This window comes from Enterobacter sp. UPMP2061, assembly GCF_053709615.1.
In genome coordinates, this window is record NZ_JBSKJP010000012.1 from 57,672 (window position 1) to 115,342 (window position 57,671).

A 57,671-nucleotide genomic window follows, 5' to 3' on the forward strand; every position below is an offset into this window, starting at 1 on the left:
TCTTCGAGGCAGCGAACGTCGGCGCGCAGGAGGCGGCCAAAGAGTTAGGCGATGTAAAAGTGATTTATACCGGCCCGACCACCACCACGGCGGAAGCGCAGATCGAGGTGCTGAACGGGCTGATCGCCCAGGGCGTGGATGCGATCGCGATTTCCGCGAACGATCCGGACGCCGTCGTGCCGGTGCTGAAAAAAGCGATGCAGCGCGGCATCAAGGTTGTGTCGTGGGATTCCGGCGTGGCGAAAGCCGGGCGTCAGATCCACCTCAACCCGTCCAATAACGCCCTGATTGGCGAAACTAACGTCAAGCTCGCCGCCGATGCCCTGAAAGCGCTGAACGTGGAGAAAGGCGATGTGGCGGTGCTGAGCGCCACGCCAACCTCCACCAACCAGAATACCTGGATTGCGGAGATGAAAAAGGTGCTGCCGAAGTACCCGTCCGTCAATCTGGTGACCGTGGCCTATGGGGACGATCTCTCTGACAAGAGCTACCGCGAAGCGGTCGGCCTGCTGAAAACCTACCCGGAGCTGAAAGTGATTGTTTCGCCGTCTTCCGTGGGCATTGTGGCTGCCGCGCAGGCGGTGAAGGACCAGGGCAAGATTGGCAAAGTGTACGTCACCGGTTTAGGCCTGCCGTCTGAGATGGCGGGCGCGGTGAAGTCCGGCGCAAGCAAGAGCTTTGCCATCTGGAACCCGATTGACCTGGGCTATGCCGCAACCTACCTGGCGGATGACCTGGTGAAAGGCAACGCCACGAAAGGCGAGGCCAGCATGGGCAAGCTGGGCAAAGTGAAGCTGGATGCCGACGGCAACGGCGCGATGGCCGAGCCGTTCGTTTACGATGCCAGCAATATTGATAAGTTCTCAAAAATCTTTTGATGCGATTTGTAGGCCGGATAAGCGTAGCGCCATCCGGCAAAAGGCGGGTGGCGCTGCCGCTTACCCGCCCTACAAATTCCCCTGTCCAGGAGAACTATCATGACCCCATTGCTACAGCTTTCTGGCATCACCAAGGTGTTCCCCGGCGTGCGTGCTCTTGAGAACGTGCAGCTTGCGCTGTGGCCCGGCAAAGTGACGGCGCTTATCGGCGAAAACGGCGCGGGCAAGTCGACGCTGGTCAAAGTGATGACCGGCATATACCAGCCCGACGAGGGCGAAATTCTCTACAAGGCGATCCCCGTTCACCTTCCGACGCCGGAGTCGGCGCATAAAATGGGCATCACCGCCATTCACCAGGAAACCGTCCTGTTCGATGAACTCTCGGTCACCGAAAATATCTTTGTCGGTCAGTACCTTCACAAAGGCTTCCTGAAAAAGCTCGACTGGCCGGAAATGCACCGCCGGGCGCAGGCTATTCTCGCCCGCCTTGAGGTGCAAATCGACCCGCGCGCAACGCTGAAAACCCTGAGCATCGCCCAGCGTCACATGGTGGCGATTGCCCGCGCGCTGTCGTTTGAGGCGCAGGTGGTTATTCTTGATGAACCTACAGCGGCGCTGTCACAGCATGAAATCCTCGAGTTTTACCAGATTGTGGAGCGCTTAAAGCAGGAGGGAAAAGCCATCCTGTTTATCTCCCACAAGTTCGACGAGATTTTTGAGCTGGCCGATCACTACACCATTTTGCGCGACGGCGTGTTCGTCGGTGCAGGGGCAATAAATGAGATCACCGAGGAGCGGATGGTGTCGATGATGGTCGGGCGCGCCATTACCCAAACCTTCCCGAAAATAGACTGCGAAAAAGGCGAGACGGTGCTGGAGGTGAAAAACCTCTGCCATCCGACCGAGTTTGCGCATATCTCGTTCTCCCTGCGTAAAGGGGAGATCCTCGGCTTTTACGGGCTGGTGGGTGCCGGGCGTACCGAGCTGATGCAGGCGCTTTCCGGCGTCACGCGACCGTCGTCCGGGGAAATTATCCTCAACGGACAGCCCCGGCGCTTCCGCCAGCCTGCGGATGCGATCAAAGCCGGTATCGTCTGCGTGCCGGAAGAGCGGCAGAAGCAGGGTGCGATTATCGAACTGTCCATTGCCCAGAACATCAGCCTGCCTCAGCTCAGCAGGCTCAATCCGAACGGCGTACTGCACGACGACCGCGAATGGAAGCTGGCAGACGAATACGCCAGACGCCTGCAAGTGAAAGCCTTCAGCTGGAAGCAGGCGGTGGAGACCCTCTCTGGCGGCAACCAGCAAAAGGTGGTGATCGGCAAATGGCTGGCGACGCACCCTGACGTGATCATCCTCGATGAGCCAACAAAAGGCATCGATATCGGCTCAAAGGCAGCCGTGCATCAGTTTATGTCCGAGCTGGTCAGTCAGGGGCTGGCGGTGATTATGGTCTCGTCCGAACTGCCGGAAGTGATGGGCATGGCGGATCGCATTATCGTCATGCACGAGGGGCTGATGGTGGCCGAATACCAGGCGGGAGACGCGACGGCGGAAACCATCGTCAGCGCCGCCAGCGGTGCAAAACAGGAGGCGGCATAAATGCTTAGCTCACTCTTAAAACACCGCGAGGCGCTGCTTGGCGCGGTGATTGTCCTGATGGTCGTCGCCATTGGCAGCCGCGTGCCATCGTTTATCGCACCGGGCAACCTGGTGGAGATGTTTAACGACACCGCCATTCTGATCGTCCTCGCGCTCGGGCAGATGATGGTGCTGCTCACTAAAGGCATCGACCTGTCGATGGCGGCTAATCTGGCCCTGACCGGGATGATTGTCGCCCTGATTAATTTCCATTACCCGGACGTGCCCGTCTGGGCGCTGCTGATCCTCGCCAGCGCGCTTGGGCTGCTGATGGGCGCAATAAACGGCCTGCTGGTGTGGAAACTGGGCATTCCGGCGATTGTGGTGACGCTCGGCACCATGAGCATCTACCGCGGAATGATCTTTTTGCTCTCCGGCGGCGGCTGGGTGAACTCCAACCAGATGGGTGCAAACTTCCTCGGCCTGCCGCGTGCGTCAGTGCTGGGCCTGCCGGTGCTGAGCTGGTGCGCCATCGCCGTACTGCTGCTGGTGGGCTACTTCCTGCGCTACAGTCGCACCGGACGGGCGCTCTACACCGCAGGCGGGAACGCCACGGCAGCGTACTACACCGGGATCAACGCCGGGAAAATGCAGTTCATCAGCTTCTGCCTTTCCGGTCTGCTGGCCGGGTTCTGCGGCTACCTGTGGATATCACGCTTTGCCGTTGCGTATGTTGACGTCGCTAACGGTTTTGAATTGCAGGTGGTGGCAGCCTGTGTGATTGGCGGGATCAGCACCATGGGCGGCACCGGCCGCGTGCTCGGCTGTCTGTTCGGGGCGCTGTTCCTTGGCGTCATCAACAACGCCCTGCCGGTGATCGGCGTCTCCCCGTTCTGGCAGATGGCGATTTCCGGCTCGGTCATTGTAATCGCTGTGCTGCTGAACGAGCGCGGCAACAGGCGCAAAGGCAGGCTGATCCTGCGCGACGCGGCGCTGGCACGTCAGAAACTGGCGGTGAAACCATGAGCAAAATGATGACATCTGAAGAGTTCAAACCCACTTCTGCGCCGGGCATCTTCCAGCGCCTGCTGTGCTGGGAGGGCTTCCTGCTGGCGGTGACGCTGGCGGTGTTTGTGGTGAACGCGCTCGCCTCGCCCTACTTCCTCAATATCTGGAACCTCTCCGACGCGACGTTCAACTTCACGGAAAAAGCGATCATTGTGTTGCCGATGGCGATGCTGATTATCGCCCGGGAAATTGACCTGTCTGTGGCCTCCACCATCGCGCTCAGCTCCACGGTGATGGGCTTTTGCGCGGCAGCGGGCGTCGATACGCCACTGCTGGTGTGCGTGGGATTAGGCGTCGGGCTACTGTGCGGGCTGTTCAACGGTATTCTGGTGACGCGCTTTAACCTGTCGTCCATCGTCATCACCATCGGCACCATGAGCCTGTACCGCGGGATCACCTACATCCTGCTCGGGGACCAGGCGCTGAACAGCTACCCGGAGAGCTTCGCCTGGTTCGGCCAGGGCTACGTCTGGGGTGCGCTGTCGTTTGAGTTCGCGCTGTTTATCGTGCTGGCCGCTCTGTTTGCCTTTGTGCTGCACCGCACCAATTTTGGCCGCCGCACCTACGCCATCGGCAACAACCCGACCGGCGCGTGGTACTCCGGCATCAACGTGAAGCGCCACAACCTGATCCTGTTTGCGCTGGTAGGACTGATGTCCGGCCTGGCGTCGGTGCTACTCACCTCGCGTCTGGGCAGTACCCGCCCGACCATCGCGATGGGCTGGGAGCTGGCGGTGGTGACGATGGCGGTGCTCGGCGGCGTCAATATTCTCGGTGGGTCCGGCAGCATGGTGGGCGTGATTATCGCCGCCTTCCTGATGGGGCTGGTGACCTTCGGCCTGAGCCTGCTCAACGTGCCCGGCATTGTGATGTCGGTGATTATCGGCGCGATGCTGATCGTGGTGATTTCGCTGCCGATTATTACCCGCCGGGTGATGCAGCGAAGACGGATCTCATAGCCGGGTGGCACTGCGTTTACCCGGCCTACTTAACCGTAGGCCCGCGCAAGCGCAGCGCCGCCGGGCATAAAAATCACAGTAATTAAGGAGAATTATCATGAGCTTTATGTTGGCGCTCCCCAAAATCAGCCTGCACGGCGCGGGCGCGATCGGCGATATGGTCAATCTGGTGGCAAACAAACAGTGGGGAAAAGCGCTGATTGTCACCGACGGCCAGCTGGTGAAACTTGGCCTGCTCGACAGTTTGTTTTCCGCGCTCGACGCCCATCAGATGTCGTATCACCTGTTCGATGAGGTATTCCCGAATCCGACGGAAGCGCTGGTGCAAAAAGGCTATGCGGCATATCAGGATGCGGAGTGTGATTACCTGATTGCCTTTGGCGGCGGCAGCCCGATTGATACCGCCAAGGCAATCAAAATCCTCACCGCCAACCCAGGTCCGTCAACCGATTACTCCGGCGTCGGCAAGGTGAAAAACGCGGGCGTGCCGCTGGTGGCGATCAACACCACCGCAGGCACGGCAGCAGAGATGACCAGCAACTCGGTGATCATTGACTCCGCGCGGAAGGTGAAAGAGGTGATTATCGACCCGAACATCATCCCGGATATCGCCGTGGACGATGCCAGCGTGATGCTTGATATTCCGGCCTCCGTGACCGCCGCAACCGGCATGGATGCCTTGACCCATGCGATTGAAGCCTACGTGTCCGTCGGCGCGCACCCGCTGACCGATGCTAACGCGCTGGAGGCGATTCGCCTGATCAACCTCTGGCTGCCGAAAGCGGTTGACGATGGTCATAACCTGGAAGCGCGCGAGCAGATGGCCTTTGGTCAGTATCTGGCGGGCATGGCGTTTAACAGTGCCGGTCTGGGGCTGGTGCACGCCCTGGCGCACCAGCCGGGCGCGACGCACAACCTGCCGCACGGCGTGTGCAACGCCATTCTGCTGCCGATCATCGAAAACTTTAACCGCCCGAACGCGGTTGCCCGATTTGCCCGCGTGGCGCAGGCGATGGGCGTTGACACGCGCGGCATGAGCGATGAAGCGGCCAGCATGTCAGCTATTCAGGCGATTCGCGACCTGAGCGCCCGGGTCGGCATTCCGTCCGGATTTAGCCAGCTCGGCGTCACCAAAGCCGATATTGAAGGCTGGCTGGATAAAGCCCTCGCCGACCCGTGCGCGCCGTGCAACCCGCGCACCGCCAGCCGCGATGAGGTCCGCGAGCTGTACCTGGAGGCATTATGATCCGCAAAGCGTTTGTGATGCAGGTAAACCCGGACGCGCACGAGGAGTACGCACGTCGCCACAACCCGATCTGGCCCGAGTTGGAAGCGGTGCTGAAAGCCCACGGCGCGCACCACTACGCCATCTATCTCGACAAAGCTCGCAACCTGCTGTTTGCGACGGTGGAGATTGAATCGGAAGAGCGCTGGAACGCGGTGGCAAACACCGATGTCTGCCAGCGCTGGTGGAAATATATGGGTGACGTTATGCCGTCGAACCCGGATAACAGCCCGGTGAGTTCGGCGCTGAAAGAGGTGTTTTACCTGGACTGATGTGTTAACGCTGCTGCCCCCGAGGCGGCAGCAATCTCCCGCCTGCCACTCAGCGTAAACGCCGACACCACCGTGATCGCCAGCACGAAGCAGCCCAGTATCAGATACGTCTCCTGGAAGCCGACCCGGTCATACATATTTCCGGCAAAGGCGGAGAGGAAGATCGCCGCCGACTGTTTGGCAAACTGGAAGCCAATCAGGTAGATGGTGGCCGACAGGCGCGTATCAAACACCCCGGTGATGTACTTGAATGCCCCCACCAGCAGGAACGGGACTTCCAGCGCGTGCAGCATCTTCAGGGCAATCACCTCCACGGCGGTGGTGGCAAACGACGAGCCGATAATGCGCGTCGCCATGATCACCCCGGCAATCAGCAGCGTGTTTTTCGCGCCGATGCGGTTAATGATCCACGGCGAGCAGAACATGATGATCGCGTTACAGATTTCCCCCGCCGTGGTGGCGAAACCAAAGGCGCGGGTCCCCTCCTGCGGCGTGGCGAAGAAGGTTTTGAAGAAGGTGGCAAACTGCTGGTCGAAGACGTCATACACGCAGGCCACGCCAATCACGTACAGGATGAACATCCACATTCTGCGCTGGCGGAACAGGGTAAAGACGGTTTTAGCGGTGATCTGCGGCTGATTCGCACCCAGGGCATTCATCACCTGCGCCGTCTGGTTGGGCTTCGGTTTCGCGACCACCAGCAGCAGCATCAGCAACAGCGCCGCTCCCGACCCCATCCAGAATACATACGACGGATCGATGCCGAACAGGATGCCGCCCGTTGAGGCGCAGAGCCCCCAGCCGAGACAGCCAAACATACGCGCTTTGCCGTACTCAAAAAAGCTGTTGCGGCTCACGCGCTCAATGTAGGCCTCAATCGCCCCCGAACCCGCTGAAAAGACAAAGCCGATATAGATCCCACCGCTCAGCGCCCCCAGCCAGATATTGGTTTTCAGCAGCGGGGCGAAGACGTACAGGAAGAACGGCGCGAACAGGAACAGCAGCACCGAGATGATCCAAAGCAGATGTTTTTTCAGCCCCAGCTTGTCGGAAATGACCCCCAGCACCGGCTGGAAGGCAATGGCCGACAGCGAGATGCAGGAGAAAACAATCCCGGTATGGGTTTTGTTCAGGCCGATGATGTCCGACAGCCAGATCGGCAGGAACGGAAAGCAGGTGGCCATGATGAAGAAGTAGAGAAAGAAGAACAGCCCGAAGATCCAGAAGTTAGGGTTGTCTTTGTGGGTACAGGTTGTTGTGTTCATTATTTTTATCCTCAACGGAGGACCGGTTGCCCGGCCCGTCACCCTTACACGCGTTCCACACCAATCAGAATGGCGGTTTCCGGATCCAGAATCGGCAGCGCAATACCCGCCTGCATCAGCCACTCACCGCTTACCGTTTGCGGCGCGTCCATCCACGCCGGGAGCTTGCGCATGGTGTGCCCGCCCTCGCCCGTAATCTGAATGTTCGGGTGATCGAGCAGCGTGATGCGGTACTGCGCGCTGGCGTCTAACCCCGGCATGCGCAGCGGCATCATCAGGGTGTAGTCCGGCATCGCGAGCTGGCTGACCAAAAACAGCCCCTGCGCCTTGTCTTCGCTCACTATACCCTGCGCCAGGGTGGTGGCGTCCGGCATATCCACGCGCCACTGGGTGCCGTGATGAATGATCTCGCGCCACCGCTTATACAGCGCGGCGTAATGGCGATATCCTTCACGCTCCTGCGCGTCGACGGTGAGCGGATCCAGCTCCAGCCCCATGTGACCAAACAGCGCCGTCAGCCCGCGGAACTGAATGCTGTGCTGGCGGAAGGTGGCGTGACATTTATGATGACCGATATGCGCCCCCATCACCTCCGGCGGGAAGAAGTAGCTCATGCCGCGCTGGATAGTGTTGCGCTCCAGCGCGTCGTTGTTGTCGGACGCCCAGAAGCGGTGGCAGCGGGTCAGCACTTCATAATCGATTCGCCCGCCGCCGGAGGAGCAGGATTCAAATTCAATGTGCGGGAAACGCTCGCCCAGCACGTCCAGCAGGCGATAAAACTGACGCGTCTGGGCATCGGCGGCGGCTTTGCCCTTGTGCCCTGGCTGCACCAGCTCGCGGTTCATGTCCCACTTCACGTAGTCGACCTCGTGTTCGCCCAGCAGCCAGCTCATGCGCTCGACCAGATAATCAAAGGCCTGCGGAATATTGAGATTGAGCACCAGCTGGTGTCGCCCGGTCGCCTGGGCGTAGCCCGGCAGCGCCAGCACCCAGTCAGGGTGCGCGCGATACAGATCGGAATCCGGGTTAATCATCTCCGGCTCAACCCAGATACCAAACTCCATGCCGAGCTGTTTAACGTGATCGATCACCGGCTTAAGGCCGTTCGGGTATTTTTTCTCGTCCAGATACCAGTCGCCCAGCGCGGCGTGGTCGTCGTTGCGGCCTTTGAACCAGCCGTCGTCAATGATAAAGCGCTCCACGCCCAGCGCGGCGGCCTCGTCGGCCATGCGCATGATGTAGTCCGGATCGTGGTTGAAGTAGATCCCCTCCCAGGTGTTGAGATGCACCGGGCGCGGTTTATTTTCCGGGAAGCGGATAACGTTATCGCGCAGGTAGCGGTGGAACTGCTGGCTCATGCCATTCAGCCCGTGCGGGGAGTGGCTGGCATACAGGCGCGGCGTCCAGAGCGTTTCACCCTCTTCAATCGCCCTTTCCCCCGGCAGGTAGAGCGCTTCGGCCTGCATATAGCGGCGGCCATCGGTTTTCGCCTCCGCGCGCAGGCGGTGGTTGCCGCTCCAGCCCAGATGCACGCCCCAGACGTGGCCGTGCATTTCACTGAATGACGGCGTACCTGAAATCAGCGCCGGAAAATGTTCATGGGAGGTTTTACCCCGGCGGTTTTCAATCACAAAGCTGTCATGTTCAAGCATCACGCGGTGCAGCTGAAACTCCCTGATCCAGCGTCCGTGGAAGGCCATCACCTCCTGCGCGCGTTCGGCCACCGGCAGCGTCACGGCAAAGCGATCCACCTGCCACGCCTGCGTTTTCAGGTTGGTTAACCCATGACGCACCACCAGTACGCCGCTGGCATCCAGCGTTATTTCACTGGTCAGACGCAGGCCTGCATGCTCGTCTTCAGCAGTGATTGTCAGGGCGTTTAACGCCTGCTGCACCTGCGTGGTTTTAAATACCGGCGATCCGTCCAGCCCCTGGCGGTGCCCCTCGATGCCCGGCGAGCCAAACAGCCCATGCCCCAGCTCTGCCATCAGCGTGACGGGGGAGTCGACGTCCAGCCTGCCATTAGCAACCGGGCGCGCAATACTCAGCACATCCTGCGGCGTAAAGTGCTGAAGGTGCGGCCCCCAGTAGAGAATTTCGGCGAACGGGTGGGTTTTTACCACCACGTCAACCGTATTGCTTTCAAGTCGAAAAATGGAATCTTGCATCAGACATCTCCTGTCATCGGGATGTCCTGAGTGTTGATCCGAAACGTTTCGGATACAAACCAAAACGTTTCGGATCTGTGATCGGGTTTGGAAATTTTTGGTTAATCAGGCCGTCTGGCCTGGGGAGAATTCTGGCTGCCAGAGCACCTGAAGGGTGTCAATGTCGTCGCCATTAATCAGCTGGCGCACCATATCGGCAATCTGTTTCCCGACACCCTGACGGGTAGACTGGATCACCGCAGCGACGTCGATATCGACAATGCTGTCCTGCGGTAAGCCGTCATAGACCACCAGCGAAACGGCATTTTCACCGGTTAAACGCCCCATCTGCGCCAGGGCCATCGCTGCGCCGTCGCCGTGGGTGTTGCAGTCGGTAATGATGGCCGTGGGCGGCTGCGGCAGGGAGAGAAGTTCTTGCGTGGTGGCATACCCCACGCGACGCGAAGGGGGCATGGCGCGCAGCCATTCGCTGGAAAGTCCGGCTTCCCGCAGCGCGTCCAGGTAGCCCTGGCGGCGCTGGGTGATGAATGCCTGGTTGTTGCTTTCTCCCAGCAGCGCAATGCGCTGATGGCCTTTCTCGATCAGCCAGCGGGTGGCCTGATATGTGCCGGCATAGTTGTCGAAATCGAACCACGCGTACGGCTGCGGGAGCTGGCTGCGGCCGAGCGCCAGGAACGGGAACCCGGCGGCCTGTAGCTGCTCAAGACGCGGATCGTGATCCAGCGTATGCGCCACAATCAGCGCATCCACTCGTCGGCTCTGCACCATGCGCATATAGCTGTGTTTGTCCGCCAGATCGTCGTCAGCGATGAGCAGCAGGTCAATCTCATGTCGCGCAAGTTCGTGGCTAATTTCGCCGACCATGTCCATAAAAACGCTGTTATTGAGCGGAACAGGATGCACCGGAAACACCAGCCCGACGGCGTCGATTTTGCCCATCTTCAGGCGACGGGCAAAGGTATTTGGTCGGTAGCCACGGCGCTGGGCCTCCGCTTCCACGCGGGCGCGCGTCTCAGCAGAAACGTCGTCATACCCGTTGAGGGCGCGGCTGACGGTGGTAACAGACAGCCCCAGTTCTTTGGCAATGGCTTTAAGCGACATGATTTTCCGTATCTTTGTTAGTTTTGTTCCGCCACCAGCAGCGCGTGCGTATCTGGCTCCAGCGCCTTAAAGATATGCGGCTGGTCAGCGGGGTAGCAAATGTAATCTCCCGGGCCGAGCTCTTCCGCCGCGTCGATCAGACCGACCATCGCCCGCCCCTGGGTCACGATAATATGCTCAACCGAACCAGGCGGATGGGGCTGGGAAATACGGTCTGCCCCCGGCTGAGTCAGCAGCAGATAGATATCACGACGCGCGCCAGGCGGACACGCCGCGAGCAAAATCGCCTCGTAGTTCGCCTGCCCGGCGACGACTTTTGTGCCCTCGCCGCGGCGGATCACCTGCGTGACGGGTTGCTGCGGCTCCAGTAACCGGGCAAAAGGAATATCCAGCGCCACGCAAAGCGACCACAGCGTTTCCAGGCTAGGATTGCCGTTGCCAGACTCCAGTTGAGAAAGCGTGGATTTGGCGATCCCGGCACGGCGGGCAATTTCCGCCAGTGAGAGCCCGGTTCGCAAGCGTTCTCGCACCAGGCTTTTGGCGATCACGCTGATTGGCTGCGTCATAATAACGGCCTCTTTCTCTCTATAACGAACGAATCGTTCGTCTTGTAAAACGTTTCTGATGCGTTCATTATAATGGAAATACGTTCGATATGGCTAAAATGGTATGAAGAATCACCTCTCTTGCCTGAAAGGCGACACGATAAAAGCGATCGTCCTGGTCTGCCTCGCTGTGGGCGTGGTCGGCATGTCTTATGGCTCACTGGCGATGGCCTACGGTTTCCCGCTGTGGGTGCCGTTTGTCCTCTCCCTCACGGTGCTGGCAGGCGCATCCGAGTTTATGTTTATCGGCATCGTGGCGAGCGGCGGCAATCCGCTGGCAGCGGCAGCGGCCGGTTTACTGGTTAACGCGCGCCATGTGCCGTTCGGCGTTACGGTGCGTGAACTGGTGGGCAAGCGCGGCCTGAGCTTTCTGGGCTGTCATATCATGAATGATGAAAGTGTGGTGTTCGGCCTGTCGCAAAAAACCGCCGAGCAGCGTAAAGCGGCCTACTGGCTGTGCGGCCTGGGCGTGGCAATCATCTGGCCGCTGGGGGCGGTGCTGGGCGCGATGGTCGGCAAACTGCTGCCGGACCCGGAAACCATCGGGCTGGACGCGGTGTTCCCGGCGATCCTGCTGGCGTTAGTGGTGCCGGCATTTAAAAACCGTACCACGCTGATCCGCGCCTGTAGCGGCGCAGTGTTGTCGCTGGCCGCCGTACCGTTTGCGCCGGTTGGCCTGCCGGTGCTGCTCTCTTTGCTCGGCCTTGCCGCGAGGAAAAAATAATGGAAAACATGACGGTCTTTATTCTCGGCATCGCCATTCTTTCTGCCGGAACCTATCTGATGCGTCTCGGCGGGGCGAAACTCGGTAGCCGGCTGGCGCTTTCTGAACGGTCGCAGGCGCTGCTTTCAGACGCGGCAACCGTTTTGTTGTTCTCCGTCGCGCTGGCAACAACGTTTTATGAAGGGGACCATTTTGCCGGGATGGCGCGCGTACTGGGGGTGGGGTTCGCGGTGTTTCTGGCCTGGCGCAAAATGCCGTTAATTGTGGTGATCGTCGCGGCGGCGGTGGTGACGGCGCTGCTGCGTCTGGCGGGATTACATTAAAAACTTTCCTTTCCTGGCGATGATATATTCGTCAGGAAAATCAGTCCCTTCAGGAATGTGGCCTCGTCCACAATAATCATCTCTTCCTCACCGTCGTCTTGTCATACCCCGCTGACATTTTCATGCTCAGCCTTATATCGCCTCACCCGTAGAATCAGGTTACGCAATTCTCAACGGAGTGAAGCGATGGCGCACCTGACGACCGCTTGTATCGATCTCAACATTCAGGGCAACAGCCCCTATTCCATCCTGAAACAGCTGGCGGAGATGGCCTGGCAAAACGGCTTTGTGACCGACCGCGCCGCATTTTTACAAACGCTACTTTTACGCGAAAAACTGCACTCCACCGGCTTCGGCAACGGGGTCGCCGTGCCGCACGGTAAAAGTCACGTGGTTACACAACCGTTTGTGTTGTTCGCACGTAAAGCCTCCAGCGTGGACTGGCAGGCCAGCGACGGCGAAGCAGCAACCTGCTGGATCTGCCTTGGCGTGCCGCAGCACGGAGAAGAGGCGCAGGTGAAGCTGATTGGCACCCTGTGCCGGAAGATTATTCACCCCGAATTTATCTCACAACTCAAACAGGGCGGTCAGGAGCAGATCCTCACGCTGCTCAACCAGACGCTGAGCGAATAAGGAGCAAACAATGGGAACGTCGTTACGGTTAGTGGCCATCACCAACTGCCCGGCGGGTATCGCGCACACTTATATGGTGGCGGAGGCGCTGGAGCGTAAGGCGCGTGATCTGGGCCATACCATTCAGGTAGAGACGCAGGGATCCAGCGGCGTGGAAAACCGGCTCAGCGATGAAGCCATTCGCGCCGCTGATTACGTGATTCTGGCAACCGGACGCGGGCTAAGCGCCGACGATCGCGCCCGTTTTGCGGGGAAACAGGTTTATTCCATCCCCATTTCCCAGGCGCTGAAGAATATCGACGCGATCTTTGACAATTTACCCACCCAGTCGCAGCGTTTTGCCGAAGAGAGTGGCGTGAAGCTCGGTAAACAGGAGGTGGAGAAAGGCAGCGTGATGAGCCATCTGATGGCGGGCGTTTCTGCCGCGCTGCCGTTCGTTATCGGCGGGGGGATTCTGGTAGCGCTCGCCAATATGCTGGTGCAGTTCGGTTTGCCTTATAGCGATATGTCGAAAGGCGCACCGTCGTTTACCTGGGTTGTCGAATCGATCGGCTACCTGGGCTTCACCTTTATGATCCCGATTATGGGGGCGTACATCGCCTCGTCGATTGCCGACAAACCCGCTTTTGCTCCGGCGTTCCTGGTCTGCTATCTGGCGAACGATAAAGGGCTGCTGGGCACGCAGTCCGGCGCGGGATTTCTTGGCGCGGTGGTGCTGGGACTTGCAATAGGTTACTTCGTGCTGTGGTTTCGCAAGCTGAAGCTTGGGAAAGCGTTGCAGCCGCTGCTGGGCTCGATGCTGATCCCGTTCGTGACGCTGCTGGTGTTTGGCGTATTGACCTGGTACGTTGTCGGGCCGCTAATGTCCGATCTGATGGGTGCCCTGCTGCATTTCCTCAACACCATACCACCGTCGATGAAGCTCGGCGCGGCCTTCCTGGTGGGCGCGATGCTGGCGTTCGATATGGGCGGTCCGGTCAATAAAACTGCGTGGTTCTTCTGCTTCTCGCTGCTGGAAAAACATATCTACGACTGGTACGCCATCGTCGGGGTGGTGGCGCTGATGCCACCCGTTGCCGCAGGTATCGCCACTTATTTGGCGCCGAAGCTGTTTACCGAACACGAAAAAGCGGCCGCCAGCAGCGCCATTGTGGTGGGCGCGACCGTCGCCACCGAACCGGCCATCCCTTATGCGCTGGCGGCCCCCCTACCCATGCTGACCGCAAATACCCTGAGCGGAGGGATCGCGGGCATGCTCACTATCTCGTTTGGTATTCAACGCCTGGCACCCGGTCTTGGCGTGTTCGATCCGCTGATTGGCCTGATGTCACCAGCTGGCTCGTTTTATCTGGTGCTGGCCATCGGCCTGGCGCTGAACATTGCGTTGATTATCGTTCTGAAAAGCGGGTGGCTGAAGCGCAAAGCTGCCCGTATGGAGAAGGCAAATGAACATTGATTTACTGAAATCCCTTTGCGATGCCAGCGCGGTCAGCGGCGACGAACAGGAAGCGCGGGATATTTTGATCGACACCCTTGAAGGCCATGCGGATGAGATCACCTTTGACGGCCTGGGCAGCGTTATCGCCCGCAAGGGCATGCGCGGGCCGAAGGTGGCGATTGTCGGGCATATGGATGAAGTGGGCTTTATGGTCACCCACATCACCGGGGCGGGATTTATCCGCTTCGACACCATCGGCGGCTGGTGGAACCAGTCGATGCTCAACCATCGCGTAACAATCCGCACCCGCAGCGGCGCAAAAATACCGGGGGTGATTGGCTCAGTCGCGCCCCATGCGCTGAGCGAGAAGCAAAAGCAGCAGCCGATGACATTTGATGAGATGTTTATCGATATAGGCGCGAACAGCCGCGAAGAGGTGGAAAAATACGGGATTGCAATGGGGGATTTCGTCTGCCCGGAAGCGAACTTTGCCCGCTGGGGCGCGGACAAAATTGTCGCCAAAGCGCTGGATAACCGCGTGGGCTGCGCCTTAATGGCCGAGCTGCTGCTGACGGTGAACAACCCGAATATCACCCTGTACGGCGTGGGCAGCGTCGAGGAAGAGGTGGGCTTACGCGGGGCGCAAACCTCCGCCGAGTGCATTAAGCCTGACGTGGTGATTGTGCTTGATACCGCCGTCGCAGGCGACGTACCGGGCATCGACGCCATTAAATATCCGCTAAATCTGGGCGACGGCCCCGGCGTGATGCTGTTCGACAAGCGTTACTTCCCCAGTCAAAAGCTGGTGGCCTTGCTCAGGCAAAGCGCAGAAAAACAAGGCGCGCCGTTACAGTTCAGCACCATGAAAACCGGCGCAACCGACGGCGGACGGTATAACGTGATGGGCGGCGGGCGGCCCGTGGTGGCGCTTTGTCTGCCGACACGGTATTTGCACGCCAACAACGGTATGATCTCCCAAAAGGATTATGACGCGGCGCTGAACATAGTGCATGAACTGCTGATGTCGCTTGATGAAACGCAGGTCGCCGCGCTAACGGATTTTCGCTAAGGACCCGCCATGCTCAACGAACGTCAGTTTGCTTTATTCGATGCGCTGGAGTCGCAGCCTGCGGCACTCAGCGGCCTGGCCCAGCATACCGGCGTTTCTGCCCGCACCATCCTGCGTGATATCGACTACATCAATTTCACCCTCAGCGGCACGGCGCGGATCAGGGCGACGGGCAGTGCCCTGTACCAGCTTGAGATTGCCGACAGAAAACAGTATTTCCGGCTGTTACAGCGCCATGATAATGATGACCGGCTGCTGGCGCTGCTGCTGATCCGCCCGGTGATGTCCCGCGCGCAGCTGGCGGATGCGCTAAACCTTACCGATCCCTGGATTGCTGAGCGTCTGCCGCGCCTGCGGCAGCGCTATGCGCGCGCATTCCCGCTCGCCAGCCGTCCCGGCGCCGGGTACTTCATTGATGTCGACCCGGATAAGCGCCTGATCCTGCTGGCTAACCTGTTCAAAAAGGATCCGCTGGCGTTTCCGCTGGCGGGGATTGCCCCGGCAACCTTATCCATGCTGCACGCGCACTGTCAGAGCCTGACGGCGTGGCCGGATATTCAGGCAGATTATCGGGCCAGCATGGTTCTGGCCGGATACGCCCTGCGCCAGCAGCTTCCGGTTTACGCCGACGTCGCCGAATCTGACGCGCTTCGCGACTGCTGCGAGCGGACGGGGATCTGGCTCAGTCCGACGGTGATTAACGTCATCGCCAGCACGCTCAATCGGCTACAGCAACACGCCAACGGTATCACATCAGAGTATGTCGCCGGCCAGCTGGCGAGGCTGTCCGCCGCAGGGCAGCCGCAGGTGATCGACGCTCAGCTGAAAGATGACCTGACCGCCCACCTGAAACGTTGCGTGGCGATGCCAAACTGGCTGCCGGAAAGCCGACCCGGCTCCATGAATAACCTTAAGGCCGCGTGGCCTGCCGCGTTTGATATGAGCGTAAAATTCATCAACCAGTTGCGCATGGAGATCGACATCCCGCTTATCGACAGCGATCTGCCGGGACTCTATTTCGCCTGTGCACTGGAGCGACACCACAGCGCATGGACGCCCATCTTTCTGCTTGCCGATCAAAACGCCATTGCGACCATCAATAAAATGGCCATTGAGCGAGAGGTGATGAACTGCCGGGTCGTTGTCGCCTTCACGCCCGATGAACTTGTGGCCCTGACAGACGAAAGCCATCCGGCGCTGATTGTGAATAACAGCCACTTTCTGCTGGATGAAGGCCTACGTAACGTACTGGTTATACGCAACATCATTACCGCGGCGGGTATCGATCAGATTAAGGATTTCCTGGCCTCGGCGTTTATTCGCCAGCAACCTGAACGCTTTTTCCCGCCAGAGGGATCTTTTTACTACGCGAACCGCACCTGCGAGAGCTGGGATGAGGTCATCGCCGCCGTTACCGCGCGTCTCTGTGAAAGGCAGTTAATTACCGAAGATGAAGCGCTACGCATTAGTCAGCGCGAACGGGAGGGCGAGAATCTGATCGTCAACCACGTGGCGATCCCCCACTGCTGGAGCGAGGCCGCGGGGCCATTTCGCGGATATTTTATTATGCTGGAACGCACGCTTCACGTGAACAGCGAACCCGTGAAGCACGCCCTTATCGCCTGTGCCAGCGTGGAAAATCGGCAGGAGCAGAAAGTATTTAGTTTTCTGGCCGGCATGTTAAGCAGTCATTCGCCGCAGCAGATCGACAGTGTGGACAGTTACGAGACATTTATTGCGTTATTGCGCTGAAGAAAGGAACTGTCCCTGCACAGAAGAGCAGGGACAGAACGATTAGCGCGCAGGAAGCGTATCGACGTTAAGCGTCAGCGTTTCTTCAAAATCCGTGGTGTTAGTAACGCTAAACGCCTTGTCAGAGAGATAGGTCGTGATCATCATAGTGGCGACAAACTGCTCGCCCGCCACTTCTGTACCGTTTACCGCCGCCAGCGCTTTTTCCGGCTTTAGCGTCACCTGAGAAGCGCCTCCCTGAACGGCTACCGCGCCAATATCAACCGCGGCCAGCTGCACGGGGTTCCCGTCCACCCGCCCATCTTTGAATTCGATTTTCATCGCGCCGCTGTCCGTAAAACGATACGCCAGGTTCTGTCGGGCAATCCCGTCTACGGAGATGCGCATTTTGCGCACATCCGGACACAGCACCGAAACCTGAACTTCACGCATCAAAGAAGCATAACCGTTGTACACTTTGCCAATATGTTCAGCGGACGTTTGCCGCATATCCTCTTTACGGTAGCGCCCGTAATCGACTTTCTTCACCGCCGACATCATTTCACAGGCGCCGTCATCGGCCTGCGCCATTCCCGAAAGTCCCGCTGCGCCGCAGAGCAGCATAAGCATCAGCGCGTATTGACGAACGTTATTCAGAGACATTTCCCTGTCACCTCTTCATAGAATTTATTCGGTTCTGCCTCCGGCAGGGTGTACGTCAGCCTGCAACGCCCTTCATCCAGCTTCGCATACAGCTGCTGGCTGGCAGAGATATCGTTCAGGAAGATCACGCCGTCTTCTGGCGCACTCGTCACATACTCCCCTGCCGCGTCCACAATCGAGACACCTTCCGGCAGCGGCGTACCGTCCGCACGGCGTATACTGAGCAGCACGCGGCGCTGGCTTAACGTCGCAAACTCCCACTTCGCCACAGCGCCGTGAGACGCTTTGATCGCTGTTCTGCCATTTCTTACGTCCAGATTGCCTGGCAGGCTTTCCGTGTTGATCTCAATCGTGCTTTCACGGAACGGCGACAGCGCAGGAATAATCGCCTGGCCCCATTTATCGGTCCATACCGCGCCGCGCGGGGTACCTATCTCGATGCCAGCCACCGGTTTATCCAGTCTGGCAATGGCGTACGTATCGGTCACGCGGTAAGGCGAGAAGGTCACCCCGTCGCTGTGGGCGACAATCCCGCCGCTTAATGCTGCTGAGTAGTTGGTATTGCTGTCGTTATCTCCTCCTGCCGCCAGCGCCAGGTTGGTGTAATGCAGATTACTGTTCAGCGAGCTGTCCCAGCTGGTGGTGTTCTCTTCCTGGTCCTGAGTGACCCCCACCGTGTACTGGTTCTCAGCGTTGAGCGAGCCCATTGCCCGCGTGCCGTAAGAACGCTTACCTTCGCTCTCGCGATACCAGGAGCTGGTTGTCACGCCTGAGCGTCCCAGCGGGATCGACACGTTTACGTAAAACTGATCGTTGTCGCTGCTGTCGTGCCGGCTGACATCCGACTCCCAGTTCACGCTCACGTTGAAGTATTTAAAAGTCTGTGACCACGACGAGATAAACCGGCGACTGTCATAGTCACTGTTCCAGCTCTCGTTGCGATAATAGCTGAGGGAAAAGCGGCCCAGCGTGGTACTCGACCAGTTGATACCGACGCTGGTGTCGTATTTGGTTTGCGACATATCATCGTCGTCGCCGTAAAGTTCAGCCATCTCGCGGTAATCCGGTGTGCCATAGCTGCCGCCCAGCGAAAGCCCAATGCCCCACGGCAGGGAGTAACCCAGATCCAGCGTCGTTTTGTTGCCGTCGGTTTGCGTCTGGTTGTCTATTGACGCCAGAAAACCCAACGAGGCATACAGGTTCTGCATCGGTATGGTATCGAGGTTGCCGGAGAAGCCATAATAGTGGTTATCCGCCATCACCATACCGGCCAGGAAATTGACACGCTTATTGACAGACCAGCCGTTGTTGGCGGACACCACCCACGGATTTTCAAAGCGTGAGTCCATGTCTTCAACGCGGCCCATAGCCAGCGTAAAGCCCGGGGCACGGCCTATATGATTGCTGCGGAACGTACTTGCCGAGACAGTGAATCGGTTTTCGCTGCCGTCAGTCTCGGTGACCGTTACGTTCAGGTCGGTGTTGAGGTTCGCCAGCGGCACGTCATCCAGGTTGAACGGACCGGCAGGAACCAGCGTTGAGTAAATGAGCTGTCCGCCCTGGCGGATATCGACGCGCGCCTGCGGATTACGGGCAATACCGCTGACTTCGACACCCGTTCCCACCTGGGGAGTGAGTGCGGTATCCGGCATCATCTGGACCCCGTAAATTCCCGGAATACTGAAGCGGCTGTTGGCGATGTTAATCTGGCCACCCTGCACCATCACGCCATAATCGGTAAAGGTACGCTGGGCATAGGTGTAGAGGGAGTCGACCTCAAAATCCTGATCGCTGCCGTCGCTAATGAACTGCGTGCTGCGCACAATCCAGTCTCCGGCATTAAAGCCCATTTCAAAGGTCGACTGGAAACGGTCAGCGTTCTCATCATCATAATGATTATGGGTGCCAAACATGGAGTAATTCAGCATGGCTGCACGTCCGCCACGCACCTCGGAGAACTGTCGGCCATAATCAGGGTCGATCGCTTCAGGCGGTACAACAACCGATATTTCATCAATATCCGGCGAAGTCTGAATCGTTGATCCGGACCAGTAGTGATAAATCTTCGGGCAGGTGCCTCTTTTCGTCTGTTTAATCAGGCCCGCGTTTTCCAGAAACGCTTTATCAATACAGGGCGTTCCTTCCTCATCAAATTTCACGGGCATAATATTGCGCTGCTTACCATTAATATTAACCGTCACATTATGGTAGCCAGGGGTAAAACGGGGAGTGAGGGAATAGTAATCCGCAATGGCCGGATCAAGCCCGTTATTTTTTAAAGCATCGCTGTCAAATATGGCTCGCGCCAGTTCCAGAGATTCATTCGCATTAGAGGAAATCTCAGCCCGAATATTAAATGCCAGCACGCTAAGGCAAAACACGAGCATTCCCTTTTTACAGGAACCGTTTAACATAACTACTCCATGTTTGTTAAGTGATTTTATTGCTGAAGGTCGGCGATATAATTCCCTGCCTTATAGCCATAACGCGTTGCCGGATAGATTTCGATTTGTTTTTCGGATGCTGATATTTTGGCTGGGGCGCTGGCCGTCATTTTTTCGCCAGGAAGAATGTAGGTCTTAGCTAATGTCGCGATCGTACCCGAGGCCATTAATTTCACCTTTTGCTCCAGTCGGACGACATAAGGCGTATTATTCTCAACCGTGACATTGCCATTTTTTATCTGCCAGGTGAGTGCCTTCCAGGGTTCAATATTTACCGCCAGGCCAGCCGGGTGAATAATGACGGGAAGGTTCTGGCTAAACACCACTTTAACTTTATTTTTTTCACGCTGTGGGATAGCGGTAAAAATGACACGCTTAAAATGTTCCACCTTCAGCGGCTCATTATTGTTTTTCAGCACAAAACGCACGCGCTGGGTTTTACCCGCATCTACGCGCACAACCGGCTGCGTGGCAATCAGACCCGGTTTGGGGTCGTCCGGGAGATCAATAATTTTGGTGTACAGCAGCTGTGCTTCAGCATCGGTGTTTTTGACATCCATGCTGGCCCCCTGCTTGTCTTCATTGACAATAAGCAGCGAGGTATCCGGCACCATCCCGGCAGCCATACCGTTGAATGAGGCCAGCAGGCAGGCACAGATCAGCGTTCTCTTTAAAAGCAGCATAATATTAGTCCATTAATATTGGTATAGGACACCCCACCGGGGTGAGGTGTCAGGTATTTCATGATACGTGGGGGTGATTACAGATAAACCAGCTCAACGTTGGTTAAGCCGTCCAGGGTGGCTTCATCCGTGATATTTAAATCGTTGGTTGGGTTAATCATCGCGGCAATGCCCACGTTGAAGTTAATTTTAGTTTGTGCAACAGGTGCCACTGTACCGGTCGCTTGATCTGTGAAGGAATAAATCTCACTCTTATCAGGTTTCACCTGTAAGTAGCGAAACCCGCTTTTAACTCCCCATGATGCGCCGTTATCGCTGGTGAAGATTGGATAAAGGTTTACACCGTCTCCGTTGGTCGTCGCCCCGTCGGTCTTTTGGATACCCATTGAATAAGCGCCAATCTTCTTATCGCCATACATCCCCAGGCCAGCCGTAAAACCCGCACTGGTAATGAAATCCGAATCAATAAAGTTCACCGGCATATTCTCCGTAGGCGCAGAATCCACATGCGAATCGTTAAAGGTCACGCCAACGCGGGTCGCTTCTTCACAGGTAATAGAAATAGGGATAATTTTAACATCCGCCAGAGGGGTTGGGGTGGTGGAATTCAGACTAGCCACCTTCATGGTACCAAAATCAGCAATACCGCCACCGCTAATAAATGCCGGTGTACAGGAAGACGGAACAATTTTCCCCGTAACCTGAATATCAACACTGGAAGCCGCCATTGCTGAAGACGCCGCTACTGCCAGTACAGATGCCAGCACTCCTTTTTTAAACATCGCGTTCATTTAATTTCCTTATATGAGTTAAATACAAAATAAACCAAAAGAGAAATATTTGGTTTTAGGGGTAAAGATTTAATATTGTTTTTGAAACTATCATCATGAATAACCGGGGTCAATGACTCCGAATCTCTTTAGGATTAAAGCCTGAGGATTTCCTTATTATTTGGGATCAATTATTGATTATTTATATAATAAATCCCGAAATACAGTCTGAAAGACATGAAATCATACATTATTGAAATGAATTAAAAGAACTGGTCAGACCTTGTATTTAGATCATGTATGAGATTGCTGATTTTTAAGTAAGGGTACTCAACCGGACGGCACATTATAGTTATTATTCAACCAATAAGAAATATCCCGGAGGATATGGCTATTTTCTGTCAGGTTGAAAATACAGGCGGTTTGTACAGGAAGGCGGGATAAAAACAGGGGAGCAGAATGAAACCTGTCCCTGCTCCGAAGAGCAAGGGACAGCGGCTATATGACTTATTTGTTCAGTTCAGCGGTCATGTGTACGCGGTTACCTGTGAATGCCTGGGTAATTTTGTAGGATGACGCGCCCGCTTCCTGAGCCTGTGCGGCGATTTTGGCTTCTGCGCCATCGAGGGTAGAGGCGGATGCAGTCACAGTCTGCGCAGCGAAAGAACCGAAAGAAGCAGCCAGAGCGATTACAGCGACAAAAGTTTTGATGCTTTTCATGAGATAAACCTTTTCGTTAAGTTGTTTAGATAAGGCACCGTGCCTTGATGAGACAAATACTAGCCCTCATCATGAACAACTAAAAGCGGAAGGTTTTGCTATACTCATTCAAAATTACTGATTAACAATTAATCGCTGCGGATGGGTGTAAATTGTCGCCCTGCCCGGCTTGCAGAACCCCACCAGCGTCAGGTTGCAGCGCTCTGCCACTTCGACCGCCAGCGTTGTCGCAGCCGACACCGCAAACAGGATCTCCACGCCGCACATGGCCGCTTTCTGCACCATTTCATAGCTGGCGCGGCTGGAAACGAGCGCGGCCCCTTGCTGCCAGACGGCATCTTCACGCGCGCGACGGCCCAGCAGCTTATCCAGCGCCACATGGCGGCCCACATCTTCATGACCTCCGACGATCTCGCCCGACGGGAGCAACCACGCCGCAGCATGTGTACAGCCGCTCAGCTGGCCTATGGGCTGGACATCATTGAGGTGCTCCAGGGCTTTGTCGAGGTTACCGAGGTTGAAGGTCTGGGTAAACGGCAGCGGCGCGACGGGCTTACCGATATCGTTAAGCTGTTCAACGCCACACACGCCGCAGCCGGTGCGTCCGGCCAGCGCCCGGCGGCGCTCTTTCAGCCCCATAAAGCGACGACTGGAGAGTTCGATTTGTACTTCAAGGCCATTACAGGCCTGAACCACATCCATACCGTAGATCTCCTGCGGATGCGCAATGATGCCTTCCGAGAGGGAAAAACCTATGGCGAACAGTTCCAGATCTTTCGGCGAAGCCATCATCACCACATGCGAAATCCCGTTGTAAACCAGGGCAACGGGGACCTCTTCCGCCAGAAAATCCGGCGTGGCATGTGAAATGTGAGGCGGTCTGTGTACCGACAGTTCCACAATGCCCGCAGGCAGTGGCGACACGTGGGCAGCACGGTTTTGTTTAGACACAACGGTATTCCTGAACAACCACGGAAGTGAGCCTGCTATTGCAACACAAACGGCAGGCCTTACGCATAGTATGGATCAACTTTTCAGCAACCATTCTCCTACTCAATACGGAGAGGTGCAACCGATCAGCTGCTACACCTCTTTAACATGCACAGGATAAAATGTGATTGATATCACATTTTATAATCAATGCCGTGATAATACGTTCACTTTGTTTTAACCCCGTTAGAACAGGCGTACCGACATTGTGGTATTCTGGGCTTATCCCTCGGAGAAATGAGGGATTAATGCAAATTTTTCTCCTTTGCGGTTAATTCTCAACCGCAAAGTAAAACTACATAGCAATGTCGTAATGAACCAAGGAGTGACCCATGCAGGTCAGCAGAAGGCAGTTCTTTAAGATCTGCGCTGGCGGTATGGCAGGCACCACGGCGGCGGCACTGGGCTTTGCGCCCGGTGTAGCGCTGGCGGAAACACGGCAGTATAAACTGCTGCGCACCCGCGAAACCCGTAACACCTGTACGTACTGCTCCGTCGGCTGTGGGCTGTTAATGTATAGCCTCGGCGACGGTGCGAAAAACGCCAAAGCATCCATTTTCCACATCGAAGGCGATCCGGATCACCCGGTCAACCGTGGTGCGCTGTGTCCGAAAGGGGCCGGTCTGGTAGATTTTATCCACTCCGAAAGCCGCCTGAAGTTTCCTGAGTATCGCGCTCCCGGCTCTGACAAATGGCAGCAAATCAGCTGGGAGGAAGCGTTCGATCGCATCGCTAAGCTGATGAAAGAAGACCGCGATGCCAACTTTATCGCGAAGAATGCCGAAGGCACCACCGTTAACCGCTGGCTCTCCACCGGCATGCTGTGTGCTTCTGCGTCCAGTAACGAAACCGGCTATTTAACCCAGAAATTTACGCGCGCACTCGGTATGCTCGCGGTCGACAACCAGGCGCGTGTCTGACACGGACCAACGGTAGCAAGTCTTGCTCCAACATTTGGTCGCGGTGCGATGACCAACCACTGGGTCGACATCAAAAACGCCAACCTCATTGTGGTGATGGGCGGTAACGCCGCTGAAGCGCACCCTGTCGGGTTCCGCTGGGCGATGGAAGCCAAAATCCACAACGGCGCGAAGCTGATTGTGATCGATCCCCGCTTTACGCGTACAGCGTCAGTGGCGGATTTCTACACCCCTATTCGTTCAGGTACTGACATCACTTTCCTGTCAGGCGTATTGCTGTACCTGATGACCAACGAAAAATATAACCGCGAGTACACCGAAGCTTATACCAACGCCAGCCTGATCGTGCGTGAGGATTACCACTTCGAAGATGGCCTGTTCAGCGGTTATGACGCCGAAAAACGCAAATACGACAAAACCAGCTGGAACTACGAGCTGGACGAAAACGGCTTTGCGAAGCGCGACACCACCCTGCAACACCCGCGCTGCGTGTGGAACCTGCTGAAAGAGCACGTTTCCCGCTACACGCCGGAGGTTGTCGAAAACATCTGTGGGACGCCGAAGGCGGATTTCCTGAAGGTGTGCGAGCTGATAGCGGAAACCAGCGCGAAAGATAAAACCGCGTCGTTCCTGTATGCGCTCGGCTGGACGCAGCACTCCATCGGCGCGCAGAACATCCGCACCATGGCGATGGTTCAGCTGCTCCTCGGCAACATGGGGATGGCAGGCGGCGGCGTGAACGCCCTGCGCGGTCACTCCAACATTCAGGGTCTGACCGACCTCGGCCTGCTGTCTCAGAGCCTGACGGGTTACATGAACCTGCCGAGCGAGAAACAGACCGATCTGCAAACCTACCTGACGGCCAGCACGCCAAAACCGCTGCTCGAAGGCCAGGTGAACTACTGGGGCAACTATCCGAAGTTCTTCGTCTCGCTGATGAAAGCCTTCTACGGCGACAAGGCGACGGCGGAAAACAGCTGGGGCTTTGACTGGCTGCCGAAGTGGGACAAAGGTTACGACGTACTTCAGTACTTCGAAATGATGCACCAGGGCCAGGTCAACGGCTATATCTGCCAGGGCTTTAACCCGGTGGCGTCGTTCCCGAACAAGAACAAGGTTGTCGAGTCTCTGTCGAAGCTGAAGTTCCTGGTGACGATTGACCCGCTCAATACCGAAACGTCGACGTTCTGGCAGAACCACGGTGAGTCGAACGATGTCGATCCGTCGAAGATTCAGACCGAAGTGTTCCGTCTGCCGTCTACCTGCTTCGCGGAAGAGAACGGGTCTATCGTCAACTCCGGCCGCTGGTTGCAGTGGCACTGGAAAGGCGCGGATGCCCCGGGCATCGCCTTGAACGACGGCGAGATCCTGGCCGGTATCTTCTTACGTCTGCGTAAAATGTACGCGGCTGAAGGCGGCGCAACGCCTGAGCCGGTGCTGAACATGACCTGGAACTACTCGACGCCAGAGAATCCGTCTCCGGAAGAAGTGGCGATGGAGAGCAACGGTAAGGCGCTGGCGGACGTTATCGACCCGGCGACCGGTGCGGTGCTGGCGAAGAAAGGCGATCAGCTCAGCACCTTTGCGCACCTGCGCGATGACGGTACGACCTCCAGCGGCTGCTGGATCTTTGCCGGTAGCTGGACGCCGAAAGGCAACCAGATGGCCAACCGCGATAACGCCGACCCGTCGGGCCTCGGCAATACGCTGGGCTGGGCATGGGCATGGCCGCTTAACCGCCGCATCCTCTATAACCGCGCCTCAGCTGACCCGCAGGGCAACCCGTGGGATCCGAAGCGTCAGCTGCTGAAGTGGGACGGCGCGAAATGGGGCGGCGTGGATATTCCGGACTACAGCACTGCCGCACCAGGCAGCGATGTCGGGCCGTTTATCATGCAGCCTGAAGGGATGGGGCGCCTGTTTGCTATCGATAAGATGGCGGAAGGTCCGTTCCCGGAACACTACGAGCCGTTTGAGACGCCGCTGGGTACCAACCCGCTGCACCCGAACGTGGTCTCTAACCCGGCAGCCCGCATCTTCAAGGGCGATTTTGAAGCGCTGGGTAAAAAGGACAAGTTCCCGTATGTCGGCACCACTTACCGTCTGACCGAGCACTTCCACTACTGGACCAAGCACGCGTTGCTGAATGCCATCGCGCAGCCGGAGCAGTTTGTGGAGATCGGCGAGAAGCTGGCGAACAAACTCGGCATTGCCCATGGCGATACCGTGAAGGTCTCCTCTAACCGCGGCTACATCAAAGCCAAGGCGGTGGTGACCAAGCGTATTCGCACGCTGAACGTTCACGGTCAGCAGGTGGATACCATCGGCATCCCAATTCACTGGGGTTATGAGGGCGTGGCGAAGAAAGGGTTCATTGCGAACACCCTGACGCCGTTCGTCGGCGATGCGAACACGCAGACGCCGGAGTTTAAGGCCTTCCTCGTGAACGTGGAAAAGGTGTAACGGAGACGACTTATGGCTTATCAATCTCAAGACATTATCCGTCGTTCCGCGACTAACGGTTTCACGCCCGCGCCTCAGGCGCGGGACCACCAGCAGGAAGTGGCGAAGCTTATCGACGTGACCACCTGTATCGGCTGTAAAGCCTGTCAGGTGGCCTGTTCAGAGTGGAACGACATCCGTGACGAAGTGGGTCACAACGTCGGGGTGTACGACAACCCGGCGGACCTGACCGCCAAGTCCTGGACGGTAATGCGTTTCTCGGAAGTGGAGCAGAACGACAAACTGGAATGGCTTATCCGCAAAGATGGCTGTATGCACTGTGCGGATCCGGGCTGCCTGAAGGCGTGTCCGTCAGAAGGGGCTATCATTCAGTATGCCAACGGCATCGTCGACTTCCAGTCCGAGCAGTGTATTGGCTGCGGCTATTGCATCGCGGGTTGTCCGTTTGACGTGCCGCGCCTGAACCCGGAAGACAACCGCGTCTACAAATGTACGCTGTGCGTTGACCGCGTAAATGTCGGCCAGGAGCCAGCGTGCGTGAAGACCTGTCCAACTGGCGCTATCCACTTTGGCTCCAAAGAGGATATGAAAACGCTGGCGGCAGAGCGCGTGGGCGAGCTGAAAACTCGTGGTTACGATAACGCGGGCCTGTACGATCCGGCCGGGGTTGGCGGTACGCACGTGATGTACGTGCTGCACCACGCCGACAAGCCGAACCTGTATCACGGCCTGCCGGAGAACCCGGAAATCAGCGCGACCGTGAAGTTCTGGAAAGGCATCTGGAAACCGCTGGCCGCGGTCGGTTTTGCGGCCACCTTCGCAGCGAGCATCTTCCACTACGTCGGCGTTGGTCCGAACCGTGCGGAAGAGGAAGACGACAACCTGCATGAAGAGAAAGACGAGGTGCGCAAATGAGAAAACGTGACACCATCGTGCGCTACACCGCGCCGGAACGCATCAACCACTGGGTCACCGCCTTCTGCTTCATGCTGGCGGCGATAAGCGGGCTGGGGTTCTTCTTCCCGTCCTTCAACTGGCTGATGCAGATCATGGGGACACCACAGCTGGCGCGTATACTGCACCCGTTTGTGGGCGTCATCATGTTCGCGTCGTTCATCATCATGTTTTTCCGTTACTGGCACCATAACCTAATCAATCGGGATGATATCTTTTGGGCGAAGAATATTCGTAAGATCGTCGTCAACGAGGAAGTGGGTGATACCGGGCGTTATAACTTCGGCCAGAAATGCGTATTCTGGGCGGCGATTATCTTCCTGGTCCTGTTGCTGGTGAGCGGCGTGATCATCTGGCGTCCGTACTTTGCGCCTGCTTTCTCAATCCCGGTGATCCGATTCGCGCTGATGCTGCATTCATTTGCCGCAGTGGCGTTAATTGTGGTTATCATGGTGCATATTTACGCCGCCCTCTGGGTGAAAGGCACCATTACCGCGATGGTGGAAGGCTGGGTCACCAAAACGTGGGCGAAGAAACATCACCCGCGCTGGTACCGAGAAGTCCGCCAGAAACAGGAAAAGTCATCTGAATGAGTATTCGCATAATCCCGCAAGATGAGCTGGGGTCGAGCGAGAAACGTACGGCGGAGTATATTCCGCCGTTGTTATTCCCCAGACTCAAGAACCTCTACAACCGCCGCGCAGAGCGTCTGCGCGAGCTGGCAGAGAACAACCCGCTGGGCGATTTTCTGCGTTTTGCCGCGCTGGTCGCCCATGCGCAGGAAGTGGTGCTGTACGACCATCCGCTGCAAATGGACCTGACCGCACGCATCAAAGAAGCCAATGAGCAGGGCAAACCGCCGCTGGATATTCACGTCCTGCCGCGCGACAAGCACTGGCATAAGCTGCTGCATTCCCTGATCGCCGAGCTGAAGCCCGAGATGAGCGGCACGGCGCTGGCAGTCATTGAGAACCTGGAAAAAGCCTCCGATCAGGAGCTGGAAGAGATGGCGAGCGCGCTGTTTGCTTCCGACTTCTCACTGGTGAGCAGCGATAAAGCGCCGTTCATCTGGGCTGCGCTGTCGCTCTACTGGGCGCAAATGGCGAGCCTGATTCCAGGTAAAGCCCGCGCCGAATACGGCGAAGCGCGCCAGTTCTGCCCGGTGTGTGGTTCAATGCCGGTCTCCAGCATGGTGCAAATCGGCACCACTCAGGGGCTGCGCTACCTGCACTGCAACCTGTGTGAAACCGAGTGGCACGTGGTGCGCATCAAGTGCAGCAACTGCGAACAGACCCGCGATCTGAACTACTGGTCGCTGGAAAATGAAGACGCGGCGGTGAAAGCGGAGAGCTGCGGCGACTGCGGGACCTACCTGAAGATTCTGTATCAGGAAAAAGACCCGAAAGTCGAAGCCGTGGCCGACGATCTCGCCTCGCTGATTCTGGACGCGAAGATGGAGCAGGAGGGCTTTGCCCGCAGCTCGATCAACCCGTTCCTGTTCCCGGGTGAAGGGGAGTAATCTCCTGTGAGAGTGCCGGGCGGCGCGAGCTTGCCCGGCCTACACCTGGTAAGGCGTAAGGACCTCGTCAATACCCGCAAAATCTTTCGTGTTGCGAGAAATCAACGGACATTTTCTGCTCTGCGCTGTGGCCAGAATGATAGCATCAGGCAGTTTCATTCCATGCTTCTCACGTAGTGAAACGCTTCTTTCCGCAATATCCCTAGACACATCAATAATTTCAAAAGCGCCCATCACGGCTGCCGTTTTCGCTTCATGACCATGCCTGCGAGCGCCCACCATTACTTCCATCCAGGTAATTAAGCTGATGGCACGATGCGACGCGGTATGCTCAATCGCATCCGCAGCTTCAACACGGTTGTTGAAGAGATCAATGAGAATATTGGTATCAAACACTGCCATGTGCTCCATGATTACCACTCCTCACGCAGCTTGCGTTCATACTCAAGCCCGTCCTCTTTTCTGTCTCCCCACAGACCAAGCGCATTTCGGATAACAGAAGAACTCTGCTGGTCGAGATACAGTTCTATCGCTTCCCGAAGCAGTTCAGCACGTGGCTGATTTCGCAATTGCTTGAGATTATCCAAACGTTGAATCACGTCATCAGACAAATCGATAAGTATTCTGCCCATATCAAGTTCCGCCAAAACGCTCATATATCACCTTAGTATATCATCTTTGGTTAATTTTCAGGCAAAATACTCTTTATCAATTTAGGGTGAAAGGACGTTTTTTAGGGAATGATCGATTTTGCGAGCCGCTTTCCACAATATGCACCTCTCAACATTTCTCTGTTTTCATCTGCTGTAAACCAGGCTATAAACTGTATAAAAACACAGTAAAAGGACGTAATCATGGCACTGGAAAAGGGTATTGATAAGCTGGTACAGGAGTTTATTGCCGCAGGACGACCTTCCTCGCGAAAGCAGAGTATTGATGACCGGAGAAGCGGATATGTTGCCAGCACAGCGCTAGCCGGGGAAACAGAAACGCGTGTCCAGGTTGAAACGCTTGTTCTTGAGGAGATGACCTTTCGGGTATTTTCGCCTTTCAATGCCCCTGAAACGTTATCTTGTGCCCTCTACTATCATGGCGGTTGTTTTGTCAGCGGTGGGTTTGAAACCCATGATAATCAGCTTCGCCAACTGGCGTTTTACGGTAACTGCCGGGTCATTGCGGTTCAGTACAGACTCGCACCCGAGAATACTTTCCCCGCTGCGCATGACGATGCAGAGAGAGCGGCAGATCTTGTCTGGCAAAATGCAGAACAATTAGGTGTGGATAAAAACCGGATTACACTTTGTGGAGACAGCGCGGGAGGTCATCTTGCGCTGGTAACGTCATTGCGGCTTAAGGCCAAAGGTCTCTGGGATCCCGCGCAGCTCATTCTTATCTACCCCATGCTCGACGCTACGGCCAGTTTTGAAAGCTATACCCTCAATGGCATGGATTACGTGATTACTCGCGATACCCTTTTGAGCGGCTATGAAATGTATCTGGCTGGAGCCGACCGTCAACATCCTGAAGTCAGCCCACTGTGGCGCAACGACTTTAGCGGTCTGCCGAAGGTCCATATTGTTACCGCGGAGTATGATCCGTTACGCGACGAAGGCGAGGCGCTTTATCAGCGCCTCACGGAGCAAGGCGTGAAGTGTACCGCTCAACGATGGCGGGGTGTAATACACGGCTTCTTCCAGTTGGGTGGAATTAGCCAGTCAGCGCGAGACGTTATGCGAGATATTGCCTGGCGCATTAACCATGCCGGGCGAGAGTGAAAAGGAGACTACTCCTCCTCGTTCCCGCCCTCTTCATACGCGCCATACGGCTTCGCTGGCAGAACGATATAGGTGCCTTCAAACACCGCGCCTGGCGTTTCATCGCCGAACAGCTCCACCTGCATCTGTACGCGTGCTTTACGTCCACGCGCCAGACGGTCGAGATCGCCGCCCAGTGCGCCCAGGTCAGCAACCGCGCTCGGCTTGCCGCTGATCGGGGCGCTGTAGCGGATATGTGCATCGGCCAGAATAATGGTGCCGCCGAGATGACGTTCGCGCAGCATCAGCCAGATCAGTCCCCAGCCGGTGAGCGTGGCGAGTGAAAACAGGCTGCCGGCAAACAGGGTATGGTGCGGGTTCTGGTTGCCGGTTTCCGGCATGGTGGTAATAAATTTTTGCCCGGTGTACTGCTGAATACGCACACCCATTTTTTCACTGAGCGGAATGTGCTGATACCATGCCTGCTGGAGCTGCCCGCACCAGTCGGCGCGATGGAGAATATCGTCCAGCGTGGCGATGGGTTTGATCATCAAAAAGTGACGAATCGGCGTAGTTTGCGGGGCGGTGATTTCCCCCTGATTCACGAAACCAAGCTTGGCAAAGAACTCAACGGCATCTTCGCGGGCGCTACAGGTGACACGCTTGACCCCTTCCTGACGGGCAACGGATTCCAGCGTCATAGCCATCAGCGTTCCAAGGCCTTTGTCCTGCACGGAGGGATGAACGGCCATAAAGCGGATTGAAGCTTCGTTGTCGGCATTGATATACAGACGTCCCACGGCAACGAGGTTGCCCTCTTCATCAACCACCATCTGGTGGTGCGCCATCGCGTCCCAGGCGTCGCGTTCAGAGCCTTTAGGTTGATGCAGGGGCTTGCGCAGCATTTCCCAGCGGAAATGGTAATAAGCGTCTAATTCTTCTTCCGTTTGCGGTACTCGAAGGTGATACATAGCTGTACTCTCTCTTGTTACCCGCGGCCATGCCGCCAGTTGGCTCATACCTGGAGCCAGAATGTGACGGGGCCATCGTTCACCAGCGAAACCTGCATATCCGCAGCGAATCGTCCGGTTTGTGTATTCATGTCCTGTTGGCGACAGCGCTCAACAAAGTACTCGTAAAGGGCTTCTGCGCGATCCGGTGCCGCGCCCTTCGAAAAACTCGGGCGCATGCCGCGTTCGGTATCCGCGGCCAGCGTAAACTGGGAGACCACCAGCACGCTGCCGCCCGCCTGCTGAACGTTCAGGTTCATCTTGCCTTCCGCATCGCTGAAAATGCGGTAGCCCAGTACGCGCTCACACAAGCGGTTGGCTTTTTGTTCGTCGTCATCCTTTTCGACACCCAGGAGCACCAAAAGTCCTGGGCCAATTTCACCCGTCACCTCATCCGCCACGGTGACGCTGGCACGGGTTACACGCTGAATCAATGCAATCATGGTTGGTCTGCTTCTTGTTGTTTTTCAGCTTCTGCTGCTTTTTTGAGTTCGCGGTAGACCCCGAGAGTGACAGTTATTTCGGCGCCAAGCAAGACGATACACCACGTCCAGTAGACCCAGACAAACAAAATGGGGATCACCGCCAGCACGCCGTAAATCAGCTGATAAGAGGGGAACATGGTGATATAAAGCGCGAATCCTTTCTTGCCCAGCTCAAAGAGCAACGCCGCGACCAGCGCACCCACCACGGCATCCCGGTTGGGTACGCGCGTGGTTGGTACCACGCTGTAGAGCAGCCAGAACGAAAGCCACGATAAAATCAGCGGGAATATACGCAGCACGTTATCGATCACGCTGTTTAAGTCGGTCGCCCAGCGCAGCGAAAGAAGGTAGGAACTGATCGCCAGGCTTGCCCCCGCCAGCAATGGGCCAAGGGTTAAAATCATCCAGTAGACGGCAAAGGAGTAAACCTTCGGGCGGACTTTTTTGCTCCGCCAGATGGTGTTGAGCGCACTGTCGATGGAGTACATCAGCAGCAGCGCGGTAACAATAAGCCCACATGCCCCCACCGCCGTCATCTTGCTGGAGTTAGCGACAAACTGTTCAATGTAGTTCTGGATCACATCGCCGGTGGCAGGAATAAAGTTCGCGAAAACAAAATGGCGAAGCTGCATGCTCACATCGGCAAACATCGGAAACGCCGAAAAAAGCGCAAAAATCACCGCCACCAGCGGCACCAGCGAGAGCAAGGACACGTAAGCGAGATTGCCCGCCAGCGTGGTCATGTTGTCCTCGTCAATGCGATGCCAGAGGAGTTTCAGCCACGCCCTCAGCGGGCGCGTGTGGTGATTGGCTTTTTGATGAACGGTTTTTAGCATAACTGCTTCGCAAAGTAGTTCGGTATCGTCTCTTTTCCGGTCACCAGAATGGAGGTGATACCTAACTGATTAGCCCCTTCTATATTATCGGCGTTGTCGTCAAAAAAGACCGCATCCGCCGCCGTGAATCCTTCTTCCTGCAATACCGCCTGATAGATGCGCGCCTCAGGTTTACGCATCCCCATCTCCTGGGAGAGATACACCTTATCTGCCGCCGCGTGGATTTCCGGGTATTCATCCGGCCAGAAGGTGGTATGCAGGCGGTTGGTATTCGACAGGACGACGACACGATGCCCCTGCTCGCGCAGCTTGTGCATGATGTCGATCACTTCGGGGCGGATCGCGACAAATATGGCCTGCCAGCCGTGGGAAAACTGCTCGTAGCTTAACGAGAGACCCATTTCCTGACAGAAACGCTCTGCGAACGCTTCATCGCTGATCTCACCGCGCTCGTGCAGATGGAAAGTCTCACCCATCGCGAAATTCTGCTTTAACGTCGCCAGCGGAACACGGCTAAAATCGCTCCATGCGCCCAGCACCCGGTTAAAATCGATATCGACGATTACATTTCCTAAGTCAAAGATATAAAGCATGTTTATCTCCTTTCGCCGTGGAAAAGTAACTGTAGCGGGAAAGAGAAACTTTAGCTATGCGCCAGATTCAGCTTAGAGAAAGGAAAGGCCCGAATCGCAATATCGGGCCATAGGATTTTCAGCCAGCCTGCTGCTCTTCTCCGGAATTGACTTCGACAACCTCAACCTTGCTGGATTTGAGGTGATTTTGCAGCGCCGGGCCGGGCAGCTCATCGGTGAACAGCGCCGTCGCCTGCGCCACGTTGCCGATTTCAACCGCCGCGGAGGCGTGGTATTTCGTATGATCGGCCGCCAGTAAAATGTGACGGGAGTGAGCGATCATGGTTTTCACCACGCTGGCTTCGTTAACGTCAAATTCCATCATCGCGCCGTCGTGCTCTATCGCCCCGACGCTGGTGACCAGGTAATCTGCGCGAAATCCTGACACGAACGCTGTTGCCGCAGGACCGATAATGCCGCCGTTATGCGGGCGCAGCGTACCGCCGGGCACCATCACCTCAAAGCGCGGATTCTTATAAAGAATGTGCGCCACCCGCAGGCTGTTAGTGATGATGCGCAGATGATTATGGTTAAGCAGTGCCCGGGCAACGTGCTCCACGGTCGTCCCGATGGTGATAAAAATGGTCGAACCGTCGGGAATATAGTCCGCAATCGCTTCGGCAATCGCCCGTTTCTCTTCGGTAAGCGAGACTTCACGCTGTTCGAACGCCGTGTTGACCACGCTGGATGCCCTGCCCGCGCCGCCGTGATGACGGGTGATCAGCCCCTGCTCGCTGAGCTTACGGATATCCCGGCGCACGGTTTGCGTGGAGACATCCAGCAGCTGCGCCAGTTCATCAATGTTCATATAGCCGCGATCGGCAATCAGCGTCAGCAGCTGATCGTGACGCGGGTTGCCGGTCAGTTCGGTAAGGCTCATGGGCTGTCCTCTGAAAACCATCACGCCCCGCATTTTATACAAAAAGTGACAAAAAAGAGCGGGTTTGATCACAGTCGGGTATACCCGCGCGCCCGCCGGGCTTTGTACATTTCAGTGCTGCGACGGCGCTGGCAAAACGCACGGCGTCCGCGGCGGGTAATTTCTGCCCCAGGCTGACCGCCAGCGCACCGTGGAACACGTCGCCCGCCCCGGTGGTATCAATGACGTTCACTTCAAAACCAGGCTGATGACATAGCGTGTCGTTTTCCAGCCAGAAACAGCCGTCTCGCCCCTGCGTAACATACACATGTCCATTTGTGAGCGTTTGTGCTTTCTTCAGCGCGTTTTCGGTTTCATCCAGCTGCGTTAACCGCCGCAGTCCTGGCGCGGAGAAGGCCGCGTGGTCGCTTAAGGCAATCAGATCCGCGATGTCCTGCGGGGTGACATCCGCATCCAGCAGCGTCGGTACGCCCTGCTGGCGGGCCAGGGTAAATGCCTGTTTTGCCCCGTCATGCCAGCGCACGTCGGCTAAGACAATGTCCCACTGAGAGAAGTCGATTTCATGCAGCCAGTCTGCCGCCGCAGGGAGATCGGGGCTGGGGTAGTTGGCAATCACTCTTTCCCCACCTGCGTCCACCAGCACCGCCGATTGCGACGATCGGGCTCCCTTAACTATGCGCGTATAGCGGGTGTTCACCCCCAGGGATTCCAGCTCCGCAAGCAGTCGTCTGCCGGTATCGTCGTCCCCCACCCGGCCAATAAAATCCACTTCCGCGCCCAGTTTTGCGGCTGCCACTGCCGCCGTTGCCGCCGGGCCGCCGCCCACTTCCGTATAGTCTTTTGCGACATATTTCCCACCTTCTTTCGGTAAATCATCGAGATACCAGATGCGATCCAGCACGGTAATGCCGACACAAACGATGCGAGTCATGGTGATTCCTTCTGCGATTTCTGATGCCTTCATTTTAATTTCACCAAATGTTTAAAAAGTGACCCGTGTCAATTTTTTGACTATAAATTACAAATACGATCAAAAACAGACACCACAAACGCGCAAAAATTGACACGATGTGACAGGAGAGAGGCATGTCAGCAATCGCATTTATCGGTTTAGGGCAGATGGGCGCGCCAATGGCGAAGAATCTGTTGAAGCAAGGTCATCAGCTTAACGTCTTTGACGTGAACCCGCAGGCGGTTCAGGCGCTCGTAGAGAGCGGTGCCCGGGCGGCGGCTACGCCCGCACAGGCAGCAACGGATGCCGAATTCGTGATCACTATGCTGCCAAACGGCGACCTGGTGCGCAGCGTGCTGTTCGGCAAGCACGGCGTGTGCGAAGGGTTATCCCGCGACGCGCTGGTGATTGATATGTCCACCATTCACCCGCTGCAAACCGACGCGCTGATCCGCGACATGGCTGAGCAAGGCTTCAGCCTGATGGACGTGCCCGTCGGACGCACCTCTGATCATGCCATCGCCGGTACGCTGCTCCTGCTGGCGGGCGGTACGGCGCAGCAGGTTGAGCGCGCCACCCCCGTCTTAATGGCGATGGGCAATGAACTGATTAACGCTGGCGGGCCGGGCATGGGCATCCGCGTGAAGCTCATCAATAACTACATGAGCATCGCCCTGAACGCCCTTTCCGCCGAGGCCGCCGTACTGTGCGAAGCGCTTGGCCTCTCCTTTGACGTGGCGCTCAAGGTGATGAGCGGCACGCCGGCGGGTAAAGGCCACTTCACGACATCCTGGCCGAACAAGGTGCTGAAAGGTGATCTTTCACCCGCCTTCATGATCGACCTTGCGCATAAGGATCTGGGGATCGCCCTCGACGTGGCCAACCAGCTCCACGTTCCGATGCCACTGGGCGCGGCGTCCCGCGAAGTATACAACCAGGCACGCGCCGCCGGGCGCGGGCGCGAAGACTGGACGGCCATTCTTGAACAGGTTCGCGCATCTGCCGGGCTGAAAAAAACACACTGATACGAAAGGACTGAGGAATGACGATGTACACCCTGAAAGATATCACCCGACCTTCCGGCGGTTTTGCGATGCTGGCCGTGGATCAGCGCGAAGCGATGCGCCTGATGTTTGCTGCCGCAGGCGCGCCGGTGCCGGTAACCGACCAGCACCTGACGGATTTCAAGGTCAATGCGGCGAAAATTCTGTCGCCGTACGCCTCTGCGATCCTCGTCGACCAGCAGTTCTGCTACCGCCAGATTGTCGAGCAGCAAGCCGTAGCCAAAAGCTGCGCAATGATTGTGGCGGCCGACGAGTTTATCCCGGGGAACGGCATTCCGGTCGACAGCGTGGTGATCGACAAGAACGTCGACGCGCAGGCGGTCAAACGCGATGGCGGTAAGGCGCTGAAGCTGCTGGTGCTGTGGCGCAGCGATGAAGATCCGCAGCAGCGCCTGGAAATGGTGAAAGCGTTCAATACGCTGTGCCACGACAACGGGCTGCTGAGCATTATCGAGCCGGTGGTGCGTCCCCCGCGCCGCGCCGCCGCGTTTGACCGCGAGCAGGCGATCATCGATGCGGCCAAAGAGCTGGGCGACAGCGGCGCCGACCTCTACAAAGTGGAAATGCCACTGTTTGGTAAGGGCACACAGCACGAGCTACTGACGGCCTCGCAGAAGCTGAACGAGAACATCGCCATGCCGTGGGTGATCCTCTCCTCCGGCGTGGACGATAAGTTATTCCCGCGTGCCGTAAGCGTCGCCATGCAGGCGGGGGCATCGGGCTTTTTAGCCGGTCGCGCCGTCTGGTCATCGGTGATTGGCCTGCCGGACACCGAGATGATGCTGCGTGATATTTCCGTGCCAAAACTTCAGCGTCTGGGTGAGATCGTCGACGAAATGATGGCTCGCCGTTAAGAAAGGACCCGAACATGAAATGGTTTAACACCCTGAGCCATAACCGCTGGCTCGAACAAGAGACCGACCGCATTCTCGATTTCGGTAAAAACGCCGCCGTAGCAACCGGCTTTGGCTGGCTGGGCAATAACGGGCAGGTGCGCAGCGATATGGGCACCCATCTGTGGATCACCGCCCGCATGCTGCACGTGTACGCGGTGGCGGCGAACATGGGCCGTCCCGGCGCGTATGCCCTGGTTGAGCACGGCATCAATGCCCTGAACGGCCCGCTGCGCGACAAACAGCACGGCGGCTGGTACGCCTGCGTAAACGATGAAGGCGTGATTGATGCGTCCAAGCAGGGCTATCAGCACTTCTTCGTCCTGCTGGGCGCGGCGAGCGCCGTCACCACCGGCCACCCCGAGGCACGCAAGCTGCTGGACGATGCCATCGAGGTGATTGAGCGCTACTTCTGGAGCGAACAGGAGCAGATGTGCCTGGAGTCCTGGGACGAAGCCTTCAGCAAGACGGAAGATTACCGCGGCGGTAACGCCAATATGCACGCCGTGGAAGCCTTCCTCATCGTCTATGACGTGACCCACGACCGGAAATGGCTCGACCGCGCCCTGCGCATCGCCTCGGTGATTATTCACGACGTGGCGCGCAAAGGGGAGTACCGCGTTAACGAGCATTTCGACACCAGCTGGAACCCGATCCGCGATTACAACATCGATAACCCTGCCCACCGCTTCCGCGCCTACGGCGGCACGCCGGGGCACTGGATCGAGTGGGGCCGCCTGATGCTGCACTTGCGCGCCGCGCTGGAAGCCCGCTTTGAAACCCCGCCGGAGTGGCTGCTGGAAGATGCGAAAGGCCTGTTTCACGCCACTATTCGCGACGCCTGGGCACCCGACGGGGCGGACGGCTTTGTCTACTCCGTGGGCTGGGACGGCAAGCCTATCGTGCGCGAACGCGTGCGCTGGCCAATCGTCGAGGCGATGGGCACGGCTTACGCGCTCTACACCGTCACTGGCGAGGCGCAGTACGAAGCCTGGTATCAGAAATGGTGGGATTACTGCATCAAGTACCTGATGGATTACGAAAACGGTTCATGGTGGCAGGAGCTGGACACCAATAACGAAGTGACCACCAAAGTCTGGGACGGCAAGCAGGATATTTACCACCTGCTGCACTGCCTGGTGATCCCCCGCCTGCCGCTGGCGCCGGGCTTAGCCCCTGCCGTAGCCGCCGGATTACTGGATAGCCTGGCCAAATAATAAAGACGGAGTTTTTATGCGTACCCTACACAATATTGACCTGAAAAATAACGAAAGTGGTTTCACCCTGCGCTGGCAGGACCGTCTGATTTTATCCCACTCTGCGGATGCCCCTTGCCTGTGGATCGGCGCAGGCGAGGCGGATATCGAGATGTTTCGTGGCAACTTCAGCATCAAAGACAAGCTCAACGAAAAGATTGCCCTGACGAACGCGACCGTTACGCAGCAAAGCACGGGCTGGGCAATCCGCTTTACCCGCGGCGACGCGGTGAGCGCGACGCTGCTGGTGGGCATGGATGCGGAGGGCCGTCTGGAGCTGAAGCTGAAAAATGACGCCGCCAGCCATAACCGCATCTGGCTGCGGCTGGCAGCTCAGCCTGACGATCATATCTACGGCTGCGGCGAGCAGTTCTCGTATTTCGATTTGCGCGGTAAACCGTTCCCGCTGTGGACCAGCGAGCAGGGCGTGGGCCGCAACAAGCAGACCTACGTCACCTGGCAGGCCGACTGCAAAGAGAACGCGGGCGGCGATTACTACTGGACCTTCTTCCCACAGCCTACCTTCGTGAGCACCCAGAAGTACTACTGCCACGTGGATAACAGCTGCTACATGAACTTTGACTTCAGCGCGCCGGACTTCCACGAGCTGGCGTTCTGGGAAGATAACGCCACGCTGCGCTTCGAATGCGCAGGAACCTACGTCGATCTGCTGGAAAAACTGACCGGCCTGCTGGGGCGTCAGCCTGAACTGCCGGACTGGGTTTACGATGGCGTGACGCTGGGTATTCAGGGCGGCACCGAGGTGTGTCAGCAGAAGCTCGACGCCATGCGCAAGGGCGGCGTGAAGGTGAACGGCATCTGGGCGCAGGACTGGTCCGGCATCCGCATGACCTCGTTCGGCAAACGCGTAATGTGGAACTGGAAGTGGAACAGCGCGCTCTATCCGCAGCTTGATGAGCGGATTGCGCAGTGGAAAGAGGAAGGCGTGCAGTTCCTCTCCTATATCAACCCTTACGTCGCCAGCGATAAAGATCTCTGCGAAGAGGCGGCACAGCGCGGCTATCTGACCAAAAACGCCGACGGCGAGGATTACCACGTTGAGTTTGGCGAGTTCTACGCGGGCGTTATCGACCTGACCAACCCAGAAGCCTACCGCTGGTACAAAGAGGTGATCAAAAAGAACCTGATCGAACTGGGCTGCGGCGGCTGGATGGCCGATTTCGGGGAATATCTGCCGACCGATACCTTCCTGCACAACGGCGTGAGCGCGGAGATCATGCATAACGCCTGGCCTGCCCTGTGGGCGAAATGTAACTACGAAGCGCTGGAGGAGACCGGCAAGCTCGGGGAGATCCTGTTCTTCATGCGCGCGGGCTACACCGGCAGCCAGAAGCACTCTGTGATGATGTGGGCGGGGGATCAGAACGTCGACTGGAGCCTGGACGATGGTCTGGCGTCCGTCGTACCGGCGGCGCTGTCGCTGGCGATGACCGGGCACGGGCTGCACCACAGCGACATTGGCGGCTATACGACCCTCTTCGAGATGAAGCGCAGCAAAGAGCTGCTGCTGCGCTGGTGCGACTTCAGCGCCTTTACGCCGATGATGCGTACCCACGAGGGCAACCGCCCTGGCGATAACTGGCAGTTCGATGGCGACGCGGAAACTATCGCCCACTTCGCGCGCATGACCACCGTCTTCACCACTCTGAAGCCGTACATCAAAGCTGCGGTAGCGCAGAACGCGAAGAGCGGCCTGCCGGTGATGCGCCCGCTGTTCCTGCACTACGAGGACGACGCGCGCGCCTACACGCTGAAATACCAGTACCTGTTTGGCCGCGATCTGCTGGTGGCGCCGGTTCATGAAGAGGGACACCGCGACTGGTCGCTCTATCTGCCGCAGGACACCTGGGTCAATGCGTGGACCGGGGAAACCTGCCAGGGCGGTGACATCACCGTTGATGCCCCGCTCGGCAAACCGCCGGTCTTCTATCGCCAGCACAGCGAATGGGCAGATCTGTTTAGCACCTTACGTCATATCTGATAAGGCTCGCCCGCGGGGAAACCTGCGGGCAGACGGAGAACAATAATGAGTCAACATACTTCCGATCCGGCAACCCTGCGCCTGCCGTTTAAAGAAAAACTCGCCTACGGGATGGGCGATCTCGGCTCTAACATCCTGCTTGATATCGGCACGCTGTATCTGCTGAAGTTCTACACCGACGTCCTGGGGCTGCCTGGCACCTACGGCGGGATTATCTTCCTGATTGCGAAGTTTTTTACCGCCTTCACCGACATGGGCACCGGGATTATGCTCGATTCCCGGCGCAAGATCGGCCCGAAAGGGAAATTCCGCCCGTTCGTGCTGTATGCAGCCTTCCCGGTAACGTTGCTGGCGATTGCCAACTTCGTCGGCACACCGTTTGAAATTACCGGTAAAACGGTGATGGCGACGGTGCTGTTCATGCTGTACGGCCTGTTCTTCAGCATGATGAACTGCTCCTACGGCGCGATGGTGCCCGCCATTACCAAAAACCCGGACGAGCGTGCTTCGCTGGCCGCCTGGCGCCAGGGCGGCGCCACGCTGGGTCTGCTGCTCTGTACGGTGGGCTTTGTCCCGGTGATGAACCTGATTGAGGGCAACGACCAGCTTGGCTACATCTTTGCCGCCACCCTCTTCTCGCTGTTCGGGTTGTTCTTTATGTGGTGGTGCTATAAGGGCGTAACCGAGCGTTACGTCGAGACGCAGCCTGCTAACCCGGCGCAGAAACCGGGGCTGTTGCAGTCGTTTCGCGCCATCGCCGGGAACCGTCCGCTGTTTATCCTGTGCATCGCTAACCTGTGCACGCTGGGCGCCTTTAACGTTAAGCTCGCCATTCAGGTCTACTACACGCAGTACGTACTGAACGACCCGATCCTGCTGTCGTACATGGGCTTCTTCAGCATGGGCTGTATTTTTATCGGCGTCTTTATGATGCCCGGCGCGGTGCGGCGCTTCGGTAAGAAAAAGGTCTACATCAGCGGGCTGATGATTTGGGTGGCGGGCGATCTGCTTAACTACTTCTTCGGCGGCGGCTCGGTGAGCTTCGTGGCGTTCTCCTGCCTGGCGTTCTTCGGCTCCGCGTTCGTGAACAGCCTGAACTGGGCGCTGGTGTCCGATACCGTGGAATACGGCGAGTGGCGCACCGGCGTACGCTCCGAGGGGACGGTCTACACCGGCTTTACCTTCTTCCGTAAGGTCTCGCAGGCGCTGGCGGGCTTCTTCCCGGGGATCATGCTCACGCAGATCGGCTATGTGCCCAACGTGGTGCAATCCGCCGGCACGGTTGAAGGGCTACGGCAGCTGATATTTATCTATCCGAGTCTGCTGGCAGTCATCACCATCGTGGCGATGGGCTGCTTCTATAACCTTAACGAGAAGATGTATGTGCGCATCGTGGAAGAAATTGAGCTGCGCAAACGTACGGCATAAATGACGTGATTGAGCGCCCTGCGGGGCGCTTTGAGGATCGACCATGACACATAATACTGATCCGTTAACCCTGAAATTGAGCCTGCGAGAGAAGTGCGCCTACGGGATGGGTGATTTTGGCTCGAACCTGATGCTGTGTATTGGCACGCTGTATCTGCTGAAGTTTTACACGGACGAGCTGGGCATGCCCGCGTTCTACGGCGGCATCATTTTTCTGGTCGCCAAGTTCTTTACCGCGTTTACCGACATGCTGACCGGGGTGCTGCTGGACTCCCGGCGTAATATCGGCGCGCGGGGCAAATTCCGGCCATTCATTCTCTACGCCTCCGTTCCGGTGGCGCTGGTGGCCACGGCGCAGTTTATGGCCAACGACTTTAGCCTGACGGTGAAAACGGCCCTCGCCACCGTGCTCTTCATGATGTTTGGCCTCTGCTACAGCCTGATGAACTGCGCCTACGGTGCAATGGTTCCGGCCATCACCAAAAACCCGAACGAGCGCGCGCAGCTTGCGGCGTGGCGTCAGGGCGGCGCAACGGTAGGACTGTTGCTCTGTACTGTCGGCTTTATGCCGATTCAGGCGCTGTTCGTCAGCCAGCCCTCACTCGGCTATCTGGTGGCCGCGCTGGTGTTCGTCACCGGGGGACTGTTCTGCATGTGGTGGTGCTACAGCGGGGTGAAAGAGCGCTACGTCGAGCTTACGCCCGATCACCATAAACCCGGCATTCTGAAATCGTTCTGCGCGATTTTCCGCAATCCGCCGCTGCTGGTGCTGTGCATCGCCAACCTGTGTACCCTCGCCGCGTTTAACATCAAGCTGGCGATTCAGGTCTATTACACCCAGTACGTGCTGAACGATCTGCATCTCCTGTCATGGATGGGCTTTTTCAGCATGGGTTGCATTCTGATTGGCGTGTTTCTGGTGCCTGGCGCGGTGAAGCGCTTTGGCAAGAAGCCGGTCTATCTGGGCGGGCTGACGCTGTGGGCGGTGGGCGACGTGCTGAACTTCGTCTGGGGAACCAGTTCCCTGCTGTTCGTGCTCTTTTCCTGCATGGCCTTTTTCGGCACCGCGTTTGTGAACAGCCTGAACTGGGCGCTGGTGCCGGATACGGTTGATTACGGCGAGTGGAAAACCGGGATCCGCGCCGAAGGGTCGGTGTATACCGGCTATACCTTCTCGCGCAAAATCTCCGCCGCGCTCGCCGGTTTCCTGCCCGGGATTATGCTGACCCAGATTGGCTACGTTCCCCATGCCGTGCAGAGCGCGGGCACGCTGCTTGGGTTGCGTCAGCTTATTTTCCTCTGGCCGTGCGGCCTGGCGATCGTTGCCGCCGTGACCATGGGGCTGTTTTATAAACTCAACGAAGCGCGCTTCGCCTTTATTATCGAGGAGATTGGAAAACGGAAAAAACAGACAGCAAATACCCCTGAGATAACCACCAACAATAAAGCGTCAGCAGTCACTTTATAACAATAAATCCGGCCAGTATGTCCTTCCTGTTTATCAGGAGGGAGGCCTTTCTGTACCTGATACATGGACAAATTATGAAAAGAATCATCACCGTACTGATCGTGTCGTCTGTGTCCTGCCCGGTTTTTGCCGGGGCCTATGTCGAAACGCGCGAAGCCTACAACACCGCCTCTGAGCTGCACGAAGTGATCCTGCGTGCGGGCTATAACTTCGATATGGGCGCGGGACTGATGTTCACCAACGCTTATAACGTGGGGAAATGGGACGAACTGAAGCACAGCTATAACGAAATTGAGGGGTGGTATCCACTCTTCAAACCGACCGACAAACTGACCTTCCAGCCCGGCGGCTTGATTAATGACAGCAGCGCAGGATCAGGTGGCGCGGTTTATTTAGATACTAACTATAAATTTACGGACTGGTTTAATCTGACGTTCCGCTATCGCTATAACCATAACAATTACGATACGCCGGACTATAACGGGCAGATGGATAAGAACGACACACATGAATTTGCCAACTACTGGAATTTCAAAGTGACGGATGCGTTTTTCTACACCTTTGAGCCGCACTTTTTCCAGCGGGTGAATGATTACCACAGCAAAAATGGCAAAGACCATCACTGGGAAATTACCAATAAATTCAGCTATAAGATCGACAGAAACTGGCTGCCGTATCTTGAGCTACAGTGGCTGGACCGATGGAATGATTACAACCGCGAGCAGTACCGGATCCGTTTAGGGTTGCGGTATTCGTTCTAATAAAAAAAGCCGCTGATCGCTCAGCGGCTTTTTCGTTGCCGGGTGGCGCATGCGCTTACCCGGCCTACGGCATAACCGAATTACTCTTCTTTCGCACCGCGCATTGCACGTTTACGATCGTTCTCGGTCAGGTGACGTTTACGGATACGAATTGACTGAGGCGTCACTTCGACCAGTTCGTCATCATCGATGAATTCCAGAGCCTGCTCCAGCGTCATCTTGATCGGTGGAACCAGAACCGTTGCTTCGTCAGTACCGGACGCACGCATGTTGGTCAGTTTCTTACCGGTCAGGCAGTTTACCGTCAGGTCGTTAGAACGGCTGTGAATACCGATGATCTGGCCTTCGTAAACTTCAGCACCGTGACCCAGGAACAGCTTACCGCGATCCTGCAAACCGAACAGCGCAAACGCAACCGCTTTACCCTGACCGTTGGAGATCAGCACGCCGTTGTTACGCTGGCCCACTTCGCCCGGACGAACGTCGTCGTAGTGGCTGAAGGTGGAGTACAGCAGACCGGTACCGGAAGTCATGGTCATGAACTCAGAACGGAAGCCGATCAGGCCACGGCTTGGGATCACGTAGTCGAGACGTACGCGGCCTTTGCCATCTGGATTCATGTTTTTCAGGTCGCCTTTACGCTCACCCAGTGCCTGCATCACAGAACCCTGGTGCTGTTCTTCAACGTCCAGCGTTACGTTTTCGAATGGCTCTTGTTTACGGCCATCGATTTCGCGGAAGATAACTTTCGGACGGGAAACCGCCATCTCGAAACCTTCACGACGCATGTTCTCAATCAGAACAGACAGGTGCAGCTCACCACGACCCGAAACGCGGAATGCATCAGCGTCTTCGGTTTCTTCAACGCGCAGCGCAACGTTGTGCACCAGCTCTTTGTTCAGGCGGTCAAGGATCTGACGAGAGGTAACAAACTTACCCTCTTTACCACAGAACGGAGAGGTGTTGACGTTGAAGAACATGGATACGGTTGGTTCATCAACGGACAGGGCTGGCAGCGCTTCGACGTTCTGCGGATCGCAGATGGTGTCGGAGATGTTCAGTTCACCCAGACCGGTGATGGCGATGATGTCGCCCGCTTCAGCGATGTCGCTCTCGATACGCTCAAGACCCAGGTGAGTCAGAACTTTACCGACTTTACCGTTACGGGTTTTGCCTTCGCTATCGATGATAGTGACCTGCTGGTTAGGCTTCACTTTACCGCGCTTGATACGACCAATGCCGATTACGCCAACATAGTTGTTGTAGTCGAGCTGGGAGATCTGCATTTGCAGGGTGCCTTCCAGGTCAACGTTTGGCGCAGGAACGCGGTCAACAATCGTCTGGTACAGCGGAGTCATGTCTTCCGCCATGTCTTCGTGATCCAGACCGGCGATACCGTTCAGCGCAGACGCATAAACGATAGGGAAGTCCAGCTGTTCGTCGGTCGCGTCGAGGTTAACGAACAGGTCGAAGACCTGGTCAACAACCCAGTCAGGACGCGCGCCAGGACGGTCAACCTTGTTGATCACAACGATAGGTTTCAGGCCGTGGGCAAATGCTTTTTTGGTCACGAAGCGCGTTTGCGGCATAGGGCCATCAAATGCGTCAACCACCAGCAGCACGGAATCCACCATGGACATCACGCGCTCAACTTCACCACCGAAGTCGGCGTGCCCTGGGGTATCAACGATGTTGATACGGTAGTCATTCCATTTGATAGCGGTGTTTTTGGCGAGGATGGTAATCCCACGCTCTTTCTCCAAATCGTTGGAGTCCATCACACGCTCTTGAGTTTCGGCACGAGCATCAAACGTACCGGACTGCTGTAGCAGCTTATCAACCAGGGTAGTTTTACCATGGTCGACGTGCGCGATGATGGCGATATTACGCAATTTTTCGATCACAACTTTGCCTCAGGCATTTAGAAATAGCGCGTTATTGTACACGGATTAATCGCACTACAAAACAGGATCACAAACATCCCCCGCAAACAAGTATTGCAGAGATGCTTTGTGATCGCTTTCACGGAGCGGTAAAAGGGCACTTTAACGTAAATTGCACCAATATGGTGCTCGATGTTCACACAGAAGCACTATAATGGTGCAAAAAATCCAATGTGGTGCAGCCCTTCTGCACTATGGTGCGCATGATAACGCCTTTTTGGGGTGTTTTAAAAGTTGGCACAGATTTCGCTTTACAGAAATACAGTAAAAATATGGCAGCCCAGCCGATTTGAAGACCTCGTTACCACGACGACAATGACCAATCTGGAGAGTTAAGTATGTCCGCTGAACACGTTTTGACGATGCTGAACGAACATGAAGTGAAGTTTGTTGATCTGCGCTTCACCGATACCAAAGGTAAAGAACAGCACGTCACGATCCCTGCTCATCAGGTGAACGCCGAATTCTTTGAAGAAGGCAAAATGTTTGACGGCTCCTCCATTGGCGGCTGGAAAGGCATTAACGAATCCGACATGGTTCTGATGCCAGATGCAACCACTGCGCTCATTGACCCGTTCTACGAAGAACCTACGCTGATCATCCGCTGCGATATCCTGGAACCTGGCACGCTGCAAGGCTATGACCGTGACCCACGCTCCATCGCAAAACGCGCTGAAGAGTACCTGCGTTCTACCGGCATCGCAGACACCGTTCTGTTCGGGCCAGAGCCAGAGTTCTTCCTGTTCGACGACATCCGTTTTGGTGCTTCCATTTCTGGTTCCCACGTCGCTATCGATGACATCGAAGGCGCATGGAACTCTTCCACCAAATACGAAGGTGGTAACAAAGGTCACCGTCCGGGCGTGAAAGGCGGTTACTTCCCGGTTCCTCCGGTCGATTCTTCACAGGACATCCGTTCTACCATGTGTCTGATCATGGAAGAGATGGGCCTGGTTGTTGAAGCGCACCACCACGAAGTGGCAACGGCTGGCCAGAACGAAATCGCTACCCGCTTCAACACCATGACCAAGAAAGCGGATGAGATTCAGATCTACAAATACGTTGTGCATAACGTTGCGCACCGTTTCGGTAAAACCGCGACCTTCATGCCAAAACCCATGTTCGGCGACAACGGTTCCGGCATGCACTGCCACATGTCCCTGTCCAAGAACGGCACCAACCTGTTCTCTGGCGACAAATACGCGGGTCTGTCTGAGCAGGCGCTGCACTACATCGGCGGTGTTATCAAACACGCTAAAGCGATCAACGCCCTGGCGAACCCGACCACCAACTCCTACAAGCGTCTGGTCCCAGGCTACGAGGCACCGGTGATGCTGGCGTACTCTGCCCGTAACCGTTCTGCTTCTATCCGTATCCCGGTGGTGGCGTCTCCGAAAGCGCGTCGTATCGAAGTGCGCTTCCCGGACCCGGCGGCTAACCCATACCTGTGCTTCGCAGCACTGCTGATGGCCGGTCTGGACGGTATCAAGAACAAGATCCACCCGGGCGAAGCCATGGACAAAAACCTGTACGACCTGCCGCCAGAAGAAGCGAAAGAGATCCCACAGGTTGCCGGCTCTCTGGAAGAAGCCCTGCAAGCGCTGGACGCAGACCGTGAGTTCCTGACCGCTGGCGGCGTGTTCACCGATGAAGCGATCGACGCTTACATCGCGCTGCGTACCGAAGAAAACGACCGCGTTCGCATGACGCCGCACCCGGTTGAGTTCGAACTGTACTACAGCGTTTAATTGATTTGTTTTACCCGGCGCATACGCGTCGGGAGTAGTTGCCGTGGAAACTTTAGCCCATCTTCGGATGGGCTTTTTTCTCCACCAACAACCTGATCTCACGCGCTTTTTACCTCTAAAACGCTATACTGCACTAAAATAGTGCAACGACTCCAGGAGACTGCTGAATGGCAACTGGCACGCTGCCCGATGCTGGGCAGATCCTCAATTCTTTGATTAACAGTATCTTGCTGGTCGACGACGAGCTGGCGGTGCATTACGCCAACCCGGCGGCGCAGCAGCTGCTCGCTCAAAGCGCCCGTAAACTGTTTGGCACGCCGCTGCCTGAACTGCTGAGCTATTTCTCGCTGAATATTGGTCTGATGCAGGAGAGTTTGCAGGCGGGTCAGGGCTTCACCGATAACGAAGTGACGCTGGTGATTGACGGACGCTCGCATATTTTGTCCCTCACCGCACAGCGCCTGCCAGATGGCATGATTCTGCTGGAAATGGCGCCGATGGATAACCAGCGTCGTCTCAGCCAGGAGCAGCTACAGCATGCTCAGCAGATTGCGGCGCGCGACCTGGTACGCGGGCTGGCTCATGAAATTAAAAACCCGCTGGGCGGCTTACGCGGTGCGGCACAGCTTTTGACCAAAGCGCTGCCTGACCCTGCCCTGGCGGAGTATACCAACGTCATTATCGAGCAGGCGGACCGTCTGCGTAATCTGGTCGATCGTCTGCTCGGGCCGCAGCAGCCGGGGATGCATGTTTCAGAAAGCATTCACAAGGTCGCGGAGCGGGTGGTGAAACTCGTCTCTATGGAGCTGCCGGATAACGTCACGCTGGTGCGTGATTACGACCCAAGCCTGCCGGAGCTGGCGCACGATCCGGACCAGATTGAACAGGTGCTGTTGAACATTGTGCGTAACGCGTTGCAGGCGCTGGGCCCGGAGGGTGGCGAAATTATTCTGCGTACCCGCACCGCGTTCCAGCTGACGCTGCACGGCGTGCGTTATCGTCTGGCGGCACGTATTGATGTGGAAGATAACGGGCCGGGGATCCCGCCGCATCTCCAGGACACCCTGTTCTACCCGATGGTCAGCGGTCGCGAAGGCGGCACCGGGCTGGGGTTATCCATAGCCCGTAATTTGATTGACCAACACTCCGGCAAAATTGAATTTACCAGTTGGCCGGGACATACCGAGTTTTCGGTTTTCCTGCCGATTAAAAAATAAAGGTGACGTTTATGCAACGAGGGATAGTCTGGGTAGTCGATGACGATAGCTCCATCCGTTGGGTGCTTGAACGCGCGCTCACAGGAGCGGGATTAAGCTGCACGACGTTTGAGAGCGGCAGCGAAGTGCTCGACGCACTCACCACCAAAACGCCGGACGTTCTGCTCTCGGATATTCGCATGCCGGGCATGGACGGACTGGCGCTCTTAAAGCAGATCAAACAGCGCCACCCCATGCTTCCGGTCATCATAATGACCGCCCACTCCGACCTGGATGCCGCCGTTAGCGCCTACCAGCAGGGGGCGTTTGATTACCTGCCAAAACCGTTTGATATCGACGAAGCCGTTGCCCTGGTCGAACGCGCCATCAGCCACTATCAGGAGCAACAGCAGCCCCGCCACGCGCCGGATTTCGGGCCTACGACGGACATCATCGGTGAAGCGCCAGCCATGCAGGACGTGTTTCGCATCATCGGGCGTCTGTCGCGCTCGTCTATCAGCGTCTTGATTAACGGAGAATCAGGGACCGGTAAAGAGCTGGTCGCACACGCCCTGCATCGCCACAGCCCGCGGGCGAAAGCGCCTTTCATCGCCCTGAACATGGCGGCGATCCCTAAAGATTTGATTGAATCTGAGCTGTTCGGCCACGAAAAAGGGGCGTTTACCGGGGCAAATACCATTCGTCAGGGACGCTTTGAACAGGCTGACGGCGGAACGCTATTCCTGGATGAAATCGGCGATATGCCGCTGGATGTTCAGACCCGACTGCTGCGCGTGCTGGCAGATGGCCAGTTTTACCGCGTGGGCGGCTATGCGCCGGTGAAGGTGGACGTGCGTATTATTGCCGCGACGCACCAGAACCTGGAGCTGCGCGTGCAGGAGGGGAAATTCCGTGAGGATTTATTCCATCGTCTGAACGTGATCCGCGTCCACCTCCCGCCGCTGCGCGAGCGTCGGGAAGATATCCCGCGTCTGGCGCGCCATTTCCTGCAAGTGGCGGCCCGCGAGCTGGGCGTGGAAGCCAAGCAGCTTCATCCGGAAACGGATGCCGCCCTCACCCGTCTGGCGTGGCCGGGCAACGTGCGTCAGCTGGAAAACACCTGTCGCTGGCTGACCGTGATGGCCGCCGGACAGGAAGTGTTGATTCAGGATCTCCCCGCCGAGCTGTTTGAAGCCACCGTGCCCGAAAGCACCGCCGGACATGCGCTGCCGGACAGCTGGGCGACGCTGCTGGCGCAGTGGGCAGATCGCGCGCTGCGTTCCGGTCATCAAAATCTGCTCTCCGAAGCGCAGCCTGAGATGGAGCGCACGCTGTTGACTACCGCGCTTCGTCATACCCAGGGCCACAAACAGGAAGCGGCTCGCCTGTTGGGATGGGGTCGAAACACCCTGACGCGCAAGCTGAAAGAGCTGGGAATGGAGTGATCTTACTCCGCTGTGTAAAGGTTACTAATTGAGCGCAAAGTGCCGTTATTTTGCGCTTTACTGTTCCGATGAGTTTTGTATGATCGTGCCCGGAAACAGGGGGGAGCATCATGCTGGAATCATTAGTGACTTTGCTTTCGAGCGGAGCAGCAGAAAGCCACACGCCACAAACTGCCGTTGCGGCGGTATTGTGTGCGGCACTGGTTGGGCTGTTTAGCTAACGAGCTGTCGATGAAAAGCCGGGTGGCGCTTCGCTTACCCGGCCTACATCTCGCACTTAAGTAGGCCGGGTAAGGCAAAGCCGCCACCCGGCATTACAGCTCAAATCACCCGCGAGAACTGCTGTAAACGCGCCTTCTGACGCAGATAGGCATCGAAGCACATGCAGATATTACGAATCAACAGACGTCCTTTCGGCGTGACGACAACCGCACTCTCCGACACATCCACCAGCCCGTCTTTCGCCAGCGGCGCCAGAAGCTTCAGGTCTTCGGCAAAGTAATCGCTGAATTGCAGATCCCATTGCGACTCCACCTCGCGAAATTCGAGACGGAAGTTGCAGATAAGCGCCTTAATCACATCACGACGGATGCAGTCGTCGCGCGTTAGCGCAATGCCGCGCCACAGCGCGTTGCCGGTTTCGTCTATCTGCTGATAGTACAGCTTCAGCTCTTTCTGATTCTGGGCGTAGCAGTCGCCAATCATGCTGATGGCGGAGACGCCCATTCCGAGCAGATCGGTATCGCCCTGGGTGGTGTAGCCCTGGAAGTTACGGTGGAGAACACCTTCGCGCTGGGCAATCGCCAGTTCATCGTCAGGGCGGGCAAAGTGATCCATTCCGATAAACTGATAGCCGGTTTCGGTCAGCGAGGCGATGGTCTCCTGCAAAATGTCCAGCTTCTGCTGGGCGGAAGGCAGATCCGCATCTTTGATTTTGCGCTGAGCGGCGAACAGCGTCGGCAGGTGCGCATAGTTAAAGACGCTCAGACGGTCCGGGTTAAGCTCAGCCACGCGTTTAAGCGTGTAGGCGAAGCTCTCCGGCGTCTGCTTCGGCAGGCCGTAAATCAGGTCTATATTCGTTGAGGTAAAGCCGATTTCACGCGCATGGTTGAGTAAGGCAAAGATAAACGCTTCGTCCTGCTCGCGGTTTACCAGGCGCTGTACTTCTTTGTTGAAGTCCTGTACGCCCATACTCAGGCGGTTGAAACCTTCGGCGCGTAAATGATCCAGCACATCCAGCTCGATTTCACGCGGATCGACCTCGATCGAAATTTCGGCGTCGTCGTTAAAACTAAAATTGCCGCGCAGCAGCGCCATCAGGCGGCTGATCTGCGCTTTATTCAGATAAGTTGGCGTACCACCGCCCCAGTGAAGCTGGCTGACGTGACGCCCTTTAAACAGCGGTGCGCGGTGCAGAATTTCCTGTTCGAGCGCATCGAGGTATTGATCGGCTTTGTGCTGCTGGCGGGTAACGATTTTATTGCAGCCGCAGAAGTAGCAGAGCTTATGGCAGAACGGAATATGGACGTAGAGCGACAGCGGGCGCTCGGGATAGCGCGCCACAGCTTGCTGAAAATCCGCCTCGCCGAAAGCATCAGAAAACTCCAGCGCGGTGGGGTATGAGGTATAACGCGGCCCGGAATAGTTATATTTCTGGATCAGGGCCAAATCCCAGTCGATAGATGGTACAGACATGCTCACTCCTTCCGTTGGTGTCGCGTTCGTATACGGCGGCCCGTTCTGGTCCCGTTGCGGGACATCATTCGGGTGCGCAGCCACTTCTGTCGCCGCGACAACCGCCGTAGTTTAACGAATAACCACACCAGATAACATATAACCGGAAGGGTTATAAGCAGGACGAGTGTACCTGCCGGGTGCAAATGTTAGTTTCCACCTTTCAGCAGACGCATCATATCTTCCTGCTTTTCGTCTTCCTCTTCGTCTTCTTCATCATCGTAGGACAGACCCAGCTTCTGCATCAGTTCATCAATGCGGTCCAGTTTGGCGTCCACCCAGGACTGCTCTTCAGCGGTCAGGGTTTCACCCTCTTCAAGACGTTCCAGCAGCGCATCCAGGCGCTCATCGTTCTCCAGCATATCCAGCTCAGCCTGCGGTGAAAGCATAGGTTTCTCGCTCTTTGGTTTGTGCTGCTTAGTCACCGGCGTGTCTGTCACGCCCAGTGGAATGGGAGTTTTACTGCCGATACGAGGATCTTTCTGCTGTTTGCCTTTTGCAGAAGCGCCTGCGGCACCGCCACCGTTAGCACGGCTACCCGCAGCATGGCCACGATGTTTTTTATCGCGTTTGCGATCGCGCGCTTCCTGATTCAGTTCTTCGCGCGTTTTGCGGCGTGCTTTTGCAGGGCGTTTCACGCCCGCAGCGGAGGTCGGTTTTTTCATGATGTTTTATCTTTAAGTCGTTTTCTTCAGTATAGAATTGCGGCGAAATCTAGCAGAAAGCAAGCAAAGAAAAAAGGCGACAGAGCAATCTGTCGCCTTTTTTCCTGACTCACAACCCTTAACGGGTCAGACATTCCCTGTTTGCCTGCAACAAACCCTGTTTATCCCTTGGCTACTACCGTCCGTGATACGGTTCCGTTTCCTGTTAAAAACGCCTCCAGGCGCCGGTCGTCCTGACAATCCTGAGTCTTCGCCTCCTGGCGCTCCTGACCCTTATCCTTAAGTCGTTATCCTGTTGGCATCCTCGCCCTGGCACACACTTTACCTTGTTCCCTTAAACTAACAAGCTATGAAAAGGTACAAAACCGGATTTTCAGATAATTACTCATTAATAACTCTTTGAATTTTAATATTTTGAGTTTTTTAGCGCCTGCGATTTCTCTTAAATTTCTCATACGCTTAAGGGCAGATCTCTTACATTCCGTAGGGCTTTCACTTACATGTCAATGACGAAGGGAAAAGCCTTTTGCCCGCATTCAGGTATAATCCCCGCAGATTACGATTTTTGGAGACGACCACGTGACTACCTGGAACTACCAACAGACGCATTTTGTCACCAGTGCGCCCGATATTCGCCACCTGCCCTCAGACACAGGGATTGAAGTGGCATTTGCTGGCCGCTCCAATGCGGGAAAATCCAGTGCCCTGAATACGCTCACCAATCAGAAAAACCTGGCGCGTACCTCAAAAACACCTGGCCGTACTCAGCTGATTAACCTGTTTGAAGTGGCTGAAGGCAAACGCCTGGTCGATTTACCGGGCTACGGTTACGCGCAGGTACCGGAAGAGATGAAGATCAAATGGCAGCGTGCGCTGGGCGAATACCTGGAAAAACGCATGTGTCTGAAAGGTCTGGTGGTGCTAATGGATATTCGCCATCCGCTAAAAGATCTCGACCAGCAGATGATTGACTGGGCGGTGGCAAGCGATATTGCGGTGCTGGTGCTGCTGACAAAAGCGGATAAGCTGGCAAGCGGCGCGCGCAAGGCGCAGGTGAACAAGGTTCGTGAAGCGGTGCTGGCATTCAACGGTGATGTACAGGTTGAACCGTTCTCCTCGCTGAAAAAGCAGGGCGTGGATAAACTGCGACAGAAGCTCGACAGCTGGTTTAACGATCTGGAACCGGCGACTGAAGCGGAAGCAGAGTAACAACAGGCGCGGCGATGACCGCGCTTTTTTTTGCCAGAAACTTTCTTTGCCGCAATAAAAAACGCCCCAGTCATTACTGACTGGGGCGGCTAAAATATTCAGCCAAATCCGATTACGTGAAGTAAAAGGTCTGAAAGATAGAACATCTTACCTCTGTACCCTACGTCGTTAACTCTACTCTTTTTTTATCGCTGGACAAAGCACTTTTTGTAGTTTTTTTTCATTCTTTACATAGGGAATTCTAATGATCGTCACAAAACGCGCGTACTTATGTTGCTTACTTACATAAAACGCGCGTTATTACGTTAACCCTTAGTGAGCCTGATCCCAGTTTTCGCCGCTACCCACTTCCACCAGCAACGGAACGTCCAGCTTCATGCTGTTTTCCATCAGTTCATGGATCTTCTGAGAGACCGTATCCAGATCGTCTTTATGAACTTCAAAGACCAGTTCATCGTGTACCTGCATGATCATTTTCACGCGCGGCTTCTCTTTTTCGAGCCAGGCATCGACAGCGATCATTGCGCGTTTAATGATGTCCGCCGCAGTGCCCTGCATGGGGGCGTTGATCGCAGCACGTTCAGCACCCGCGCGACGCGCGGCGTTGCTGGATTTGATATCCGGAAGGTAGAGACGGCGCCCATCCAGCGTTTCAACGTAGCCTTTCTCTTTCGCCTGCGCGCGGGTACGTTCCATATATTCCAGCACGCCCGGATACCGCTCGAAGTAGAGATCCATATACTTCTGCGACTCTTTACGCGGAATATTGAGCTGGCGTGAAAGACCAAAGGCACTCATGCCGTAAATCAGACCGAAGTTGATCGCTTTTGCACTACGACGCTGCTCGTTTGTCACGCTCTCCAGCGGCAGCCCAAACACTTCGGCAGCGGTTGCCCGGTGGATGTCCTTCCCTTCGGCAAAGGCCGTCAGCAGGCCTTTGTCGCGTGACAGGTGCGCCATAATACGCAGTTCGATTTGCGAGTAGTCCGCGGAGACAATCAGATAATCCTCTGGCGCAATGAAAGCCTGGCGAATACGACGACCCTCTTCATTACGCACCGGAATGTTCTGAAGGTTGGGATCGGTTGACGAAAGTCGCCCGGTCGCCGCCACAGCCTGATGATAGGAGGTATGCACGCGGCCCGTTTTCGGGTTAATCATCAACGGCAGTTTGTCGGTATAGGTCGATTTCAGCTTAGCCAGACCGCGGTATTGCAGAATAACTTTTGGCAGCGGATAGTCCAGCGCCAGCTCTTCCAGCACCTCTTCAGACGTTGAAGGGGCGCCGCCCGGGGTTTTCTTCAGCGGCTTGATACCCTGTTTTTCAAACAGGATGGTTTGCAGCTGTTTCGGTGACGACAGGTTAAATGCCTCGCCAGCAAGCTCATGCGCTTTCTGTTCAAGCTCGGTCAGGCGCTGCGCCAGCTCACCAGAGTGGTTATGCAGCACCGTTGGGTCGATTTTAACGCCGTTACGCTCAATGCGGGACAGCACAGGCACCAGCGGCATCTCAATGTTCTGGAACACATTCAGCGGCCCTTCGTGCTTCTGCAATTTCGGCCACATTTTGAGATGCAATTGTAGCGTGACGTCAGCGTCTTCTGCGGCGTAGCGGCCTGCTTCTTCCAGCGCGATCTGGTTAAAAGTCAGCTGATTTTTGCCCTTACCGGCAATTTCTTCAAAGGTGATGGTTTTGTGTTTCAGCCAACGATCGGATAAGGAATCCATATCATGGCGACCCGCCACGCTGTCCAGAATGTAAGATTCCAGCATGGTGTCAAAAGCGATACCACGCAGCTCAATGCCGTAGTTTTGCAGAATACCGCGGTCATACTTCAGGTTTTGCCCGACCTTCAGCGCTTTCTCGTCTTCCAGAATCGGCTTCAGCAGTTCTAAGGCGCGCTCGCGGGAGATTTGCTCCGGCGCATCCAGATAGTCGTGAGCAACCGGAACATAGGCGGCAATACCCGGCTCCGTTGCGAATGACAGGCCCACCATATTAGCCGTAATGTTATCGAGGCTGTCCGTTTCGGTATCGAAAGCAAATACTGGCGCTTTTTTCAGCTTTTCAATCCAGGCGACGAGCCGTGACTCTTCAAGGATGGTTTCATAGTTGTCAAAGGAGAGCGCTATTGCCTCTTCTTCTGCCTGCTCTTCGGCATCGACAACGATGGTCTCTTTCGGCTTCGCCGCAGGTTTAGCCCCTTTAGCCTGAAGCCATTTCCCGGCTTCAACATCCGCGGTCCAGCGTTTAAATTCGTATTTTTTGAACAGGCCAAGCAGTTCGTCGGCGGCGGGTTCCTGCACTTCCAGCTGCTCGCAGGTAAGCTCCAGCTCTACGTCAGTTTTGATGGTAGCTAACTGATAGGAGAGATAAGCCACCTCTTTGTTATCGGCAAGCTTTCCGGCCATGGTTTTTGCGCCACGGAAGGTAAGACCAGCAATTTTGTCGGACTCTGCATACAGCGTATCCAGCCCGCCCAGCCCTTGCAGCAGCGCCTGAGCTGTTTTTTCACCCACGCCCGGTACGCCAGGAATGTTATCCGAGGAATCGCCCATCAGGGCGAGGAAATCAATAATGAGCTCTGGCGGCACGCCATATTTGGCGACCACTTCTTCCGGGCCAAGAATGGTGTTGGTCATGGTGTTGATCAGCGTGATCCCTGGCGTTACCAGCTGCGCCATATCTTTATCACCGGTACTGATCAGAACCGGGCGGCCTGCTTTTTCCGCTTCGCGCGCCAGGGTACCAATTACGTCGTCAGCTTCAACGCCTGAGACCGCCAGCAGTGGCAGCCCCATCGCTTTCACCATAGCGTGCAGCGGTTCAATCTGCGCGCGCAGATCGTCAGGCATAGGGGGACGGTGAGATTTGTAATGCTCAAATAATTCATCGCGGAAGGTTTTACCCTTCGCATCAAACACCACGGCCGCATGGGTTGGATGGTATTGCAGAATCAGGCTGCGAAGCATATTCAGCACGCCGTACATTGCGCCGGTAGGTTCCCCTGCGCTGTTGGTCAGAGGAGGAAACGCATGATACGCCCGATACAGGTAAGAAGAGCCATCGACGAGTATAAGTGG

At 56.4% G+C, this 57,671-nt stretch carries 52 protein-coding genes (2 of these 52 cut by a window edge); 29 read left to right on the forward strand and 23 right to left on the reverse strand.

The window, feature by feature from the left end; translation table 11 throughout:
• The 6 genes from rhaS to rhaM form a co-directional block, all read left to right on the forward strand.
• A protein-coding gene (gene rhaS, locus ACWKXX_RS18750; protein ID WP_015569929.1) for a rhamnose ABC transporter substrate-binding protein crosses the window boundary here: on the forward strand, window positions 1-878 show its 3' portion. It extends 109 nt beyond the left edge of the window; 878 of the gene's 987 nt are visible here — the last part of the coding sequence; its start codon lies beyond the left edge, outside the window; it ends in the stop codon at window positions 876-878.
• A 99-nt stretch (window positions 879-977) separates the two neighbouring features.
• Window positions 978-2,480: a sugar ABC transporter ATP-binding protein gene (locus ACWKXX_RS18755; RefSeq protein WP_045338758.1), complete on the forward strand. Its 1,503-nt coding sequence runs from the start codon at window positions 978-980 to the stop codon at window positions 2,478-2,480.
• On the forward strand, window positions 2,481-3,485 hold the full coding sequence (locus ACWKXX_RS18760; RefSeq protein WP_032668955.1) for an ABC transporter permease: 1,005 nt from the start codon (window positions 2,481-2,483) through the stop codon (window positions 3,483-3,485).
• The gene (locus tag ACWKXX_RS18765) at window positions 3,482-4,486 is read left to right on the forward strand and encodes an ABC transporter permease (RefSeq protein WP_015569926.1); all 1,005 of its coding nucleotides are present in this window, start codon (window positions 3,482-3,484) and stop codon (window positions 4,484-4,486) included. The genes ACWKXX_RS18760 and ACWKXX_RS18765 overlap by 4 nt, the downstream gene beginning before the upstream one ends.
• A gap of 97 nt (window positions 4,487-4,583) precedes the next feature.
• Entirely contained in the window at window positions 4,584-5,732 is a 1,149-nt protein-coding gene (fucO, locus tag ACWKXX_RS18770; protein WP_454540840.1) for a lactaldehyde reductase, read from the forward strand.
• Window positions 5,729-6,043: an L-rhamnose mutarotase gene (rhaM, locus tag ACWKXX_RS18775; protein ID WP_015569925.1), complete on the forward strand. Its 315-nt coding sequence runs from the start codon at window positions 5,729-5,731 to the stop codon at window positions 6,041-6,043. Before fucO ends, rhaM begins: the two co-directional genes overlap by 4 nt.
• Here the strand turns inward: rhaM and ACWKXX_RS18780 are convergent.
• The 4 genes from ACWKXX_RS18780 to ACWKXX_RS18795 all read right to left on the reverse strand — a co-directional run bounded on the left by ACWKXX_RS18780 (window position 6,031) and on the right by ACWKXX_RS18795 (window position 11,143).
• A complete protein-coding gene (locus ACWKXX_RS18780) occupies window positions 6,031-7,308 on the reverse strand; it encodes an MFS transporter (protein WP_261665886.1) in 1,278 nt (425 codons plus the stop codon). The two genes, rhaM and ACWKXX_RS18780, sit on opposite strands and share 13 nt — an antisense overlap.
• 44 nt (window positions 7,309-7,352) lie before the next feature.
• Window positions 7,353-9,476 (reverse strand): alpha-galactosidase, encoded by a 2,124-nt coding sequence (locus ACWKXX_RS18785; RefSeq protein WP_261665885.1) that lies wholly within the window; start codon window positions 9,474-9,476, stop codon window positions 7,353-7,355.
• Between the two features lie 105 nt (window positions 9,477-9,581).
• The gene (locus tag ACWKXX_RS18790; RefSeq protein WP_003861974.1) at window positions 9,582-10,577 is read right to left on the reverse strand and encodes a LacI family DNA-binding transcriptional regulator; all 996 of its coding nucleotides are present in this window, start codon (window positions 10,575-10,577) and stop codon (window positions 9,582-9,584) included.
• Window positions 10,578-10,594: 17 nt separating this feature from the next.
• The gene (locus tag ACWKXX_RS18795) at window positions 10,595-11,143 is read right to left on the reverse strand and encodes a helix-turn-helix domain-containing protein (protein ID WP_003861973.1); all 549 of its coding nucleotides are present in this window, start codon (window positions 11,141-11,143) and stop codon (window positions 10,595-10,597) included.
• 103 nt (window positions 11,144-11,246) lie between these two features.
• Here ACWKXX_RS18795 and ACWKXX_RS18800 point away from each other — a divergent pair, with 103 nt between their 5' ends.
• The 6 genes from ACWKXX_RS18800 to ACWKXX_RS18825 all read left to right on the forward strand — a co-directional run bounded on the left by ACWKXX_RS18800 (window position 11,247) and on the right by ACWKXX_RS18825 (window position 17,121).
• Window positions 11,247-11,906: an AzlC family ABC transporter permease gene (locus ACWKXX_RS18800; protein WP_015569922.1), complete on the forward strand. Its 660-nt coding sequence runs from the start codon at window positions 11,247-11,249 to the stop codon at window positions 11,904-11,906.
• Window positions 11,906-12,229, forward strand: coding sequence for an AzlD domain-containing protein (locus tag ACWKXX_RS18805; protein ID WP_017382685.1), 324 nt, complete (start codon window positions 11,906-11,908; stop codon window positions 12,227-12,229). The genes ACWKXX_RS18800 and ACWKXX_RS18805 overlap by 1 nt, the downstream gene beginning before the upstream one ends.
• A 186-nt stretch (window positions 12,230-12,415) precedes the next feature.
• On the forward strand, window positions 12,416-12,862 hold the full coding sequence (locus ACWKXX_RS18810) for a PTS fructose transporter subunit IIA (protein ID WP_045615349.1): 447 nt from the start codon (window positions 12,416-12,418) through the stop codon (window positions 12,860-12,862).
• A gap of 10 nt (window positions 12,863-12,872) precedes the next feature.
• The gene (locus ACWKXX_RS18815) at window positions 12,873-14,318 is read left to right on the forward strand and encodes a PTS fructose-like transporter subunit IIBC (protein WP_261665884.1); all 1,446 of its coding nucleotides are present in this window, start codon (window positions 12,873-12,875) and stop codon (window positions 14,316-14,318) included.
• Window positions 14,308-15,369: an aminopeptidase gene (locus ACWKXX_RS18820; protein WP_261665883.1), complete on the forward strand. Its 1,062-nt coding sequence runs from the start codon at window positions 14,308-14,310 to the stop codon at window positions 15,367-15,369. Before ACWKXX_RS18815 ends, ACWKXX_RS18820 begins: the two co-directional genes overlap by 11 nt.
• Before the next feature lie 9 nt (window positions 15,370-15,378).
• Window positions 15,379-17,121, forward strand: coding sequence for a putative frv operon regulatory protein (locus tag ACWKXX_RS18825; RefSeq protein ID WP_261665882.1), 1,743 nt, complete (start codon window positions 15,379-15,381; stop codon window positions 17,119-17,121).
• A 42-nt stretch (window positions 17,122-17,163) separates the two neighbouring features.
• On the opposite strand, the gene ACWKXX_RS18830 is transcribed toward ACWKXX_RS18825, so the two are convergent.
• The 6 genes from ACWKXX_RS18830 to fdhD all read right to left on the reverse strand — a co-directional run bounded on the left by ACWKXX_RS18830 (window position 17,164) and on the right by fdhD (window position 23,331).
• Window positions 17,164-17,763 (reverse strand): DUF1120 domain-containing protein, encoded by a 600-nt coding sequence (locus ACWKXX_RS18830; protein ID WP_261665881.1) that lies wholly within the window; start codon window positions 17,761-17,763, stop codon window positions 17,164-17,166.
• Complete coding sequence (locus ACWKXX_RS18835) at window positions 17,754-20,177, reverse strand: fimbrial biogenesis usher protein (RefSeq protein ID WP_261665880.1); 2,424 nt, start codon at window positions 20,175-20,177, stop codon at window positions 17,754-17,756. The genes ACWKXX_RS18830 and ACWKXX_RS18835 overlap by 10 nt, the downstream gene beginning before the upstream one ends.
• A 26-nt stretch (window positions 20,178-20,203) precedes the next feature.
• Window positions 20,204-20,890: a fimbria/pilus chaperone family protein gene (locus ACWKXX_RS18840; RefSeq protein WP_261665879.1), complete on the reverse strand. Its 687-nt coding sequence runs from the start codon at window positions 20,888-20,890 to the stop codon at window positions 20,204-20,206.
• Window positions 20,891-20,967: 77 nt separating this feature from the next.
• Entirely contained in the window at window positions 20,968-21,681 is a 714-nt protein-coding gene (locus ACWKXX_RS18845) for a DUF1120 domain-containing protein (protein WP_015569917.1), read from the reverse strand.
• A 486-nt stretch (window positions 21,682-22,167) separates the two neighbouring features.
• Window positions 22,168-22,380: a YdgH/BhsA/McbA family protein gene (locus ACWKXX_RS18850; RefSeq protein ID WP_015569916.1), complete on the reverse strand. Its 213-nt coding sequence runs from the start codon at window positions 22,378-22,380 to the stop codon at window positions 22,168-22,170.
• A 114-nt stretch (window positions 22,381-22,494) separates the two neighbouring features.
• Complete coding sequence (gene fdhD, locus ACWKXX_RS18855; protein ID WP_023295636.1) at window positions 22,495-23,331, reverse strand: formate dehydrogenase accessory sulfurtransferase FdhD; 837 nt, start codon at window positions 23,329-23,331, stop codon at window positions 22,495-22,497.
• Between the two features lie 371 nt (window positions 23,332-23,702).
• Here fdhD and fdnG point away from each other — a divergent pair, with 371 nt between their 5' ends.
• The 4 genes from fdnG to fdhE are packed head-to-tail and all read left to right on the forward strand — an operon-like array spanning window position 23,703 to window position 29,226.
• Entirely contained in the window at window positions 23,703-26,753 is a 3,051-nt protein-coding gene (fdnG, locus tag ACWKXX_RS18860; protein WP_085929672.1) for a formate dehydrogenase-N subunit alpha, read from the forward strand.
• A 12-nt stretch (window positions 26,754-26,765) separates the two neighbouring features.
• Window positions 26,766-27,668, forward strand: coding sequence for a formate dehydrogenase subunit beta (gene fdxH, locus ACWKXX_RS18865; RefSeq protein ID WP_014072386.1), 903 nt, complete (start codon window positions 26,766-26,768; stop codon window positions 27,666-27,668).
• A complete protein-coding gene (fdoI, locus tag ACWKXX_RS18870) occupies window positions 27,665-28,300 on the forward strand; it encodes a formate dehydrogenase cytochrome b556 subunit (RefSeq protein WP_003861958.1) in 636 nt (211 codons plus the stop codon). Before fdxH ends, fdoI begins: the two co-directional genes overlap by 4 nt.
• The gene (fdhE, locus tag ACWKXX_RS18875; RefSeq protein ID WP_003861956.1) at window positions 28,297-29,226 is read left to right on the forward strand and encodes a formate dehydrogenase accessory protein FdhE; all 930 of its coding nucleotides are present in this window, start codon (window positions 28,297-28,299) and stop codon (window positions 29,224-29,226) included. The genes fdoI and fdhE overlap by 4 nt, the downstream gene beginning before the upstream one ends.
• Window positions 29,227-29,265: 39 nt before the next feature.
• Here fdhE and ACWKXX_RS18880 read toward each other — a convergent pair whose 3' ends face one another.
• Window positions 29,266-29,637, reverse strand: coding sequence for a type II toxin-antitoxin system VapC family toxin (locus ACWKXX_RS18880; protein WP_045327153.1), 372 nt, complete (start codon window positions 29,635-29,637; stop codon window positions 29,266-29,268).
• Between the two features lie 2 nt (window positions 29,638-29,639).
• Window positions 29,640-29,882, reverse strand: coding sequence for a ribbon-helix-helix domain-containing protein (locus tag ACWKXX_RS18885; protein ID WP_015569912.1), 243 nt, complete (start codon window positions 29,880-29,882; stop codon window positions 29,640-29,642).
• A gap of 198 nt (window positions 29,883-30,080) precedes the next feature.
• Between ACWKXX_RS18885 and ACWKXX_RS18890 the strand changes: the two genes are divergently transcribed.
• Complete coding sequence (locus ACWKXX_RS18890; RefSeq protein ID WP_023295638.1) at window positions 30,081-31,001, forward strand: alpha/beta hydrolase; 921 nt, start codon at window positions 30,081-30,083, stop codon at window positions 30,999-31,001.
• A gap of 8 nt (window positions 31,002-31,009) precedes the next feature.
• On the opposite strand, the gene fabY is transcribed toward ACWKXX_RS18890, so the two are convergent.
• The 6 genes from fabY to ACWKXX_RS18920 form a co-directional block, all read right to left on the reverse strand.
• Window positions 31,010-31,951, reverse strand: coding sequence for a fatty acid biosynthesis protein FabY (fabY, locus tag ACWKXX_RS18895; RefSeq protein ID WP_015569910.1), 942 nt, complete (start codon window positions 31,949-31,951; stop codon window positions 31,010-31,012).
• Window positions 31,952-31,995: 44 nt separating this feature from the next.
• On the reverse strand, window positions 31,996-32,433 hold the full coding sequence (gene dtd, locus ACWKXX_RS18900; protein WP_015569909.1) for a D-aminoacyl-tRNA deacylase: 438 nt from the start codon (window positions 32,431-32,433) through the stop codon (window positions 31,996-31,998).
• Window positions 32,430-33,311 (reverse strand): virulence factor BrkB family protein, encoded by an 882-nt coding sequence (locus tag ACWKXX_RS18905; RefSeq protein ID WP_003861949.1) that lies wholly within the window; start codon window positions 33,309-33,311, stop codon window positions 32,430-32,432. The genes dtd and ACWKXX_RS18905 overlap by 4 nt, the downstream gene beginning before the upstream one ends.
• Window positions 33,305-33,904, reverse strand: a complete 600-nt coding sequence (gene yihX / locus ACWKXX_RS18910; RefSeq protein ID WP_003861947.1) for a glucose-1-phosphatase — start codon at window positions 33,902-33,904, stop codon at window positions 33,305-33,307. Before yihX ends, ACWKXX_RS18905 begins: the two co-directional genes overlap by 7 nt.
• Window positions 33,905-34,022: 118 nt before the next feature.
• Entirely contained in the window at window positions 34,023-34,823 is an 801-nt protein-coding gene (locus ACWKXX_RS18915; RefSeq protein WP_003861944.1) for a DeoR/GlpR family DNA-binding transcription regulator, read from the reverse strand.
• A gap of 34 nt (window positions 34,824-34,857) precedes the next feature.
• Window positions 34,858-35,754 (reverse strand): sugar kinase, encoded by an 897-nt coding sequence (locus ACWKXX_RS18920; protein ID WP_023304652.1) that lies wholly within the window; start codon window positions 35,752-35,754, stop codon window positions 34,858-34,860.
• 155 nt (window positions 35,755-35,909) lie between these two features.
• Between ACWKXX_RS18920 and yihU the strand changes: the two genes are divergently transcribed.
• The 7 genes from yihU (at window position 35,910) to ompL (ending at window position 44,647) form a co-directional block, all read left to right on the forward strand.
• Window positions 35,910-36,800: a sulfolactaldehyde 3-reductase gene (gene yihU / locus ACWKXX_RS18925; protein ID WP_045338743.1), complete on the forward strand. Its 891-nt coding sequence runs from the start codon at window positions 35,910-35,912 to the stop codon at window positions 36,798-36,800.
• Window positions 36,801-36,817: 17 nt separating this feature from the next.
• Complete coding sequence (gene yihT, locus ACWKXX_RS18930; RefSeq protein WP_045911390.1) at window positions 36,818-37,693, forward strand: sulfofructosephosphate aldolase; 876 nt, start codon at window positions 36,818-36,820, stop codon at window positions 37,691-37,693.
• 14 nt (window positions 37,694-37,707) lie between these two features.
• Entirely contained in the window at window positions 37,708-38,949 is a 1,242-nt protein-coding gene (gene yihS, locus ACWKXX_RS18935) for a sulfoquinovose isomerase (RefSeq protein ID WP_045327144.1), read from the forward strand.
• Window positions 38,950-38,965: 16 nt separating this feature from the next.
• Complete coding sequence (locus ACWKXX_RS18940) at window positions 38,966-40,990, forward strand: alpha-glucosidase (protein ID WP_261665876.1); 2,025 nt, start codon at window positions 38,966-38,968, stop codon at window positions 40,988-40,990.
• A 45-nt stretch (window positions 40,991-41,035) separates the two neighbouring features.
• A complete protein-coding gene (locus ACWKXX_RS18945; protein WP_003861932.1) occupies window positions 41,036-42,418 on the forward strand; it encodes an MFS transporter in 1,383 nt (460 codons plus the stop codon).
• 43 nt (window positions 42,419-42,461) lie between these two features.
• Window positions 42,462-43,886 (forward strand): MFS transporter, encoded by a 1,425-nt coding sequence (locus ACWKXX_RS18950; protein ID WP_017382668.1) that lies wholly within the window; start codon window positions 42,462-42,464, stop codon window positions 43,884-43,886.
• A 74-nt stretch (window positions 43,887-43,960) separates the two neighbouring features.
• On the forward strand, window positions 43,961-44,647 hold the full coding sequence (gene ompL, locus ACWKXX_RS18955) for a porin OmpL (RefSeq protein ID WP_003861929.1): 687 nt from the start codon (window positions 43,961-43,963) through the stop codon (window positions 44,645-44,647).
• 80 nt (window positions 44,648-44,727) lie between these two features.
• Here ompL and typA read toward each other — a convergent pair whose 3' ends face one another.
• Entirely contained in the window at window positions 44,728-46,551 is a 1,824-nt protein-coding gene (gene typA / locus ACWKXX_RS18960; protein WP_006808726.1) for a ribosome-dependent GTPase TypA, read from the reverse strand.
• Window positions 46,552-46,928: 377 nt separating this feature from the next.
• On the opposite strand from typA, the gene glnA reads away from it, so the two are divergent.
• From glnA to ACWKXX_RS18980, 4 genes are all read left to right on the forward strand, one after another.
• Window positions 46,929-48,338 carry a glutamate--ammonia ligase gene (gene glnA, locus ACWKXX_RS18965; protein WP_003861925.1) on the forward strand — a complete coding sequence of 470 codons (1,410 nt, stop codon included), beginning with the start codon at window positions 46,929-46,931 and terminating at the stop codon, window positions 48,336-48,338.
• A 167-nt stretch (window positions 48,339-48,505) separates the two neighbouring features.
• Window positions 48,506-49,555: a nitrogen regulation protein NR(II) gene (gene glnL, locus ACWKXX_RS18970; protein ID WP_003861923.1), complete on the forward strand. Its 1,050-nt coding sequence runs from the start codon at window positions 48,506-48,508 to the stop codon at window positions 49,553-49,555.
• A gap of 11 nt (window positions 49,556-49,566) precedes the next feature.
• Window positions 49,567-50,979 carry a nitrogen regulation protein NR(I) gene (glnG, locus tag ACWKXX_RS18975; protein WP_003861919.1) on the forward strand — a complete coding sequence of 471 codons (1,413 nt, stop codon included), beginning with the start codon at window positions 49,567-49,569 and terminating at the stop codon, window positions 50,977-50,979.
• A gap of 110 nt (window positions 50,980-51,089) precedes the next feature.
• Window positions 51,090-51,200, forward strand: a complete 111-nt coding sequence (locus tag ACWKXX_RS18980) for a YshB family small membrane protein (protein ID WP_017382667.1) — start codon at window positions 51,090-51,092, stop codon at window positions 51,198-51,200.
• A gap of 100 nt (window positions 51,201-51,300) precedes the next feature.
• Here the strand turns inward: ACWKXX_RS18980 and hemN are convergent, their stop codons facing one another.
• Window positions 51,301-52,674, reverse strand: coding sequence for an oxygen-independent coproporphyrinogen III oxidase (gene hemN / locus ACWKXX_RS18985; protein WP_015569899.1), 1,374 nt, complete (start codon window positions 52,672-52,674; stop codon window positions 51,301-51,303).
• 188 nt (window positions 52,675-52,862) lie between these two features.
• Window positions 52,863-53,378 carry a Der GTPase-activating protein YihI gene (yihI, locus tag ACWKXX_RS18990; protein WP_015569898.1) on the reverse strand — a complete coding sequence of 172 codons (516 nt, stop codon included), beginning with the start codon at window positions 53,376-53,378 and terminating at the stop codon, window positions 52,863-52,865.
• A gap of 579 nt (window positions 53,379-53,957) precedes the next feature.
• Here yihI and yihA point away from each other — a divergent pair.
• The gene (gene yihA, locus ACWKXX_RS18995) at window positions 53,958-54,587 is read left to right on the forward strand and encodes a ribosome biogenesis GTP-binding protein YihA/YsxC (protein ID WP_003861913.1); all 630 of its coding nucleotides are present in this window, start codon (window positions 53,958-53,960) and stop codon (window positions 54,585-54,587) included.
• 98 nt (window positions 54,588-54,685) lie between these two features.
• On the opposite strand, the gene ACWKXX_RS19000 is transcribed toward yihA, so the two are convergent.
• Together ACWKXX_RS19000 and polA are read right to left on the reverse strand one after the other, a co-directional pair.
• The gene (locus tag ACWKXX_RS19000; RefSeq protein WP_071892919.1) at window positions 54,686-54,733 is read right to left on the reverse strand and encodes a spot 42 RNA, inhibition of DNA synthesis; all 48 of its coding nucleotides are present in this window, start codon (window positions 54,731-54,733) and stop codon (window positions 54,686-54,688) included.
• A gap of 166 nt (window positions 54,734-54,899) precedes the next feature.
• On the reverse strand, window positions 54,900-57,671 hold the 3' portion of the coding sequence (gene polA, locus ACWKXX_RS19005; protein ID WP_063624500.1) for a DNA polymerase I. The gene runs 21 nt beyond the window's last position; the window shows 2,772 of its 2,793 coding nt (coding positions 22-2,793); its start codon lies beyond the right edge, outside the window; it ends in the stop codon at window positions 54,900-54,902.

Excerpts from the sequence above, each read along its gene's own strand:
- ACWKXX_RS18755 (WP_045338758.1), top strand. The coding sequence starts at position 978 with ATGACCCCATTGCTACAGCTTTCTGGCATCACCAAGGTGTTCCCCGGC.
- ACWKXX_RS18760 (WP_032668955.1), top strand. The coding sequence starts at position 2,481 with ATGCTTAGCTCACTCTTAAAACACCGCGAGGCGCTGCTTGGCGCGGTG.
- ACWKXX_RS18765 (WP_015569926.1), top strand. The coding sequence starts at position 3,482 with ATGAGCAAAATGATGACATCTGAAGAGTTCAAACCCACTTCTGCGCCG.
- fucO (WP_454540840.1), top strand. The coding sequence starts at position 4,584 with ATGAGCTTTATGTTGGCGCTCCCCAAAATCAGCCTGCACGGCGCGGGC.
- rhaM (WP_015569925.1), top strand. The coding sequence starts at position 5,729 with ATGATCCGCAAAGCGTTTGTGATGCAGGTAAACCCGGACGCGCACGAG.
- ACWKXX_RS18780 (WP_261665886.1), bottom strand. The coding sequence starts at position 7,308 with ATGAACACAACAACCTGTACCCACAAAGACAACCCTAACTTCTGGATC.
- ACWKXX_RS18785 (WP_261665885.1), bottom strand. The coding sequence starts at position 9,476 with ATGCAAGATTCCATTTTTCGACTTGAAAGCAATACGGTTGACGTGGTG.
- ACWKXX_RS18790 (WP_003861974.1), bottom strand. The coding sequence starts at position 10,577 with ATGTCGCTTAAAGCCATTGCCAAAGAACTGGGGCTGTCTGTTACCACC.
- ACWKXX_RS18795 (WP_003861973.1), bottom strand. The coding sequence starts at position 11,143 with ATGACGCAGCCAATCAGCGTGATCGCCAAAAGCCTGGTGCGAGAACGC.
- ACWKXX_RS18800 (WP_015569922.1), top strand. The coding sequence starts at position 11,247 with ATGAAGAATCACCTCTCTTGCCTGAAAGGCGACACGATAAAAGCGATC.
- ACWKXX_RS18805 (WP_017382685.1), top strand. The coding sequence starts at position 11,906 with ATGGAAAACATGACGGTCTTTATTCTCGGCATCGCCATTCTTTCTGCC.
- ACWKXX_RS18810 (WP_045615349.1), top strand. The coding sequence starts at position 12,416 with ATGGCGCACCTGACGACCGCTTGTATCGATCTCAACATTCAGGGCAAC.
- ACWKXX_RS18815 (WP_261665884.1), top strand. The coding sequence starts at position 12,873 with ATGGGAACGTCGTTACGGTTAGTGGCCATCACCAACTGCCCGGCGGGT.
- ACWKXX_RS18820 (WP_261665883.1), top strand. The coding sequence starts at position 14,308 with ATGAACATTGATTTACTGAAATCCCTTTGCGATGCCAGCGCGGTCAGC.
- ACWKXX_RS18825 (WP_261665882.1), top strand. The coding sequence starts at position 15,379 with ATGCTCAACGAACGTCAGTTTGCTTTATTCGATGCGCTGGAGTCGCAG.
- ACWKXX_RS18830 (WP_261665881.1), bottom strand. The coding sequence starts at position 17,763 with ATGTCTCTGAATAACGTTCGTCAATACGCGCTGATGCTTATGCTGCTC.
- ACWKXX_RS18835 (WP_261665880.1), bottom strand. The coding sequence starts at position 20,177 with ATGTTAAACGGTTCCTGTAAAAAGGGAATGCTCGTGTTTTGCCTTAGC.
- ACWKXX_RS18840 (WP_261665879.1), bottom strand. The coding sequence starts at position 20,890 with ATGCTGCTTTTAAAGAGAACGCTGATCTGTGCCTGCCTGCTGGCCTCA.
- ACWKXX_RS18845 (WP_015569917.1), bottom strand. The coding sequence starts at position 21,681 with ATGAACGCGATGTTTAAAAAAGGAGTGCTGGCATCTGTACTGGCAGTA.
- ACWKXX_RS18850 (WP_015569916.1), bottom strand. The coding sequence starts at position 22,380 with ATGAAAAGCATCAAAACTTTTGTCGCTGTAATCGCTCTGGCTGCTTCT.
- fdxH (WP_014072386.1), top strand. The coding sequence starts at position 26,766 with ATGGCTTATCAATCTCAAGACATTATCCGTCGTTCCGCGACTAACGGT.
- fdoI (WP_003861958.1), top strand. The coding sequence starts at position 27,665 with ATGAGAAAACGTGACACCATCGTGCGCTACACCGCGCCGGAACGCATC.
- fdhE (WP_003861956.1), top strand. The coding sequence starts at position 28,297 with ATGAGTATTCGCATAATCCCGCAAGATGAGCTGGGGTCGAGCGAGAAA.
- ACWKXX_RS18880 (WP_045327153.1), bottom strand. The coding sequence starts at position 29,637 with ATGGAGCACATGGCAGTGTTTGATACCAATATTCTCATTGATCTCTTC.
- ACWKXX_RS18885 (WP_015569912.1), bottom strand. The coding sequence starts at position 29,882 with ATGAGCGTTTTGGCGGAACTTGATATGGGCAGAATACTTATCGATTTG.
- ACWKXX_RS18890 (WP_023295638.1), top strand. The coding sequence starts at position 30,081 with ATGGCACTGGAAAAGGGTATTGATAAGCTGGTACAGGAGTTTATTGCC.
- fabY (WP_015569910.1), bottom strand. The coding sequence starts at position 31,951 with ATGTATCACCTTCGAGTACCGCAAACGGAAGAAGAATTAGACGCTTAT.
- dtd (WP_015569909.1), bottom strand. The coding sequence starts at position 32,433 with ATGATTGCATTGATTCAGCGTGTAACCCGTGCCAGCGTCACCGTGGCG.
- ACWKXX_RS18905 (WP_003861949.1), bottom strand. The coding sequence starts at position 33,311 with ATGCTAAAAACCGTTCATCAAAAAGCCAATCACCACACGCGCCCGCTG.
- yihX (WP_003861947.1), bottom strand. The coding sequence starts at position 33,904 with ATGCTTTATATCTTTGACTTAGGAAATGTAATCGTCGATATCGATTTT.
- ACWKXX_RS18915 (WP_003861944.1), bottom strand. The coding sequence starts at position 34,823 with ATGAGCCTTACCGAACTGACCGGCAACCCGCGTCACGATCAGCTGCTG.
- ACWKXX_RS18920 (WP_023304652.1), bottom strand. The coding sequence starts at position 35,754 with ATGACTCGCATCGTTTGTGTCGGCATTACCGTGCTGGATCGCATCTGG.
- yihU (WP_045338743.1), top strand. The coding sequence starts at position 35,910 with ATGTCAGCAATCGCATTTATCGGTTTAGGGCAGATGGGCGCGCCAATG.
- yihT (WP_045911390.1), top strand. The coding sequence starts at position 36,818 with ATGACGATGTACACCCTGAAAGATATCACCCGACCTTCCGGCGGTTTT.
- yihS (WP_045327144.1), top strand. The coding sequence starts at position 37,708 with ATGAAATGGTTTAACACCCTGAGCCATAACCGCTGGCTCGAACAAGAG.
- ACWKXX_RS18940 (WP_261665876.1), top strand. The coding sequence starts at position 38,966 with ATGCGTACCCTACACAATATTGACCTGAAAAATAACGAAAGTGGTTTC.
- ACWKXX_RS18945 (WP_003861932.1), top strand. The coding sequence starts at position 41,036 with ATGAGTCAACATACTTCCGATCCGGCAACCCTGCGCCTGCCGTTTAAA.
- ACWKXX_RS18950 (WP_017382668.1), top strand. The coding sequence starts at position 42,462 with ATGACACATAATACTGATCCGTTAACCCTGAAATTGAGCCTGCGAGAG.
- ompL (WP_003861929.1), top strand. The coding sequence starts at position 43,961 with ATGAAAAGAATCATCACCGTACTGATCGTGTCGTCTGTGTCCTGCCCG.
- glnA (WP_003861925.1), top strand. The coding sequence starts at position 46,929 with ATGTCCGCTGAACACGTTTTGACGATGCTGAACGAACATGAAGTGAAG.
- glnL (WP_003861923.1), top strand. The coding sequence starts at position 48,506 with ATGGCAACTGGCACGCTGCCCGATGCTGGGCAGATCCTCAATTCTTTG.
- glnG (WP_003861919.1), top strand. The coding sequence starts at position 49,567 with ATGCAACGAGGGATAGTCTGGGTAGTCGATGACGATAGCTCCATCCGT.
- ACWKXX_RS18980 (WP_017382667.1), top strand. The coding sequence starts at position 51,090 with ATGCTGGAATCATTAGTGACTTTGCTTTCGAGCGGAGCAGCAGAAAGC.
- hemN (WP_015569899.1), bottom strand. The coding sequence starts at position 52,674 with ATGTCTGTACCATCTATCGACTGGGATTTGGCCCTGATCCAGAAATAT.
- yihI (WP_015569898.1), bottom strand. The coding sequence starts at position 53,378 with ATGAAAAAACCGACCTCCGCTGCGGGCGTGAAACGCCCTGCAAAAGCA.